The organism is Psychroflexus lacisalsi, from assembly GCF_020164495.1.
Taxonomy (GTDB): domain Bacteria; phylum Bacteroidota; class Bacteroidia; order Flavobacteriales; family Flavobacteriaceae; genus Psychroflexus; species Psychroflexus lacisalsi.
The window spans coordinates 115,344-173,014 of sequence record NZ_JAIQYZ010000003.1 but is presented as its reverse complement, the minus strand read 5'-3'; the positions used below and the strand labels follow the sequence as shown (position 1 = coordinate 173,014).

At 35.8% G+C, this 57,671-nt stretch carries 45 protein-coding genes and 1 tRNA gene (2 of these 46 cut by a window edge); 23 read left to right on the top strand and 23 right to left on the bottom strand.

What is annotated here, in order from left to right; translation table 11 throughout:
* From LB449_RS10295 to LB449_RS10255, 9 genes are all read right to left on the bottom strand, one after another.
* A protein-coding gene (locus LB449_RS10295) for an amidohydrolase (RefSeq protein WP_224455020.1) crosses the window boundary here: on the bottom strand, window positions 1-513 show its beginning. It extends 765 nt beyond the left edge of the window; 513 of the gene's 1,278 nt are visible here — the first part of the coding sequence; its start codon is at window positions 511-513; its stop codon lies off the left edge, out of view.
* 9 nt (window positions 514-522) lie between these two features.
* Entirely contained in the window at window positions 523-1,059 is a 537-nt protein-coding gene (locus LB449_RS10290) for a DsrE family protein (RefSeq protein WP_224455019.1), read from the bottom strand.
* A 4-nt stretch (window positions 1,060-1,063) separates the two neighbouring features.
* A complete protein-coding gene (coaD, locus tag LB449_RS10285; RefSeq protein WP_224455018.1) occupies window positions 1,064-1,522 on the bottom strand; it encodes a pantetheine-phosphate adenylyltransferase in 459 nt (152 codons plus the stop codon).
* A 36-nt stretch (window positions 1,523-1,558) separates the two neighbouring features.
* On the bottom strand, window positions 1,559-2,548 hold the full coding sequence (locus tag LB449_RS10280) for a D-alanine--D-alanine ligase (RefSeq protein ID WP_224455017.1): 990 nt from the start codon (window positions 2,546-2,548) through the stop codon (window positions 1,559-1,561).
* A gap of 37 nt (window positions 2,549-2,585) precedes the next feature.
* The gene (locus LB449_RS10275) at window positions 2,586-3,275 is read right to left on the bottom strand and encodes an RluA family pseudouridine synthase (protein WP_224455016.1); all 690 of its coding nucleotides are present in this window, start codon (window positions 3,273-3,275) and stop codon (window positions 2,586-2,588) included.
* Between the two features lie 136 nt (window positions 3,276-3,411).
* Entirely contained in the window at window positions 3,412-4,155 is a 744-nt protein-coding gene (locus LB449_RS10270) for a succinate dehydrogenase/fumarate reductase iron-sulfur subunit (protein WP_224455118.1), read from the bottom strand.
* Between the two features lie 7 nt (window positions 4,156-4,162).
* Entirely contained in the window at window positions 4,163-6,085 is a 1,923-nt protein-coding gene (locus LB449_RS10265) for a fumarate reductase/succinate dehydrogenase flavoprotein subunit (protein WP_224455015.1), read from the bottom strand.
* A gap of 3 nt (window positions 6,086-6,088) precedes the next feature.
* A complete protein-coding gene (locus tag LB449_RS10260) occupies window positions 6,089-6,745 on the bottom strand; it encodes a succinate dehydrogenase cytochrome b subunit (RefSeq protein ID WP_224455117.1) in 657 nt (218 codons plus the stop codon).
* A gap of 199 nt (window positions 6,746-6,944) precedes the next feature.
* Complete coding sequence (locus LB449_RS10255; RefSeq protein WP_224455014.1) at window positions 6,945-8,573, bottom strand: acyl-CoA carboxylase subunit beta; 1,629 nt, start codon at window positions 8,571-8,573, stop codon at window positions 6,945-6,947.
* Window positions 8,574-8,771: 198 nt separating this feature from the next.
* On the opposite strand from LB449_RS10255, the gene LB449_RS14055 reads away from it, so the two are divergent.
* Complete coding sequence (locus tag LB449_RS14055) at window positions 8,772-13,826, top strand: translocation/assembly module TamB domain-containing protein (RefSeq protein ID WP_224455013.1); 5,055 nt, start codon at window positions 8,772-8,774, stop codon at window positions 13,824-13,826.
* Entirely contained in the window at window positions 13,819-16,092 is a 2,274-nt protein-coding gene (tamL, locus tag LB449_RS10245) for a translocation and assembly module lipoprotein TamL (RefSeq protein ID WP_224455012.1), read from the top strand. Before LB449_RS14055 ends, tamL begins: the two co-directional genes overlap by 8 nt.
* Before the next feature lie 150 nt (window positions 16,093-16,242).
* Here the strand turns inward: tamL and panB are convergent, their stop codons facing one another.
* A complete protein-coding gene (gene panB / locus LB449_RS10240) occupies window positions 16,243-17,061 on the bottom strand; it encodes a 3-methyl-2-oxobutanoate hydroxymethyltransferase (protein ID WP_224455011.1) in 819 nt (272 codons plus the stop codon).
* 89 nt (window positions 17,062-17,150) lie between these two features.
* On the opposite strand from panB, the gene LB449_RS10235 reads away from it, so the two are divergent.
* From LB449_RS10235 to LB449_RS10220, 4 genes are all read left to right on the top strand, one after another.
* A complete protein-coding gene (locus tag LB449_RS10235; RefSeq protein WP_224455010.1) occupies window positions 17,151-18,323 on the top strand; it encodes a GlmU family protein in 1,173 nt (390 codons plus the stop codon).
* A gap of 198 nt (window positions 18,324-18,521) precedes the next feature.
* The gene (locus LB449_RS10230; protein WP_224455009.1) at window positions 18,522-19,475 is read left to right on the top strand and encodes a YihY/virulence factor BrkB family protein; all 954 of its coding nucleotides are present in this window, start codon (window positions 18,522-18,524) and stop codon (window positions 19,473-19,475) included.
* 172 nt (window positions 19,476-19,647) lie between these two features.
* Entirely contained in the window at window positions 19,648-21,477 is a 1,830-nt protein-coding gene (rpsA, locus tag LB449_RS10225; protein WP_224455116.1) for a 30S ribosomal protein S1, read from the top strand.
* Window positions 21,478-21,611: 134 nt separating this feature from the next.
* Complete coding sequence (locus LB449_RS10220) at window positions 21,612-22,445, top strand: alpha/beta fold hydrolase (RefSeq protein ID WP_224455008.1); 834 nt, start codon at window positions 21,612-21,614, stop codon at window positions 22,443-22,445.
* 77 nt (window positions 22,446-22,522) lie between these two features.
* Here LB449_RS10220 and msrA read toward each other — a convergent pair whose 3' ends face one another.
* From msrA to LB449_RS10205, 3 genes are all read right to left on the bottom strand, one after another.
* Window positions 22,523-23,173 carry a peptide-methionine (S)-S-oxide reductase MsrA gene (msrA, locus tag LB449_RS10215; RefSeq protein ID WP_224455007.1) on the bottom strand — a complete coding sequence of 217 codons (651 nt, stop codon included), beginning with the start codon at window positions 23,171-23,173 and terminating at the stop codon, window positions 22,523-22,525.
* Window positions 23,174-23,325: 152 nt separating this feature from the next.
* On the bottom strand, window positions 23,326-24,108 hold the full coding sequence (locus tag LB449_RS10210; protein WP_224455006.1) for a zinc ribbon domain-containing protein: 783 nt from the start codon (window positions 24,106-24,108) through the stop codon (window positions 23,326-23,328).
* Between the two features lie 2 nt (window positions 24,109-24,110).
* The gene (locus LB449_RS10205; RefSeq protein WP_224455005.1) at window positions 24,111-25,205 is read right to left on the bottom strand and encodes a Nif3-like dinuclear metal center hexameric protein; all 1,095 of its coding nucleotides are present in this window, start codon (window positions 25,203-25,205) and stop codon (window positions 24,111-24,113) included.
* A gap of 48 nt (window positions 25,206-25,253) precedes the next feature.
* On the opposite strand from LB449_RS10205, the gene lpxK reads away from it, so the two are divergent.
* Window positions 25,254-26,252 carry a tetraacyldisaccharide 4'-kinase gene (gene lpxK, locus LB449_RS10200; RefSeq protein ID WP_224455004.1) on the top strand — a complete coding sequence of 333 codons (999 nt, stop codon included), beginning with the start codon at window positions 25,254-25,256 and terminating at the stop codon, window positions 26,250-26,252.
* 98 nt (window positions 26,253-26,350) lie between these two features.
* On the top strand, window positions 26,351-26,611 hold the full coding sequence (locus LB449_RS10195; RefSeq protein ID WP_224455003.1) for a type B 50S ribosomal protein L31: 261 nt from the start codon (window positions 26,351-26,353) through the stop codon (window positions 26,609-26,611).
* Between the two features lie 138 nt (window positions 26,612-26,749).
* Here LB449_RS10195 and LB449_RS10190 read toward each other — a convergent pair whose 3' ends face one another.
* The 6 genes from LB449_RS10190 to LB449_RS10165 form a co-directional block, all read right to left on the bottom strand.
* Entirely contained in the window at window positions 26,750-28,978 is a 2,229-nt protein-coding gene (locus LB449_RS10190; protein ID WP_224455002.1) for an NADP-dependent isocitrate dehydrogenase, read from the bottom strand.
* 159 nt (window positions 28,979-29,137) lie between these two features.
* Entirely contained in the window at window positions 29,138-29,488 is a 351-nt protein-coding gene (rplS, locus tag LB449_RS10185; RefSeq protein ID WP_224455001.1) for a 50S ribosomal protein L19, read from the bottom strand.
* Window positions 29,489-29,595: 107 nt separating this feature from the next.
* On the bottom strand, window positions 29,596-30,273 hold the full coding sequence (gene trmD, locus LB449_RS10180; protein ID WP_224455000.1) for a tRNA (guanosine(37)-N1)-methyltransferase TrmD: 678 nt from the start codon (window positions 30,271-30,273) through the stop codon (window positions 29,596-29,598).
* Window positions 30,274-30,276: 3 nt separating this feature from the next.
* Window positions 30,277-31,575: an MFS transporter gene (locus LB449_RS10175; RefSeq protein WP_224454999.1), complete on the bottom strand. Its 1,299-nt coding sequence runs from the start codon at window positions 31,573-31,575 to the stop codon at window positions 30,277-30,279.
* Window positions 31,575-32,189, bottom strand: coding sequence for a hypothetical protein (locus tag LB449_RS10170; protein WP_224454998.1), 615 nt, complete (start codon window positions 32,187-32,189; stop codon window positions 31,575-31,577). Before LB449_RS10170 ends, LB449_RS10175 begins: the two co-directional genes overlap by 1 nt.
* Before the next feature lie 94 nt (window positions 32,190-32,283).
* The gene (locus LB449_RS10165) at window positions 32,284-33,732 is read right to left on the bottom strand and encodes a glyceraldehyde-3-phosphate dehydrogenase (protein ID WP_224454997.1); all 1,449 of its coding nucleotides are present in this window, start codon (window positions 33,730-33,732) and stop codon (window positions 32,284-32,286) included.
* Between the two features lie 222 nt (window positions 33,733-33,954).
* Here LB449_RS10165 and LB449_RS10160 point away from each other — a divergent pair, with 222 nt between their 5' ends.
* The gene (locus LB449_RS10160) at window positions 33,955-34,593 is read left to right on the top strand and encodes a MarC family protein (protein ID WP_224454996.1); all 639 of its coding nucleotides are present in this window, start codon (window positions 33,955-33,957) and stop codon (window positions 34,591-34,593) included.
* Between the two features lie 63 nt (window positions 34,594-34,656).
* Here LB449_RS10160 and LB449_RS10155 read toward each other — a convergent pair whose 3' ends face one another.
* Together LB449_RS10155 and lpdA are read right to left on the bottom strand one after the other, a co-directional pair.
* Entirely contained in the window at window positions 34,657-35,355 is a 699-nt protein-coding gene (locus LB449_RS10155; protein ID WP_224454995.1) for a DUF429 domain-containing protein, read from the bottom strand.
* Window positions 35,356-35,555: 200 nt separating this feature from the next.
* Window positions 35,556-36,962 carry a dihydrolipoyl dehydrogenase gene (lpdA, locus tag LB449_RS10150; protein WP_224454994.1) on the bottom strand — a complete coding sequence of 469 codons (1,407 nt, stop codon included), beginning with the start codon at window positions 36,960-36,962 and terminating at the stop codon, window positions 35,556-35,558.
* A gap of 256 nt (window positions 36,963-37,218) precedes the next feature.
* Here lpdA and nhaC point away from each other — a divergent pair, with 256 nt between their 5' ends.
* The 10 genes from nhaC to LB449_RS10090 all read left to right on the top strand — a co-directional run bounded on the left by nhaC (window position 37,219) and on the right by LB449_RS10090 (window position 50,828).
* Complete coding sequence (nhaC, locus tag LB449_RS10145; protein ID WP_224454993.1) at window positions 37,219-38,691, top strand: Na+/H+ antiporter NhaC; 1,473 nt, start codon at window positions 37,219-37,221, stop codon at window positions 38,689-38,691.
* Between the two features lie 6 nt (window positions 38,692-38,697).
* Window positions 38,698-39,414 carry a bacillithiol biosynthesis deacetylase BshB1 gene (bshB1, locus tag LB449_RS10140; RefSeq protein WP_224454992.1) on the top strand — a complete coding sequence of 239 codons (717 nt, stop codon included), beginning with the start codon at window positions 38,698-38,700 and terminating at the stop codon, window positions 39,412-39,414.
* Window positions 39,415-39,562: 148 nt separating this feature from the next.
* Window positions 39,563-39,976 carry an IS1/IS1595 family N-terminal zinc-binding domain-containing protein gene (locus LB449_RS10135; RefSeq protein WP_224454991.1) on the top strand — a complete coding sequence of 138 codons (414 nt, stop codon included), beginning with the start codon at window positions 39,563-39,565 and terminating at the stop codon, window positions 39,974-39,976.
* 113 nt (window positions 39,977-40,089) lie between these two features.
* Window positions 40,090-41,304, top strand: a complete 1,215-nt coding sequence (locus LB449_RS10130) for a hypothetical protein (protein WP_224454990.1) — start codon at window positions 40,090-40,092, stop codon at window positions 41,302-41,304.
* Between the two features lie 2 nt (window positions 41,305-41,306).
* Window positions 41,307-41,576: a DUF4212 domain-containing protein gene (locus tag LB449_RS10125; protein ID WP_224454989.1), complete on the top strand. Its 270-nt coding sequence runs from the start codon at window positions 41,307-41,309 to the stop codon at window positions 41,574-41,576.
* Window positions 41,577-41,582: 6 nt separating this feature from the next.
* Window positions 41,583-43,370 carry a sodium:solute symporter family protein gene (locus LB449_RS10120; RefSeq protein WP_224454988.1) on the top strand — a complete coding sequence of 596 codons (1,788 nt, stop codon included), beginning with the start codon at window positions 41,583-41,585 and terminating at the stop codon, window positions 43,368-43,370.
* Between the two features lie 280 nt (window positions 43,371-43,650).
* Window positions 43,651-46,347, top strand: a complete 2,697-nt coding sequence (locus tag LB449_RS10110; RefSeq protein ID WP_224454986.1) for a sensor histidine kinase — start codon at window positions 43,651-43,653, stop codon at window positions 46,345-46,347.
* Window positions 46,344-46,718 carry a response regulator transcription factor gene (locus LB449_RS10105; RefSeq protein ID WP_224454985.1) on the top strand — a complete coding sequence of 125 codons (375 nt, stop codon included), beginning with the start codon at window positions 46,344-46,346 and terminating at the stop codon, window positions 46,716-46,718. The genes LB449_RS10110 and LB449_RS10105 overlap by 4 nt, the downstream gene beginning before the upstream one ends.
* Entirely contained in the window at window positions 46,661-50,593 is a 3,933-nt protein-coding gene (gene acs / locus LB449_RS14050) for an acetate--CoA ligase (protein WP_317196217.1), read from the top strand. Before LB449_RS10105 ends, acs begins: the two co-directional genes overlap by 58 nt.
* Before the next feature lie 159 nt (window positions 50,594-50,752).
* Window positions 50,753-50,828, top strand: a tRNA-His gene (locus LB449_RS10090).
* A gap of 55 nt (window positions 50,829-50,883) precedes the next feature.
* On the opposite strand, the gene LB449_RS10085 is transcribed toward LB449_RS10090, so the two are convergent.
* Window positions 50,884-52,221 carry a M28 family peptidase gene (locus LB449_RS10085; RefSeq protein WP_224454984.1) on the bottom strand — a complete coding sequence of 446 codons (1,338 nt, stop codon included), beginning with the start codon at window positions 52,219-52,221 and terminating at the stop codon, window positions 50,884-50,886.
* Between the two features lie 101 nt (window positions 52,222-52,322).
* On the opposite strand from LB449_RS10085, the gene pheT reads away from it, so the two are divergent.
* The 4 genes from pheT (at window position 52,323) to lysA (ending at window position 57,548) form a co-directional block, all read left to right on the top strand.
* Window positions 52,323-54,749: a phenylalanine--tRNA ligase subunit beta gene (pheT, locus tag LB449_RS10080; RefSeq protein WP_224454983.1), complete on the top strand. Its 2,427-nt coding sequence runs from the start codon at window positions 52,323-52,325 to the stop codon at window positions 54,747-54,749.
* 72 nt (window positions 54,750-54,821) lie between these two features.
* Window positions 54,822-55,253, top strand: coding sequence for a hotdog fold thioesterase (locus tag LB449_RS10075; protein WP_224454982.1), 432 nt, complete (start codon window positions 54,822-54,824; stop codon window positions 55,251-55,253).
* A gap of 108 nt (window positions 55,254-55,361) precedes the next feature.
* Window positions 55,362-56,084, top strand: a complete 723-nt coding sequence (locus LB449_RS10070; RefSeq protein ID WP_224454981.1) for a hypothetical protein — start codon at window positions 55,362-55,364, stop codon at window positions 56,082-56,084.
* A 258-nt stretch (window positions 56,085-56,342) separates the two neighbouring features.
* The gene (gene lysA / locus LB449_RS10065; protein WP_224454980.1) at window positions 56,343-57,548 is read left to right on the top strand and encodes a diaminopimelate decarboxylase; all 1,206 of its coding nucleotides are present in this window, start codon (window positions 56,343-56,345) and stop codon (window positions 57,546-57,548) included.
* A 32-nt stretch (window positions 57,549-57,580) separates the two neighbouring features.
* Here the strand turns inward: lysA and LB449_RS10060 are convergent, their stop codons facing one another.
* Window positions 57,581-57,671, bottom strand: the 3' portion of a protein-coding gene (locus LB449_RS10060; RefSeq protein WP_224454979.1) for a protein-disulfide reductase DsbD family protein. It continues 1,937 nt past the right edge of the window; only the last 91 of its 2,028 coding nucleotides appear in the window; the start codon falls outside the window, past its right edge; it ends in the stop codon at window positions 57,581-57,583.

Genomic DNA, 57,671 nt, shown 5'->3' with positions numbered 1-57,671 from the left:
ACCTGGAGGAGGACCTTCTTCAGCAGGTTGGAATATGAACTTGACATTTCCATTTAATAAGTGCTTATTTTTGGTCAATACTTCAGCTACACCCATTAAAATAGCAGTATGCGTATCGTGACCGCAAGCATGCATTACTCCAGTCTCAGTTCCTAGAAAGGTTGTAACTACCTCACTTTTGAAAGGTAAATCGTTACGTTCTGTCACCGGCAGCGCATCAATATCTGCTCTTAGAGCTACAGTTTTTCCTGGTCGATCTCCTTTGAGTGTCGCAACGACTCCGGTATGTGCTACTCCAGTTTTTACTTCAAAACCTAAGCTTTCTAAATGTTTAGCTATTTTTTCTGCAGTTTCGAATTCTCTGTTGGAGAGTTCGGGGTGTTGATGGAAGTCGTGCCTCCATTCAATTACTTGTTTTTCAATGTCTTCAACATCTTTAAGTAATTTAGAATCCATTTGAGCAAATAGGCCTAAGCAAAACAATAGGCTTAAGCTGATCATAATTGTTTTCATGAGATGTGTTTAAAAGTTAATAAGTTTATAGCCCTTGTTTTGAAGCTCGATTAACGCCGTCATTGCAGATAAAGCAATTTTAACGTCGGGATGCATCATAGATTTTGAAATTTTTCTATGTTTTGAAGTCTGTCCGCATAAAACCATTTCTACATTATTTTCAGATAAAAGGCTTAGAAGTTCTAAGTTCGGATTTTTCAATCCTTCTTGATTATGATATTTAGCATATTCTTTATGGGCAAGGAGATCATAAATAGCCGAACCGTGCAAAACCATAAAGGCTTTTACAGAATTATTTTCTAGCTCTGGAGCAGAATGTATTCTTATATATCTTGCTAAAGTTTGAAACATTCGATTTGGCTGGTCTTTGGAGTAAGAAATTTTAGCAATATCAAAAACTGCTTTTAATTCCTGATTTAAATCAACTTTAAAATCGGGTTCTTCAATTTCGTAAACAGGACCAAAATCCTCTAAAGTTTTTGATGTTTGGGTAAATCCCAAAATGGGGATTACAAAAATGATAAAATAAGCTAGTATGTTCTTCATGAGTTTAAGATTTTACAAAAACAGCATCTGGCACCAAAGTAGAATAATCTCCATTATGTCGAATGACATCTCTTACAATAGAGGAGGAGATATAGCTTTTGCCACTGGAAGTGAGTAAAAAGACAGTTTCAATTTTTTCTAACTTTCTATTGGTATGAGCGATTGCTTTTTCAAATTCAAAATCTGCTGGATTTCTTAGACCTCTGAGAATAAAGTCCGCATTATTTTCTTTACAATAGTTAACGGTTAAGCCTTGATATGTATCTACTTTTATTTTTGGTTCATCCTTAAACGTTTCCTCCATAAACAACTTTCTTTCTTCCAAAGTGAACATATATTTTTTTTCTGAATTTACTCCAATGGCTAGAATAATTTCATCAAAAAGAGTGAGTCCTCTCATGATAATATCATAATGTCCAATTGTAATAGGATCAAAAGATCCAGGAAAAACAGCTCTTTTCATAAATTTAAAATTTCTTCTAAGATACTTAAAACTGAATTAGTGCTCAAAGTTCTGAAGAGCAACCTCTACAGCATTGGTAAATAAATCTTGGAGTGAAATTCCTGCAGCTTTAGCTTGCTGTGGAAGAATGCTGGCTTCGGTAAGACCAGGGCAAGCATTACACTCCAAAAAATGAGGTTGATTGTTGTGAAAAATAAATTCTGATCTCGTTAAGCCTTTTAACTTTAGGGATTTAAAAATTTTGACCGCTAATTCCTTAACTTTATTGGTCTGCTGATCATCAAGGTTGGCTGGAGTTATCTCTTTGGATTTTCCAAGATATTTAGCTTCAAAGTCAAAGAATTCATTTTCAGAAATAATTTCCGTGACTGGCAATGCTTGAATTTTCCCATCAATATTAATAACACCTACACTTACCTCTCTGCCATCCAGAAATGATTCAATGATAACTTCATCATCTTCTTTAAAAGAATGTTCTAGGGCTGTTAAGATGTCTTCTTTCTTTTTCACTTTTGAAATTCCATAGCTGCTTCCAGCTCTGTTGGCTTTTACAAAACAAGGTAAACCAACATGATCAATAACAGCTTGTGGGTCGATATCATCACCTTTATTTACGTAAACATTTTTGGCGGTTTGTATACCATGCGACTTGAGTACAGAAATACAATCTCTTTTGTTGAATGTAAGTGCAGCTTGATAATAATCACAGGCAGTTTGTGGAATTTTCAAGGTTTGTAAATAGCCTTGAAACAGTCCATCTTCTCCAGGTGTTCCATGAATTGTGTTGAAAACACAATCAAAATAAATGATTTTAGCATTTATAGTTACAGAAAAATTGGATTTATCGATTGGAAATTCTTCTCCAGAATCCAATTTAACAAACCAGCTTTTCTTTAAAATATGAGCTTTATAAACTCTATATTTTGGATTTGTAGACAAGTGTTTATAGACAACTTCTCCGCTTTGGAGTGAAATATCTGCTTCGCTAGAATAACCGCCCATGGCTACGGCTATAGTTTTGATCATCTTTTATTTTTTTCAAATATAACTTTTCAAATGCTAATCAAGACAAACATGTGTTCCATATTACATCTTCTGGAGGAGCGGCTTCAAAAGTGATTTTTTCTTTTCGTACAGGATGAATTATGGTAAGTTTTCGAGCATGAAGATGAATGCTTCCATCTTTATTACTTCTGTCGAATCCATATTTGAGATCACCTTTTATCGGGCAACCGATTGCGGAGAGTTGACTTCTGATTTGATGATGCCTTCCAGTTTCTAAAGCAACCTCCAAGAGGTGGTAGTTATCCAAAGATTTAATAAGCTGGTAGGAAAGTATAGCTTCTTTAGACTCAGGAACCGGCTTGATGTGTGCGTAGGATTTGTTTTGTTTTGGATTGCGCTTTAGGTAATGAACAAGTCTTGCAGAATCATTTTTTGGCTTGTTTTTGACGACTGCCCAATACGTTTTTTTAGTATCTCTATCAGCAAAGGCTTTATTTAATCTAGACAGAGCTTTGGAAGTTTTGGAGAAAACAATCACGCCACTTGTGGGTCTGTCCAATCGATGTACGACTCCTAAATAAGCATCACCTGGTTTGTTGTATTTTTCTTTGAGGTATAGCTTGATGACTTCACTTAAGGGCAGATCGCCAGTTTTGTCGCCTTGGACAATGTCACCTGAGCGTTTATTGATAACGATAAGATGATTATCTTCAAAAATAATCTGAAGGTTTTCAGGAGTAGAGCGCATGAATTAGGGGTTTATTTTAAAAATAAATAGTTTTTTAGACTTATCAATTTCGCTTTATAATTGAAGTTTTTAAATTTTATAAATTGAATTCAAATCTACAACTCTATAAAGTTTTATTTTGAAAGTTGTACTAAAACTACTTTTTTAGCTTTGCTTTATTGTACTCGTAATTCATTTGTGCAATATTCAATACTGAAATATCTTGTGGACATTCGACTTGACAGGCTTCAGTATTTGTACAGTGACCAAAACCCAAATCTTCCATGCGGTTCACCATATCGACCGCTCGTTTGCTACTCTCCTTTTTTCCTTGAGGTAGTTTTGCCAATTGACTGATTTTTGATGAGGCAAAAAGAGCAGCACTCGCATTTTTGCAAGTGGCCACGCAAGCTCCGCAACCAATGCAGGCCGCAGAGTCAAATGCTGATTCCGCCTCTTCGTGAGAAATCAAAATACTATTAGCTTCTGGAGCTTGTCCAGTGTTTACTGATATATATCCACCCGCGGCAATGATATCGTCTAATGCGGAGCGATCAACCTTCAAATCACGAATAACAGGAAAAGCTTTTGCTTTAAAGGGTTCAACATAAATAGTATCGCCATCTTTAAAATAACGCATGTGCAATTGACAGGTGGTTGTGTTTTTAATGGGTCCATGTGCAATTCCATTTATCATTACTCCACATTGTCCGCAAATGCCTTCGCGACAATCATGATCAAATTCAACTGGACGTTCTCCTTGTTTGGCCAGTTTTAAGTTAAGCATATCCAACATTTCAAGGAAAGACATTTCTGCATCAACTTCTTCCAGAACATAAGATTCTAAATGGCCTTTAGTATTTTGATTTTTCTGTCGCCAGACTTTTAGATCTATTTTCATTGCAATTTTATTTGTAACTCCTTTGAGTAGGCTGAACATATTCAAACTCAAGTGGCTCTTTATTCAAAATAGGAGAGGACGCCTCTCCATTCCATTCCCAGGCAGCACTGTAAGCAAACTCCTCATCATCTCGTTGGGCTTCACCATCTTCTGTTTGATATTCTTCCCTAAAATGAGCTCCGCAGGATTCATTTCGATTGAGAGCATCGATACACATGAGTTCAGAAAGCTCCATATAGTCACTGACTCTTCCTGCTTTTTCCAGTTCGCTATTAATATCTTCTGCATCACCAGGGACGAGTAGATTTTTCTTGTATTCCTCTCTGAGGTTATGAATTTGAGAAATGGCACTTTTCAGACCTTCTTCAGATCGAGATAAGCCACATTTATCGTATAGGATTTTACCTAATTCACGATGAAACTCTTCTGCTGTTCTAGTGCCTTTTTGATTTATAAACCGATTCAATTGCTCTTGAACTTGTTTTTCTGCTGTAGCAAAAGCTGGATGATTTGTATCTGTTTTTTCAACCTGAATTTGATCGGCTAAATAATTTTGTATTGTGTAAGGGGTTATATAATAACCATCCACACAGGCCTGAAGTAAGGAATTGGCTCCAAGTCTGTTTGCCCCATGATCAGAAAAATTTGCCTCTCCAATGGCAAAAAGTCCGGGAATAGTAGTCATCAAATCGTAATCAACCCACAACCCACCCATTGAAAAGTGCGCAGAGGGTGATATTTTCATAGGCTCCTTGTAAGCGTCAATTCCTGTGATTTTCTGATACATATTGAATAAATTTCCATAACGCTCAGCAATTAATTCCTGTCCGTATTCTTTGATGGCATGAGAAAAGTCTAGATAAACAGCATTCTTTAAAGCTCCTACTCCCTTTTCTTTATCAATTTGTTCTTTTGCTGCTCGGGAAGCAATATCTCTTGGCGCTAAATTTCCGAAGGACGGATATTTTCGTTCAAGGTAATAATCGCGTTCTTCTTCTGGAATCTCAACTGCTGATCTTTGCTCATTTTTTAATTGTGGAACCCAAATTCTACCGTCATTTCGTAAAGATTCCGACATTAAGGTTAACTTGGATTGGTATGGACCACTTTGTGGTAAACTAGTAGGGTGAACTTGAGTCCAGCTAGGATTTGCCATCAATGCTCCTTTTTTATGCGCTCGCCAAAGAGCCGATGCGTTACAGCCCATCGCTAGAGTAGATAAATAATAAATTTTACCAAATCCACCTGTGGCCAAAATAACCGCATGTGCGCCGTGGCGTTCAATTTTTCCTGTATCCAAATTCCTGGCAATAATTCCTTTTGCCTTTCCATCAATAAGGACAAGATCCAACATCTCATGGCGAGCAAAAAGTTGAACATTTCCCTGTTCTTTTTGTCTCATTAAGGCTTGGTATGAACCTAAAAGCAACTGCTGTCCGGTTTGTCCACGAGAATAAAAGGTTCTTGAAACCTGCACACCACCAAAGGATCTGTTCCGCAGATAACCGCTGTATTCCCGGCCGAAAGGTACTCCTTGAGCAACTGCTTGATCAATTAAGCTAGCTGAACATTCTGCCAAGCGATAGGTGTTAGCTTCACGTGATCTGAAATCTCCTCCTTTAAGTGTATCATAAAACATACGGTATACACTATCACCATCGTTTTGATAGTTTTTCATGGCATTGACGCCACCTTGAGCAGCAACAGAATGTGCACGCCGAGGCGAATCTTGGAAACAAAAACTCTTGATTTTATAGCCCATTTCAGCTAAAGATGCTGCTGCCGAAGCACCTGCCAATCCAGTTCCAACTACTATGATATCAAGTTTTTTTCGATTGTTTGGACTTACAAGTTTTGCATGTGCTTTATAATTACTCCATTTGTCTTTCAAATCTCCTTCAGGAATGTTAGCATAAATTTTTTTAGCCATAACTTAAACGTTTAAATAAATATAAAAAGGAATGACGAAGTAACCTATGGTCATCGAGACAGCGAAAATCACACCTATCAATTTGACAATGCGATTGTATTTAGGATTATACAAACCAATGGTTCTAAATGCGCTAAAAAAACCATGTAATAAATGAAAACCCAAAACTAAAATGGAGATAGCATACAAAATAACGTACCACAAATCCTGAAAGGAAGCCACTACCAATCCGTAAAGGTCCTTATTTCCAGCAGAATCCATTGGAAGTGTACCAAATTTGTAGATGAACCAAAAATCTTTGAAGTGAATGACCAAAAAGGCAAATATAAGAGTACCGAGTAGCATCATTTGCCTTGAATACCATTTGCTGGCTCGATTTCGTTTATCTACAACATACGAAGAGCCAGAGGCTTTCTTTGCTTTGATGCTTAAGTAAATGGAATCTATGGTATGGACCAGAATACTGGCATATAATACATAAGAAATCAGTTTTACCAGAATATTATTTGACAGGAAATCGCTGTATAAATTATACTGCAATCGTGCTTCATTTGGAGGCATTAAGAGTTGTAAATTCCCGAGCAAATGAATAATTAAAAAAAAACATAGGAAAAGGCCCGTTAAAGCCATCAAATTTTTTCGGGTTATTGCGTTTTTAATGAACCACACTATTATATAATTTTATTTAAGTATCTAAATTACAATATTCCTAACAAGAAATAAGAGCTTTAGATATTAATTGATTGGTTTACTGAGTATAATCAGCTTTTTGGCAATTAAGGATTTTGAGCTGTATTTAATAAAAAAACCCTGAGAAATTTGATTTCGCAGGGTTTCCAATTTTATAAATTAAAAAATTTTAGGTTTGAATCACTCCCAAATTAAAGTCTTTGGTGATAGGAGCATGGTTTGCAACTTCTATACCATTAGAAATCCATTTTCTAGTGTCTAGTGGTTCAATGACGGCATCTGTCCATAATCTTGCAGCAGCATAATAAGGACTGGTTTGCTCGTCGTAATTATTCTTTATTTTATCGTAAAGTTCTTTTTGTTTCTCTTCAGTGATTTTTTCACCTTTTGCTTTTAGTCGTGAAGTTTCAATAGAAAGCAAGACTTTGGCTGCTGAGTTCCCACTCATCACAGCAAGTTCAGCACTCGGCCAGGCAAAAATCAATCTCGGATCATAAGCTTTACCACACATGGCATAATTTCCAGCACCGTAGGAATTACCAATAATCACCGTAAATTTAGGAACGACAGAATTACTCACAGCGTTTACCATTTTAGCACCGTCTTTTATAATTCCTCCATGCTCACTCTTGCTACCTACCATAAATCCTGTGACATCTTGAATAAAAACCAACGGAATTTTTTTCTGATTACAGTTGGCGATAAATCGAGTGGCTTTGTCGGCAGAGTCACTGTAAATAACACCACCAAACTGCATTTCACCTTTTTTGGTTTTTACAATCTTTCTCTGATTGGCCACAATACCGACGGCCCATCCATCAATTCGTGCGTAACCAGTGATAATGGTCTGGCCGAAGCCTTTTTTATATTCATCAAATTCAGAGTCATCCACAAGACGCTCAATAATAGGCATCATATCGTATTGGTCACTTCGTTTCGCCGGAAGTAATCCATAAATCTCTTTTGGATCGAGTTTAGGTTTTTTAGGTTTTTTACGATTAAATCCTGCTTTGTCAAAATCGCCAATTTTATCAACTATATTTTTGATTTTGGTCAAAGCATCTTTATCATCTGTAGCCTTATAGTCTGTAACACCACTTATTTCGCAATGCGTTGTCGCACCACCAAGGGTTTCATTATCTACACTTTCACCAATAGCAGCTTTTACCAAATAGCTACCGGCAAGAAAAATACTTCCCGTTTTGTCAACTATCATCGCTTCATCACTCATAATAGGCAAGTAAGCTCCTCCAGCAACACAGCTTCCCATCACAGCAGAAATTTGTGTGATGCCCATACTGCTCATGACGGCATTGTTTCTGAATATTCTCCCGAAATGTTCTTTATCTGGAAAAATTTCATCCTGCATAGGAAGATAAACGCCAGCACTATCGACCAAATAGATAATCGGTAATCTATTTTCAATTGAAATCTCCTGAGCTCTCAAATTCTTTTTTCCTGTAATAGGAAACCAGGCGCCAGCTTTTACTGTAGCGTCATTGGCGACAACTATAACTTTCTTTCCAGAGACTTTTCCAATTTTCACTACAACACCTCCTCCAGGGCAACCACCATGCTCTTCATACATTCCGTCGCCTGCAAAAGCTCCAATCTCAATAGCATTATTGGCATCATCCAGTAGGAAATCTATCCGCTCACGGGCTGTCATTTTACCTTTACCATGGTGCTTTTCTATTTTTTTCTCGCCACCACCAAGACTTACTTTCGCAAATCTGCTTCTTAAGTCTGAAACCAGAAGTTTATTGTGATCTTCGTTTTTATTGAATTTTATGTCCATGAATTAAGTTCTATAGGTTGAGTCGCTAAAATACAAAACCAATCCAATAATCCTTAATCGTTTTCGCTAACTCTTGCTTTATTTTTCTTTGGAATTTGCCATCATTCATCTAAACGAAAACTCATTTTCTTAAAATTAAACACCTTAAATCATCTGGACTAGCTTTGTTGTTATAAATTTGACCTTTATTTAATTTTAGTGACAAACAAGCAACCCACATCTCGATCTACTGTCAAGAAAATTCTTCTATTTACTCTTAGATTCTTATTTATAGTTTTCACCCTTTTTATCCTACTTATCCTATTTGTAAGAAGCCCTTGGGGACAAAATATCATCGTAGGAAAGGTAACTGACTATGTGAGTGAAAAGATCGATACCGAATTCACAGTTGGAAAGCTTTACCTTACTTTTTCAGGGAATCTGACATTAGAAGACCTTTATCTGGAAGACACTTCAGAAGATACTTTGGTGTATTCAAAATATTTAGAAGCCAATGTTCCTTTTCGACCTCTTCTTTTTGGCGATGAAATAAAAATAGACTTGGTTGACTGGCGTGGACTAAAAGCTTACGTCCATCGGAAAGACACCCTCAAAGGTTTTAATTTTCAATACATAATTGATGCGTTTGCCTCTTCTGAAGAAAGCACAGAAGATGTTAATACAGAGAGTAGTCAAACAGATTCTTATCAGATATCAATTGGTCGAATTTCATTTTCAGAATTTGATTTGTCCTACCAAGACGAGGTGACTGGAATTAATACAGAACTTGTTTTAGGCAATTTAGAAGTGGAAAGTGAAGAGATTGATCTTCAAAATATGAAATTCCATATAGCTGAAGTTAATTTGAAAAACACTTCTGTTACGTTTAATCAAAATAAAGAAGCACCACCTTCAGAAGAAGAAGATACAACGAAGTTACCATGGATTCTAGTGGATGATTTGAGCATAAGTAATGTTAAAATCAATTATAATTCTCGACCTCAAAGTATAACATCTGAAACATATTTCAACGATTTAAATTTGTCTGAACTGGACTTGAATCTGGAGAATCAAGTTTTGAATTTAGATCAGCTGGTCTGGAAAGATAGCCGCGTGAAGTTGGAGATGGATTCTAATCAAAATACAGATGAAAATCTTAAAGAAAGTACAGAACCAAAATCGTTTATCTGGCCTCAGTGGGCTGTGAATATAAACGAAATTGATATTCAGAACCAGAACATTGAATTCTATCAAAATGGTAAAAGACCATTAAAAAATATTTTTTCTCCTGAGGCTCTTGCATTCCAGTCACTCTACTTTAAGCTAAATAATTTACAAGTATCCAAAGATGAAAGTTTGAGATTTGATCTCGACGACCTACGATTTGAGGAGGAAAGCGGACTTTCCTTGCAGGAGTTAAAAGTAGATGCAAAATTAAATTCAGAAGAAACTACTCTACAAAACTTAAGATTCAAATTGAATAATAGTTTGCTCTATGCTAACCTGAAATTGAATTACAGCAATCTTGATCGTCTGATTAATTCTCCGAAAAAGTCAGTTATAAATCTAGATGTCAGCAGCATAAAAGTTGATGTAAAAGATGCTTATATTTTTTCTTCTGAATTAAAGAAAAATAATCAGATTCAAAACCTGGCACAACACACATTTGAAGGAAAATTTCAGGCTGATGGTGATCTGGAAAAACTTAATGTTCCAGAATTCATTCTTGATTGGGGAGAACATACTAAAATTGAATTTAAAGGAAACCTAACTCAACTTAGTGATGTTGAGGCTTTAGGTTTTGATTTGAATGGCCTTAAAGCAAGATCCAGTCGTAAAGATTTATCTAAATTTATTTCAGCAGAAGATTTAGGAATTTCATTTCCTGAAAATGTCGTTCTTTCTGGAAATTTCAAAAAAGATAGGAATGATTTCTCAACGAAAAGCAAGCTGAAAAGTTCATTTGGAACTATCCAACTAAATGGATATCTAAACTCAACCACTGCTTTTGATTATGATGTAAGTGTGGATCTAAAATCCATAAAAGTTGGCGATATTCTCAAAAATGAAAACCTTGGAGAATTGAGCATGCAACTTTCTTCCAAAGGTAATGGTAAGTCCATCTACGATCTTACTGCTCAGCTATCTTCTAAAATTGACAGCATCAGACTGGATGATTATGTGTTTTCTGGTCTGGAAATCAATGGAAATTTAGAACATGGTAGTGGAGATATAGAATTTGATTACAGTGATGAAAATCTTCAGTTTGATTTTGCTTCAGCTTTAGAATTGGATTCTATATCAAGTATAGTTGATCTGAATTTTAATTTAGAGGGTATAAATACTAAGGCACTTGGACTTTCCTCCAAAGATTTGAGAGCAAAAGTGCTCGCTAAGATTCAATTCGAAGGAAATTTGGAGAAATTTAAACTCGATGCCCAGCTAAATGACGGCTTGGTAGTTTATGATGATCGCCCTTATTATTTAGGTGGTTTTGATTTTTCCTCCAAAGTAGATTCCACTCAAACCATTGCAGAAATTACTAGTAAGTTTTTGAATGCCAATTTAACTTCAAATTCAAATATTCAAGGGATGTCCAATGCTATACAAAATCACTTTAAAACCTATTCTAAAGACACGCTTCAGGGCAAAATTCCAAGCTCTAAGGTCAACTTGGACTTAAAACTAGATTTTGCTAATTCTCCGATTCTGTCTGACGTATTTGTGGATGGGATCCAACAAATGGATACACTTAAAGCTTTTATCCAGTTTGAAGGAGAAAAAAATAAACTTGCATCAAGCCTTAAGCTTCCTTATCTAAATTATCAGAACAATGAGATTTTGGGTTTAGCACTCGATCTGGATTCCAACGGAAATTCTGCGAATTTTAGCTTTGGATTCGATAATATAAATTCCGGTCCTTTGGATGTAGCCGAAACCCTATTGCAAGGTAAGTTTGAAGATGATTTACTGAGTTTGAACCTGGATGCTTCCAAGGATGAAAAGGACTTTTTTAGCTCTTTGATTACAGTGAAATTTGAGGAAAATGGCCTTTACAGGATAACTGTTTCTCCAGATCAATTGATTTTGAACGCTTCTGAGTGGTCAATACCAGATGATAATGAGATCGTTTACCAAAGCGATAGAATTGATGTCAATAATTTTAAATTAAATAGTAATTCTCAAACCATAGAGTTAACAGACGAGTTAGATTTTGAAAAAAGACATCTGGGAATAGTTATCGATAACTTTAGACTTTCCAATTTCACTAGTTATTTTAATCCAGATGAAAAACTGGCTGGAGGAAAATTGAGCGGTAACTTAGTTTTGATAGAACCTTTTGTTTCCAATGGATTGGTTTCCAATCTCAATATTGAAGATTTGCGAGTCACTGAAGTCCCTTTAGGGAATTTATCATTGACAGCAGAAGCAAAATCTGATGAAGATTACGACTTAAAACTTAGCTTGAAAGATGCTGGAATAGACCTCGATGTGGTTGGTAATTACCGTGCAAGTTCAACAGAAACTAGCATCGATTTCACAATAGGGTTGAATAAGCTTGAAATGGAAACCATAGAAAGTTTTGCACAAGATTTCATCAAAAAAACAAATGGATATTTAAAAGGTGATTTCGAAATCAGTGGACCTCTGGATGATTTAGATTACAAAGGCGACTTGACTTTTAACGATGTTCAATTCAATTTAAAGCTATTAAATACGCTTTACAACCTGAAAGATGAACGAATTGAATTTTCTAAGGATAAAATTAGTTTAAAAGAATTTTCAGTTGTAGATAATGATGGAAATAAACTATCGGTTAATGGGTCCATCTCTACTAAAGAACTCACTAATCCTAAATTTAATTTGTCCTTTGATGCAAAAGACTTTCGACTATTAAACACAACAGCAGAAAATAATGATTTATACTTCGGTAAGTTAGTTTTTGATGCTTCAGCAAAATTAAAAGGTGACTTAGATTTTCCTAAGGTAAATCTTGACCTTTCCATAAAAGATGCAACAACTCTTACTTACATAATCCCAGAATCTCAAGCTAGTATTAAAGAAAGAGACGGTGTCGTTGTGTTTGTAAATAAGCAAAATCCAGACGACATACTCACTCAAAAAGAAGATGAAGATTTTGAGGCAGTTTTGACTGGAATCGACTTGAATAGTAATATTAACATTCAAGATAAATCTAGAGTTAAAGTCATCTTGAATAAAAGGACCAACGATAATGTAAGCATACAAGGAGGCGGAGATTTTAAGTTTTCGATTTCAAGAACTGGTAAAATGAATCTTGCTGGAAAGTATGAAGTTTCAAACGGTAGTGTAGAATTAAACCTCTATAATATTGTAAAGAGAAAGTTCGATATTGCTCCATCAAGTTCGGTGACATGGAGTGGAGACCCATATAACGCAGAATTGGATTTGAGAGCAATTTATAAAGTAGAAACTTCTGCAAGTTCCTTAATGGCTTCTCAAACAGCTGGAGAAAATTCTATTACACAAAATAGATATAAACAACAATTACCATTTTTAGTTTATCTAGGGGTTGAAGGACAATTGATGTCACCAGAACTCAATTTTCAACTGGATATGCCAGAAGATAGGCAAGGAGCTATCAATGGATCCGTCTATTCAAAAATTTCTCAGGTTAACCAGCAAGAAGATCAGTTAAACAAACAAGTGTTTTCATTGCTAGTATTGAACCGCTTTTATCCTGAATCTGGTAGCGACGGAAGCCAAGGTGGTCCGGCGACAATGGCTAGAGACAACATTAACCAGGCCTTATCGGATCAATTGAATACCTTTTCAGATAAGTTGACAGGGAATACTGGAATCTCACTCAATTTTGACGTGAATAGTTATACAGATTATCAGGGAAATACTTCTCAAAATAGAACAGATGTAGATGTGACAGCACAAAAGAAATTAATGGACGATAGACTTGTTGTGGAAGCAGGAAGCTCAATGAATGTCCAGGGTCAGCAGCGGGCTGGAGAAAGCCAGGCACTTGTAGGAAATGTAAGTGTAGAATATCTACTTACCGAAGATGGGAGATGGAAATTGAGAGGATTTAGAAAAAGTGAATATGAGAATGTTATTGATGGTCAGGTTTTCGTTAGTGGTATTGCACTTATTTTTACCCGGGAATTCAATAAATTCAAAGTACTTTGGGATAAAGCTTATAGAGAATCTTTAAAAGAAGAAGAGGTCAATGCTGAATCAAAATTTGAAAATAAAACAGAACAGGAAACTAAAAAGGATGAGTAGTTTTTTAAAATACTTTTTGTTTGCCATTACTGCATTTCTTGTGTTGTCTTCTTGTAGTGTTCAAGAATATATTCCAGAAGATAAAACCTTGTACACCGGGTCAGAAATTAAATTTGAAAACAAAAAGGGAAAAGAAATTGATAAACTGAGGTCCAAGCTCAATTCTGCCATTTCTAGAAATAAGAATACGAAGTTTCTTGGAATGCGTCCTGGATTATACTTCAATTATAAGTCAAATAGAGAAAGACCAGGTTTCATTAATAAATTTTTGAATAAGCAAGTTGGAGAAGATCCCTATTATTTTGAGGATATCAATGTTTCCGAGGTTGAAAAAATTTTGAAAAACAGACTACAAAATAGCGGTTACTTTGGCGGTGGTATATCTTCCATAGTAGAAATTGACTCGGCCGATGTCTCTACATCGGTGCAATACTCAATCAACTTACCAGAACCTTATAGCCTTGAATCTTACCAGCTCAATAAAACTTTTGAAGACTCTCTTCAGATTTATAAGGATATACAGTCATCGCTGGAGTTTACCGAAATAAAAGAAAAAAGTCTTTTCAATTTTGATGAACTTATTTCTGAACGTGAGCGAATCGATAATTATCTGAAGGATCGCGGTTACTATAACTTCAACTCGGATTTTTTAATTTTTGAAGCAGATACAAATGCTTATGATGACAGGCGTTTTAATTTATATTTGAGATTGAAAACTCAAGTGCCAGAAAAGTCTCTGGTTTCTTATGTGATTGATGAGGTTAACATTCACCCTAATAGGACTTTAGAAAATAAAGAAGAAGCTAAAGATACAATCAATTACCAGGGTTTCAACTTTGTACAAAATTCAGAATTTATAAAACCAAAATACTTAAAGCCTTATGTTCTCATCGAACCAGGAGAAACTTATAATCCTAAACTATCAAGATATACAAGTAGACGTTTATCATCCCTAAACACCTATAAGTTTGTAAATATCGATTATCAGGAAATCGACACGCTTACAAACACTGATGGTGAAAGAAATCTTAAGGCAGATATTTTCTTGTCTCCTATGAATAAGCGTTCCTTAAGGCTAGAGCTTCAGGGTGTGACCAAATCAAATAATTTTGCTGGTCCAAATTTGAGTGCGGTTTACTCTAAGAGGAATTTATTCAAAGGAGGGGAATTGTTTAGACTTTCTCTCAGTGGAGGTTATGAACAACAATTTTTTGGAAAAACTGGAGATCAGGGGTTGAGTAGTATCCAGGTAGGATTGAATGCTTCGATTTTATTACCACGATTAATTTTTCCAATAGATCTCAATGAAAACTTTGCATATGCGATTCCAAAAACTAAGGTAAGCCTCGGTCTAGACTATTTAAGCAGAACCAGACTTTACACCTTAAACTCTATTTCATCTTCCTTTGGTTACCTGTGGGAAGGCAATAGTTATGTCTCCCATCAGTTGAGACCAATCAATCTAGAATATGTGAATTTGGGTAATACTTCAGAAGATTTTGATCAAATTCTTGATAATAATCCTTTTTTAAGACGAAGTTTTGAACAGCAATTTATAGCTGGTCTCACTTATAATTTCACTTACAATGAAATTAAGGACCAATCGACAAGCCAGGGTTTTTATTTTGGGTTTAATTACGATATGGCTGGTAATGGTTTGAATTTACTGGGTTCACAGAACGATGCTGGACAAAATGAATTTATAGGACTTGAGTATGCTCATTATTTTAAGGCTGATTTAGATATACGTTATCACCTAAAATTAGATGAAAAAAGACAAAAGCTGATTGGAAGAATTTTTGCGGGCATGGGTCAGCCAATGGGTACGACCGAGTCTTTACCTTTTGTAAAGCAATTTTTCTCAGGTGGACCATACAGTGTGCGTGCATTCAGAATACGTTCATTAGGCCCAGGAACTTTTTCTCCAGAAGATAGTAGCAATTCATTTTTTGATCAATCCGGCGATATCAAATTAGAAGCGAATCTTGAATACAGATTTCCTATTACAGAATATCTCAATGGAGCATTTTTCGCAGACGCAGGAAATGTGTGGCTTGTTAATGATAACGAAGCAACACCAGGTGGTAAATTTTCTTCAAATTTCTTAAATGAGCTTGGTGCTGGCGCAGGTTTTGGCTTGCGTGTAGATATTCAAGGATTTGTCATCAGGTTAGATTTAGCTACTCCTATTAAAGAACCAACATCGTCATGGAATTTTGATTCTGCAAACCCAGTGCTCAATTTTGCTATTGGTTATCCTTTTTAAAAAATAATACTGAATCTACTCGACTAATTCATTCAGGCTGGATTTTCTGATTAATTCACTCATTCAGTCCAGCCCAGCCCAGTTATTTAGTCGTATTTGCGAGAATAGCTTATTGAAGTGGGTTTGCCCGACTAATTCATTCAGGCGGGTCTAATATTGCTCTTCTTCATTCGGAAATTTTTGAGCTTTCACATCTTCGTTATAATGCTGTATCGCCTTTGTCATAACCGATTCTAAATCAGCATATCGTCTTAAGAATTTAGGGCTAAATTCTTTGTTCATTCCCAACATATCGTGAAGTACCAGTACTTGGCCGTCAACTCCCGCACCGGCACCAATACCAATTACAGGAACCTGAACACTTTTTGCAACTTCCTCGGCAAGTTTGGCAGGAACTTTTTCAAGAACAATCGCAAAACACCCAATGCGTTCCAGCATTAATGCATCTTCTTTAAGCTTTTGTGCTTCATATTCTTCTTTGGCTCTCACCGTGTAAGTCCCAAATTTGTAGATGGATTGTGGAGTCAATCCAAGATGACCCATCACAGGGACTCCAGCTTTTAAAATACGTTTTATAGAATCTTTTATTTCACTTCCTCCCTCAAGTTTTACTGCATGAGCTCCACTTTCTTTCATAATGCGGATTGAAGAACGCAAAGCTTCTTTCGGGTCACTTTGGTAACTTCCAAAAGGTAAGTCAACCACAACCAAAGCTCTTTTGACTGCACGTATTACACCAGAAGCATGATAAATCATTTGGTCTAGTGTAATAGGAAGTGTAGTTTCATGACCAGCCATAACGTTGGAAGCAGAATCACCAACCAAAATCACATCTATTCCAGCATGGTCAACAATTTGAGCCATGGTGAAGTCGTAGGAAGTCAGCATAGATATTTTTTCAGAATTTGCTTTCATCTCAATAAGAGACTTAACCGTAATTCTTTTGTATTGCTTCTTGGCTACAGACATAATTTTAGTTTTATTTGAATTGCTAAATTACTTAATTTTAAGTTCACGCTCAAACGATTTCATAACCCGAAACTAAAACTAGCTTTGCCATGAATATTATTCTATTTGACGACCATTTACGTTCACAGTTTCTTCCCTTAACTTATACGAGACCTATTGCGGAGCTACGATTAGGGATTTTAACTCTGAAAGAAAAATGGGAGCATATTTCTAAAGCCGACGTTTCTTACAAAACTGAAACATATCTCACACAAAAATATCCCGAACACGTTGAAGGAGACAATCTTTATATCAATGCCAGATATTTAGCTTCTGAAGACTTTTTTGAACAGGTGAAAAATTTAAATAAAGATGAAGTCCTGAAGCACGGAGAAATTGTTTTGGCTTATCGATTATCTCTAAATCAAAGTCTTGATTTACAAACACCAAAAAATTCTCAACTAAATATAGAACTGGATTATATAGAAAATGTGACCGACTTGTTTTCAAAAAATCATAAGGCGATTGAGGGTGATTTCAAGTTACTAACCAGTGGAAGAACATCTCAGCCTATTCCAGAAACGGTAACTTGTTTTAATTCTGATTTTATTTTTATAGAAGAAGGAGCAAAACTTTATAATGGGACACTTAATGCAACTGACGGCCCAATATATATAGGTAAAGGTGCTGAAGTGATGGAAAACTCGGCCATAAGAGGACCTTTTGCGCTCTGTGATCATTCTACAGTGAAGATGGGGACTAAAATTTATACAGGAACGACAATCGGTCCACATTCCAAAGTGGGTGGAGAAGTGAGTAATTCAATGATTTTAGGCTATTCCAACAAAGGGCATGACGGTTTTATGGGTAATTCTGTAATCGGGGAGTGGTGCAATATCGGAGCAGATACCAACACCTCCAATCTCAAAAATAACTATGCTAATGTCAAACTCTGGGATTACGATTCCGGAAGATTTAAAGACACAGGGCTTCAATTTTGTGGTTTAATTATGGGAGATCATTCCAAATGTAGTATTAATATGATGTTCAACACCGGAACTATCGTTGGTGTTAGCGCCAATATTTTTGGATCTGGATTTCCACGTAACTTTGTACCGAGTTTCAGCTGGGGAGGAAGTCAAGGTGTGATTACTTACAAATTGAATAAAGTATTTGAGGTCGCAGAGCTTGTGATGAAACGCCGAGGCCTAAGCTTGACAAAAAAAGATAAATCTATTTTGGAAGAAATATTTGAAAAGACATCAAGTTATCGCCGAGATTAGAAATTATTGAGATTTTTTTGATGAAATTCAAGTTTTATTCAAAAAAACAATGCTTGCCTATGGTTGAAGAGGATAAACTTGTGCATTGGACTTACCGAAAAGTCTTGACAGCACTTCAGTATTACCTCATAAAACCTGGATAATTTTATTTAATCAAGTTAAAACTAATAAATTTTATTAATGTTAGCTTAAGTTGCAATGTTCACCTTTACTTTTGCAAGCATGTTTTCAGAAATAAAAAGAAGAACAAAAAAAGTTTTAGAGTTTAAGTATGTGAAAATATTGGTAGATTCTATCAAAGATTTCACTTCCAATGATTCTATGAGTTTTGCAGCAGGAACTGCATTTTACACCATCTTTAGCCTTCCTGCTTTATTAATTATTATATTAAATGTTGGAGCTAGTCTTTATGAACGATCCGAAATAAGAGAAGAGCTTTTCAGTCAGATAACAAGTTTAGCTGGAGAAGAATCGAGGCAAACTTTAGAAAGTATTCTGGAAAACTTTGCCTTCAATGCCGACAGCGCAATATCTGCCACTATTGGTATTTCAATTCTTATTTTTTCTGCAACTACCGTTTTTGTGAGCTTACAAAGGGGTATTAATCACATTTGGCACATCAAACCTATCCCCAACAGAGGTTACGTTAAACTAGCTTTTGACAGACTCTTGAGTTTTTCAGTCGTGTTGGTTATTGGATTTATCCTTATTGTTTCCTTAATCCTGGATGCTATTGTGTCCTATTCTTTTGGCAAATTGGACGACCTATTACCAGATATCAATTTGGAATTAATATCAATTGCTCAAATAATAATTTCACAACTTATTCTTATCGTCATTTTTGCACTGATGTATAAAATACTTCCAGACGCAAAGGTGCGATGGAAAGACACATGGGCTGGAGCTATAGTCACTGCCTTATTATTTATTGTAGGAAAATTTCTTATCGGGTTTTATATGGGGACCAATGACTTGAGTTCTACTTATGGAGCTGCAGGTTCTCTTGTTATACTCTTAATTTGGATCTATTACTCTGTGGTGATTTTCTTATTTGGTGCACAGGTGACCTACTATATAGCTAGAAATATTGGTGGTGGGGTGAAGCCTAAAAAAGAAGCAGTTAGAGTAGAAGAAGTTGAGGTTGAGGAATAGCCTTTAAAATTTTTAACTAAGGTTTTGATTTTCAATAAATAGTTGTATTTTTGCAATCCTTTTGAATGCAATACAAGAAACGTTTAAAAGGTTGATTTTAAATAATTTAATCTCTTCTGTAAGTTTTGCTTGAGTTTCTTGGATGAACAGAATACAAATTTTAAATCAGCATATGGCTGAAGACAAAACAACCAAAGAGCAACAATCTGTTGCAAGTTCTGAAGAGTCAACCCCTAAAGTTGCTCCTTCTGAACAACAAGAAAATCCAAAACAATTTCTAGAAGATTTCAACTGGCACAAATACGAAGAAGGTATTGATGAAGTTGATGATGCACAGTTAGAGCAATTCGAAAAATTAGTTGAGGAAAATTTCGTAGATACACTTCATAACGAAGTTGTAGATGGAACAGTAGTTCACCTTACAGATCAAGATGCGATTATCGACATCAATGCGAAAAGTGAAGGTGTAATATCATTAAATGAATTTCGTTACAATCCAGATCTAAAAGTAGGAGATAAGGTAGATGTTCTCATCGACATCAAAGAAGATGCTGAAGGTCAACTTATTCTTTCACATAGAAAAGCGAGAGTTATTCGTGCTTGGGAGCGTGTTAATAAAGCTCAAGAGGACGGAACAATCGTAAACGGTTCTGTAAAATGTAGAACAAAAGGTGGAATGATCGTAGATGTTTTTGGCATCGAAGCTTTCTTGCCAGGTTCTCAAATCGATGTGAAGCCTATTCGTGATTATGACGCTTACGTAGGAAAAAACATGGAATTCAAAGTTGTGAAAATCAACCACGAATTCAAAAATGTTGTTGTTTCTCACAAAGCGCTTATCGAAGCGGATATCGAAGAACAGAAAAAAGAAATCATTGGTCAGCTAGAAAAAGGACAAGTACTTGAGGGTATTGTGAAAAACATTACTTCTTACGGAGTATTTGTAGACCTTGGTGGAGTTGATGGATTGGTTCACATTACTGACCTTTCTTGGTCAAGAATTAACCATCCAAATGAAGTTGTAGAATTAGATCAAAAATTGAATGTTGTTATTCTTGATTTCGATGAAGATAAAACAAGAATTCAACTTGGTTTAAAACAATTACATAAACATCCTTGGGATGCTTTAGATGAAGGCCTAAAAGTTGGTGATGTTGTTAACGGAACAGTTACAGTTATCGCAGACTACGGTGCATTCATTGAAGTAGAAGAAGGTGTTGAAGGGTTGATCCACGTTTCTGAGATGTCATGGAGTACTCACCTGAGATCTGCACAAGATTTTGTAAACGTTGGTGATAAGATAGAAGCTAAAATTCTTACTCTCGATAGAGAAGATAGAAAAATGTCTCTTGGTATCAAGCAATTGACTCCAGATCCTTGGACTGATATTACAAACAAATATCCTGTTGGATCTAAGCATGTTGGTGAAGTAAGAAACTTTACAAACTTCGGAGTGTTTGTAGAACTAGAAGAAGGAATTGATGGTTTAATTTATATTTCTGATTTGTCTTGGACTAAGAAAATAAAGCATCCATCAGAATTCTGTAAAGTTGGAGATAAACTTGACGTAGTTGTATTAGAACTTGATGTTGAAGGACGCAAATTGAGCCTCGGACACAAGCAAACTGAAACAAATCCATGGGATAAATATTCTGATGAATTTGCAGTGGCTACTAAGCATGCTGCATCTATCACTGAGATAGTTGATAAAGGTGCTACTGTTGAGTTCAATGAAGATGTTACAGCTTTTGTTCCTCAACGTTATCTTGAAAAAGAAGATGGTACAAAACTTACTAAAGGCGAAGCAGCAGAATTTATCATTATTGAATTCAACAAAGAGTTCAAGCGTGTTGTCGCTTCACATACATCTATCCACAGAGAAGAGGAAGCTCAGATTGTTAAGAAGGCTGCTAAGAAGTCTGAAGACGAATCTAAGAAAACTACTTTCGGAGATGCCAATGCAGAATTGCAGGCACTTAAGGATAAAATGGAAAATAAATAATTTTTAGTTTATTTCAAAAATTAAAACCCTGCTTCTAAAAGCAGGGTTTTTTTGTAGGATATAGTTTAAGGTTAAATTTTATTTAATTCAATTTCAACATTTATGATTTGTTTTACCTTAGAAAGAAAACACTTATGAGCGAATTAAATACATCTTCACTAGAAAAATCAAAAGCCATAAAACTAGCCTATAATGATTATGGAAGTGGTCAACCTGTTATATTAATTCACGGATGGCCTTTAAATCGTGCCATGTGGGAATACCAAATTGATAGTTTGGTAACTAATGGCTATAGAGTCATTTCTTACGACCGTAGAGGATTTGGTGAAAGCTCAAAGCCTTGGAACGGATACGATTATGATACTCTTGCAAGAGATCTTAAAGACCTTATTGAGACATTAAAACTTGAAAATGTTATTCTTGTTGGATTCTCAATGGGTGGAGGAGAAGTGGCCAGATTTATTGGAAACTATGGAACTTCTTTAATCGATAAAGCTGTTCTCGTTTCTGCCGTGACACCTTTTATGATGAAGACAGATGACAATGATGCCGTTGATGCATTTGTATTCGATGGAATGAAAGAGGGCATATCTAAGGACAGACCTCAGTTTTTTAAAGAATTTTGTAAAAACTTTTATAACTATGATACATTCAAAAGTGAGAGAATAAGTGAAGCAATGCTTGAATTTACTTGGAATCTCGCTATGCAAGGTTCCAGAAAAGCAACTTTAGACTGTGTGGATAGTTTTGGAAAAACAGATTTTAGAAAGGATTGTGAAAAATTTGATATCCCGACATTGATTGTCCATGGAGATGGAGACCAAATAGTTCCTTTGGAATTTTCAGCAAAGAGGGCAAAGGAATTAATATCAAATCCTAAATTAGAGGTCATTAAGGATGCACCGCACGGTTTAGTTACTACTCATCATAAGGAGTTTAATTCTCTATTGCTTGACTTCTTGAAATAGATTTATAATACTATATCCATATAAACAAAAATTAAAAAAGCCACTCGAGAGTGGCTTTTTTAATTTTACTAATCAGATTATTTATCAGATTTTGATTTCAGTAATTTTGGAAATCTTACTTTGAATCTGGTAAATCTAGGAGTCGAGACATTTCTAATGTAAGGATTATTTGGATTATTGACCTTATAGTCTTGGTGGTATTCTTCTGCCATCCAGAATTTATCAAATTCTTTAATTTCTGCTGCTATTGGCTTTTCATATTCTTTTGATAATTCATCTATCTTATAATCAATTATTTTGTTCTCATCTTCATTCTGGTAAAAAATGATAGAGCGGTACTGAGAACCAATATCTGGACCCTGTCCATTTTGCTGAATGACATTTTGTGAACCGAAATACACATCCACAAGAGTTTCAAAAGTTACCACCTCTGGGTCATAAATAACCTCAACAGCTTCAGCGTGACCGGTTCTGCCAGTATTGCTTGACTCATAGGTTGGATTCTTTGTATGACCTCCCGAATAGCCAGAAAAAACTTCTTCAACACCTTTTACGCTTTCGTAGATAGTTTCTACACACCAAAAGCAGCCGCTAGCAAAGTAAGCTCTTTCATAAATTTTATCATCAAAACTTGATGAAGCCTTCTCACTCGGAGTTGCGGAATTTTGAGCTTTGCTACAACTTACAAAGAAAATGGAAAGGAAAATTAAACTAAAAAATGATTTCATGTTTTTTGCTGTAAAATTAGGAGTTAAATTGGGTGACATCAATTAATGTGACGTTAAATTTATTCATCTTGATCTGAGATATTAATGTATTAAACACAAAAAAACTCGGAGTTTCGTCCGAGCTTTTAGTATATATTATGTGATAATGGAGGTTAAGAAAGTTTTTTAAACATTTTCTCCATTTTTTCTTCTTCTTCTCTAGCAAGTTCTTGGTCAACTAGTATTCTACCACTATGTTCATCGATAATGACTTTACGTCTAGCAGCAATTTCTACTTGAACTTGAGGAGGTATTGTAAAGAATGAACCACCTGAAGCGCCACGCTCAATTGTTACGACAGCCATTCCGTTTTTTACATTCTTACGAATTCTAGTATAAGCTTTAACTAAACGTTCCTCAATATCTTTCTTGAATTTGTCAGACTTTTCAGTAAGAGAAGTCTCCTCTTTTTGAGTTTCGTTTAAGATATTGTCAAGCTCAGATTTCTTATGGTCTAGGTGATTTTGTCTTTCAGCTAACTTCTCTTTTGTTTCTTCTATGACTGTTGATTTGTGCTCAATTTGTGCACTATATTCTCTGATGTGTTTTTGAGCCAATTCGATTTCCAACTCCTGGAATTCGATCTCTTTAGTTAAAGCATCAAACTCTCTGTTATTTCTAACATTATCTTGCTGGCCTTTATACTTCTTGATCATAGCTTCTGCATCCACTATGAATTGTTTTTTCTCCTTTATCTTCTCCTCTGTTACCTTCAGATCAGTATCAAGTTTTTCAATTCTTTTGGTAAGACCTGCGACTTCATCTTCCAAATCTTCAACTTCAAGAGGTAGTTCACCTCGCATATTTCTTATTTCGTCAATACGTGAGTCTATTAGTTGTAAATCGTATAGAGCTCTTAACTTCTGCTCTACTGTAACCTCTTTTTTCTTTGCCATAATCAATAGTATTGAATTGGATTGGTATTAATATTAGATAAAACGAGTGCAAAATTAGGGATTTTTTTCGTAAGATAAGCATGTATTAAATCTTTTGTATACTGCTCGCTTTCATAATGTCCAATATCAGCCAAGAGGATCTCATTTTCAGCCTTATAGAAGTCATGATATTTTAAATCTGCTGTTATATAAAGATCAGCTTTTGCCGCTTTAGCGCGTTCTATAGCAAATGCACCACTACCTCCTAATACTGCAACTCTCTTAATAATTTTTTTGTTAAATTGAGAATGCCTTATGACTCCTGTTTTAAAAACAGATTTTATATGTGCAAAAGCTTCAGAAGGATCGAGGGCTTTTTCAAATTCTCCGACCATTCCTATTCCGCGATCCTGATCATTATTTTCTAAAGTTTCAATTTCATAAGCAACTTCTTCATATGGATGGTTTTCGAAAAGAGCTTTAAGAATTTTTGACTGCAAGTGTGAGGAAAAAGTCATATTGATTTGAATTTCTTCTTCAAACTGAGTCTTTCCAGGCTTTCCGATAGTTGGATTGGAATTCTCATTCCCGTTGAAGGTGCCAATGCCCTCAATATTGAAACTGCACAAGTCATAATTACCAATGCTACCTCCTCCAGCATTAAAAAGTGAATCTCTTACGGCTTTAGCATTTGCCTTAGGCACATAGGCCGTTAGTTTCTTAATAGTTTTTGACTTAGGAATAAGAACCGATGTATTCTTTAATCCTAGTTTTTCGCAAATCATCCCATTCACTCCTTTAGACACATTATCTAGAGCTGTATGCATAGCATAGATAGCGACATCATGTTTGATGGCTTTATGAATGACACGTTCTACATATGTCTTATTATTCAGTTTTTTTAATCCTGAAAAAATGATGGGGTGGAAGCTTATGATCAAATTGCAATTATTTTTTATTGCTTCATCAATTACTGATTCTAATGTATCCAGTGTTATTAGCGCTCCAGTCACTTTCATGTCCTGTTCTCCAACAAGTAATCCGGTATTATCAAAATCTTCAGCATAATAAGAAGGAGCAAGTTCCTCGATAATTTCTATTATATCTTTTACAATCATCAGTTGTGTATTTTAAACTCTAAATTTAAAAATTATAATTTTGCAGTCATGAAATACCTAAGATATTTACTCTTTCCTTTTTCAGTCCTTTATGGCTGTGTCATGGCTATTCGAAATTTTCTCTACAATGTAGATATCCTAAAATCTAAATCATATCCAATTCCCATTATTTGTGTCGGTAACTTGAATACTGGAGGTACAGGAAAATCACCAATGATAGAATTGCTGATCAGATTTCTTAAAGATAATTACAACTTAGCCACTTTGAGTAGAGGTTATAAGCGGGTGACCAGTGGATTTTTAGAAGTTGAACTCTCACACACCACTTCAGAGGTAGGAGATGAGCCCCTTCAATTCAAAACCAATTTTCCTGAAATAACCGTAGCTGTGGATGAGAATCGACAACGGGGAATTTCAGAGCTACTTGACAAATATCCTCAGTTAGATGTCATCTTGCTCGATGACGCATTTCAACATAGGAAAGTAAAGCCAAGTCTATCTATACTTTTAACGACTTATGGGGATCTTTATACTCAGGATTTTATATTACCAACAGGAAATTTAAGAGAATTTCAAACTGGAGCAAAAAGGGCAGAACTTATAATCGTGACTAAATGCCCAGGTAAACTTTCATTTGATGAACAGGAAAAAATATTTAGACACTTAAAGCTAAAATCATATCAAAAATTGTTTTTCTCTACGATTGTTTATTCTGAATGTGCCACCAGCAGAACTGAAAGTGTAGAGATAGCAAACTTTGATGATTTTACATTGGTCACCGGCATTGCAAATCCTAAACCACTAGTGAGTCATCTAAAGTCTATTGGTAAAACTTTTGAACATATTCAGTTTTCAGATCATTATGAGTTCACAGAAAATGATCTAGAGCTCCTAAAAAAACAATCAAAAATATTGACTTCACAAAAAGACTTTATGCGATTGAAATCCAAGTTTGAACTGAAAAACTTATATTATTTACCAATCGAAACTCAAATAATGAATCAACCTGAAGCTTTTCAAAATTTCATGAAAAATCAAATATCCTGAAACTTTGAAATATTGTATCAATAATTCATTTTTTTGTTTGTGTAATATAATCTTTTGATTAAATTTGCAACCTGAAATAAATTAGTAAAGACGTTACGATGAAAAAAGAAATACATCCAGAAAATTATAGATTAATAGCATTCAAAGATATGTCTAACGATGATGTATTTTTAACTAAATCTACAGCTCAAACTAAAGAAACCATCGAAGTTGATGGAACTGAATATCCTTTAATAAAACTTGAGATCTCAAGAACATCTCATCCTTTTTATACTGGAAAAACTAAACTTGTTGATAGTGCTGGACGTATTGATAAGTTTAAAAACAAATACAAGAAATTCAAAAAAGAAGAAAAATAAGCAAAACGCTATATTATATTGAAAGCCTTCCACTGAGAAGGCTTTTTTTATGGCTTTACTTCAGTACCTTAGTTTTGACGTAAAAAAAAGCCTTGAGATCATTCTCAAGGCTTTCTGTCTTTTAAAAAAATGTACAGCTTATCTTTCGTCTACAATTGAATTTAAAGTAGAACTAGGGCGCATTTTTTCAGTCACAATATCTTCATCTGGAAAGAAATATCCATTCATGTCTTGAGGTTCACCTTGAGTTTTAAGCAACTCTTCATTGATTTTAGCTTCATTTTCTTCAAGATAGCTCGCTACCTTTTCAAACTCAGATTTTAGATCAGTATTTTCATTCTGCTCTGCAAGAGCTTTTGCCCAGTATAGTGCCAAATAAAAGTGAGTACCTCGGTTATCAATTTCATTAACCTTTCTGGAAGGAGACTTGTCGTTCTTCAAATATCGACTATTAGCCGCATTCAAAGTTTTGGCAATTACTTTAGCTTTCTCATTATTAGTTTTTTCTGCAATGTCTTCTATAGACACAGCTAATGCGAGAAATTCACCCAAAGAATCCCATCTTAAATGGCCTTCTTTCACAAATTGTTGTACGTGTTTTGGAGCAGAACCGCCGGCACCAGTTTCATATAATCCACCACCAGCAAGTAGAGGAACAATAGAAAGCATTTTGGCACTTGTGCCCAATTCCAAAATAGGGAAGAGGTCGGTTAAATAATCTCTCAATACATTACCAGTAACAGAGATGGTATCTTTGCCAGCCTTAACTCTTTCAAGAGTGTACTGCATAGCATCTTTTGGACTCATGATTTGTATGTCTAGTCCTTCAAGATCGTATTCCTTTAAATAGGTGTTGACTTTCTTGATAAGATTTGAGTCATGCTCTCTGTTGGAATCTAACCAGAAGATTGCGGGTTGACCGGTGTTTTTGGCTCTTTTTACTGCAAGTCCTACCCAGTCTTTTATTGGTAAATCTTTGGTTTGGCACATTCTCCAAATGTCTCCCTCTTCGACTTCATGAGACATTAAGGCATGTCCTGCTTTGTCCAACACATCCACTCGTCCTTCTTTAGGTATAATGAAAGTTTTGTCATGAGAACCATATTCTTCCGCTTTCTTAGCCATCAAACCTACGTTGGAAACATTTCCCATAGTAGTTACATCAAAAGCTCCATGTTTTTGACAGAATTCAATGACTTGTTGATAAATTCCAGCATAACTTCTGTCTGGAATAACAGCCTTCATATCTTGGGTTTCATCATTTTTGTTCCACATTTGTCCGCCAGATTTCATGGCTGCCGGCATAGAAGCATCTATAATGATATCGCTAGGAACGTGTAGGTTGGTGATTCCTCTAGAAGAATCTACCATTGCTAAGTCTGCTTTCTGCTCATAAATAGCGTCAAGATCCTTAATGATGGCTTTGGATTTTTCTTCAGGAAGTTCAGATATTTTATTATAAACATCTCCAAGACCATTAGTTGGATCGACACCTATTTTTTTAAATTCGGCTTCATATTTTTTGAAGACTTCTTCAAAAAATACAGTAACGGCATGACCAAAGATAACGGGATCAGAGACCTTCATCATTGTTGCCTTCAAGTGTATAGAGAAAAGAACATTCTTTTCTTTAGCATCTTCAATTTCTTGGGCTAGAAACTTTCTTAGGGACTTAGCATTCATCACAGAAGCATCAATAACTTCGCTCTCTTCCAAGGGGGTTGATTCCTTAAGAGTAATGCTATTTCCATCCGTATCAAAATGCACTATTTTGACATCATCTTCTTGTTCCAAAACCACAGATTTTTCACTTCCATAGAAGTCCCCTTCAGACATAGCAGACACGTGAGATTTTGAATCTTTACTAAATTCCTCCAATTTGTGTGGATGCGCCTGAGCATATTCTTTTACCGGTTGAGCAACTCTACGGTCGGAGTTACCTTCTCTCAATACTGGATTCACAGCACTGCCCAATACTTTAGCGTATCTTTTTTTGACTTGCTCTTCATCGCTGTTTTTGGGGTCTTCAGGATAATCGGGTATTTTGTATCCTTTATCCTGTAGTTCCTTTATTGCAGCAGTCAATTGAGGAACAGAAGCGCTTATGTTTGGTAACTTGATGATATTTGCTTCTGGAGTTTTAGCTAATTCACCTAAGTAAGCCAAGTTATCTTTAACTTTTTGATCATCTGTGAGGTAATCATTAAAATTTGCAAGTATTCTTGCTGCCAATGAGATATCTTTTGATGTAATTTTTATTCCTGCGCTTTCGGTGAACCTTCTTACAATAGGTAAGAAAGAATATGTAGCCAATGCAGGAGCTTCATCTGTTTTTGTGTAAATGATCTTGGTACTATGATCTGCCATGAGTTTTATTTGTTTTTAGAATTAATTATAAATAATTGAACCTTTCAAATATAAAGATTAAGGTTATAAAAACCTTGCTGTGGGGGTTATAACCCTGTTAAAACAAAAAAACCTTCTGTCATAAATGAGAGAAGGTTCTTATAATTTCGGAAATCAAAACTAGTTAGTTCTTTTTTCTTTAATTCTTGCTTTTTTACCAGTAAGGTTTCTGAAGTAATAAATACGAGCACGTCTAACGCTACCTCTTTTATTAATTTCAATTTTCTGAATAGCAGGCATGTTGATAGGAAATATTTTCTCTACACCTACAGTACCACTCATTTTGCGAATGGTAAAAGTTTTTGAAGAACCAGAACCTTTGATCTGAATCACAACACCTTTAAAGAACTGTGTACGTGTTTTTTGGCCTTCTCTAATTTCGTAATAAACAGTGATGGTATCACCAGAAGAAAATTTTGGAAAATCTTTCTTCTCTACAAATTCGTCTTGAACAAATTTTACTAAATCCATTTTTTTTAGTTTTTCTGTTACCCAAACCAACATTCACGCATCTCGTCAGAGGTTAATTTAGAGATTGCAAAAATAGACAAAAATTCTAAAATTGCAAGTGTTAAATTTTATTCTTCCAATAAATCTGGTCTTCGGTCCTTTGTTCTTTGTAATGCTTTATCATCCCTCCAGTTATCAATCTTTTTTTGATGACCACTTAGTAACACTTCTGGTACCATGTGACCTTTATAGTTTGAGGGTCTTGTATATATTGGTGGCGAGAGTAAATCGTCCTGAAAAGCATCTGTAAGAGCAGATGTTTCGTTACCGAGAACACCAGGAATTAATCTAATAATTGAATCGCATAAAACTGCCGCTGCCAATTCTCCTCCTGACAAGACGTAATCACCAATAGAAATTTCTCTGGTAACAAATAGGTCCCGTACTCTTTGGTCTACGCCTTTATAGTGTCCGCAAAGCATGATCAAGTTTCCTTTTAACGATAATGAATTAGCCATAGATTGGTTGAGAACATCTCCGTCTGGAGTTAAATAAATGACTTCATCGTAAGATCTTTCAGATTTTAGTTTAGAAATGCATTTATCAATAGGTTCAATCATCATTACCATACCAGCACCTCCACCATATTGGTAATCGTCAATTTGTTTATAACTTAATGTTGTATAATCTCTTAAGTTATGCAAATGAATTTCGACTAGATTTTTTTCAATGGCTCTTTTAAGGATTGATGCTTCAAAAGGACTTTTTAGCAAGTCAGGAACCACTGTGATGATATCAATTCGCATTATTTAAACTTTTTTGAGGGTGAAACTTAATATGATACAAGCAACCAAAAGTAATAGGAAAAACCAGAATTGGTAAGTTAGTCCAAAATACTCCGCAATAAGCCCGAATGAAGCTGCGACAATAGTAAACAATCCAATCAATGTATTGGCGACAGATACATATGTTGGTCTTTCTTCTTCAGGAGCGTAATCAATTATATACGTTTTTCTGCTTAATCTCGCTCCAGAATAGGCTATGCCATTAATAAAAAATACAGGCATGAAATAATAAAAATTGAGTGCATCGGTTTTAAAGTAAATAAAAACCAAAGCATATAAAATACTTAGTATGGATAAGCTAGCGGAAATTCTCATCAACTGAAGACTAGATTTGTCTGCCAATCTTCCCCAGATTGGACTGCTAACTATCTGTGCAAGGCTACCAATAACAATGATCAACCCTAAATAGTTCCAGCTAGTGTTACTAATTTCTTTTGCGACTAAAATAAAAAATGGATCGAGCAGTGGTATTGCCATTAACAAAGCTCTTGTGATTATAAAATTTCTATAGGATTTCTCTTTTCTCAATAAAGATGCTCCAGTTTTTATTTCTTCTAAAGGAGTTCTTCCTCCTTCGGTAGAACCAGGCATTTCTTGAATGAAAGAAAACATAACTGATGCTGCGATCCAAAGTAAAGAGGCTAATGTAAATAAACCAACGTACAGCCATTTGCTATCTTCCCCCTTCAAAAAAAACACTAAAGAACCTCCCGCAATAAGCGCTAGAGCTCCGCCAAAGGTGGATCTATAACTAAGCATTTGACCTCTTTCTCCTTTGGGTACTGTTTTGCCAGTCACATCTTTAAAGCTTATCGATCCTACGCCAGAGGCAATACTAAAGATGAGCAACAAAAAGACTAAAGCGTAACTAATAAAAATTTGATTTTCTATGAAAGCGAGAATAACAGCTGAAATAAGCAAAGAGGCCCCTTGAACTAATCCAGCTCCAACCCAATAAGGTTTTCTTTTTTCTTTTTTTCTTATTTGTCCGCTTACAAACAATTGAGGCAAAAGAGAACCAATATCTTTTATAGGAACAAGCATACCAATAAAAAAAATAGGTGCACCAATAAAACTCAAAATCCAGGGTAATGTCAGCCCAGGACTTATCAATTTTTCAGCTAGTTTGGTAAGGCTACCATTAAATACGTTTAATGTGAAGTTTTTCGGCAGGTGAGTACATTGATCATCAGGTATAGATTTACAAACCCTAGCATCAGTATCCTCGGTTAAAAATTCATAGAACTTTTCTGACCTAGACATTATTTTTTGTTGCCCTTATTCAGTTTTTGATTTTTATTTTTTTCGTCTTGAAGTTGTCTGCCCAATTTTTGTTGTTTCTCTAAAGCTATACGTTTGTAGTTTTCGTAGTCAGCATCAAGGTTTTTCAAGTTTTGTTTGGCCTCATTTGTGAGAAGGTTACTTCTATTAAATCTAAAGATAAAGAATAGTAGGAGAATGACTAAAACTCCTATAATAGACCAAACGAGAGTATTATATCCAGATTTTGTAAACGCTATACCTAAGAATTGAATCTCATCTTTTTCATTCTGAAGATTTGTGAGTTCTGTTTGCAAGTTGGAAGCCTGTTTTTTCAGCGACTTTATTTGTTGATCTTTATTTACAATGCTGTCATTTAAGCTTGAAATTTCAGTTGTGAGAGCATCAAATTCTGAAAAAACTTTATTGATCGCAGAATTGATTTTTACTTTTTCAACTACTTTATATTGTTGATAGTTGTTTGACTCATCAACTACAGTTTTTAAATTGTCTACAGATGAAGGCTGTTTTTCTACCTGATCTTCGCTGGAAGGCTCTTGAGAAAAGCCTGAAAAAGAAAAAAGTAAAGCGAAAATAATAAAGTGGAAAGATTTCATGCGTCAAGTATTTAGCGCAAAAGTATTTAAAATGCTTTTAATACCATTCATTTCTTAAAAATAAAATCCCTAATTTCTTAGGGATTTTATTTATCTAATAATAAGTGAATCGTCTTACATTGGAAATATATTTCGCAAGTCGTATCACTTGATGGCTGTAACCAAATTCATTATCATACCATATATAAAGGACTACTGAGTTTGTATTTTCATCTGCAATTGTAGCATGACTGTCAAAAATTGCTGGGGCAGAAACACCCACAATATCAGAAGAAACTAACTCATTATCTATAGAATATTTAATTTGCTCAACCAATTCGCCGTTTAAGGCTGCTTCCTTAATTCTAATGTTTAATTCTTCTTTGGTAGTTTTTGTTTTTAGATTCAAATTGAGAATAGCTAAGGATCCATTAGGTACAGGAACACGAATGGCGTTGGAAGTCAATTTGCCTTCAAGTTGGGGTAGAGCTTTTGCGACTGCCTTTCCTGCACCAGTTTCCGTGATGACCATATTGAGGGCTGCGGCTCGTCCTCTCCTGTATTTGCTATGCATATTATCTACCAAATTTTGATCATTGGTATAAGCATGTATAGTTTCCAGATGTCCATGTTCTAAGCCATAATTATCTTCTATAGCTTTCAGGATTGGTGTGATTGCATTTGTGGTACAAGAAGCTGCTGAGAATATGGAATTCTTTTGAATGTCAAAATCTTTATGGTTAACACCGTGTACAATATTTGGTATGCCCTTTCCTGGTGCTGTCAATAAAACTTTTTCTGCTCCTTTAGATTGTAGATGTCTGTTTAGAGCCTCTTTATCTCTGAAGGCACCAGTATTGTCAATGATCAATGCCTTATTGATGCCATAAATCGTATAGTCAATGTCTTCCGGTTGATTGGCAGAAATCATTTTAACGGTAGTATCATTGATGATCAAAGCTGAATTTTCAACATCAATTTGTACAGTTCCATTAAAATCGGCGTGGATCGAATCGTTTTTAAGCAAAGAAGCTCTTTTTTCAAGAATTTCCCGATTGATTTCACCTCTAGTCACTATAGCTCTGAGTCGTAATTGATTTCCTTTTCCAGTCTTGGCCATCAATTCTCTTGCGATAAGACGACCAATTCTACCAAATCCATAGAGTACGACATCTTTTGGGGTAATAGAATTGAAATTCTCCGAATCTTTCAATTTGTTGGATAAGAAACTCGTTATATTTTGATCCTTATTCCCATTTTGAAGGTATTCATAGGTGAGTTTGCCAATATCTAACTTAGATGGAGGTAAATTTAGATTTTTGATGCCCTCAGCAATTTCTGTTGAATCAAAAATAGAAATGGGTTTATCTACAAATTTTCCAGCATACTCATGAAGTTTTAGAATTTCACCAACATTTTTATTGATGAGAGAATTTCTGAATAAAACGAGTTCGATGGATTTTTCATACCATAGGTCGTTAACAATACTGATAAACTTTACTGAAGCGCGACGCCTATCAGCTTGAAAGGAAAGTTCCTTTTCATAAACTTGTGATGGATTCATTATAAAATTGAATTTTAAAATTTTTCGCAAAAATATAAAACTCAAACGTTTTCGTAATCCATTTTTTGAATAATAAGATAGATATTTCTTTAACTTTTTAGTCTTGAAATTTATCCAAATTTGACTCAGAAAATATTAGTTAATATTTTTACTAGTAAGTATTGTCAATCGGAAAATTCAAAATACTTTTGCAGAATTTTAGAATTTTATAATCCATTATAAATGACAGAGTTAATCGCTTTTGGTGTTTTATCTTTCACCACCTTTTTCACCATCATCAATCCACTTGGTGTTATGCCAATTTTCATGACGATGACCTCCGATTTGGATAAGGAGAGCAGAAAAGCTACCGCTAAAAAAGCGATTCTTGCTTCCTTTGTCACTATTATTCTTTTCGCTTTTACGGGTCAGATCTTATTTAAGTTTTTTGGGATATCTGTGAATAGCTTTCGTGTAGTAGGTGGAATTATCTTTTTCTTAATGGGTATGGACATGTTACAAGCCAGACTTGGCAAAGTGAAAGTGCAGGAGTCTGAAATTAAAACTTACGTCAATGATATTTCTATAACGCCACTTGCTATTCCTATGATTTGTGGTCCAGGCGCTATTACCAATGCTATTGTCTTGATGGAAGATGCTGGATCTGTAGAGATGCAAGCAGTTTTGATAGGTGCAATCGTTTTGGTAATGGTATTGACATTAGCTATTCTTCTGAGTGCGGGAAAAATCATAAAAATCCTTGGTCCAACTGGTAATAATGTGTTGATGAGATTGATGGGACTTATCATCATGGTCATTGCAATCGAATTCTTTTTAAGTGGTTTTAAGCCTATTTTTCAAGATATCATTGCCGGGAGGTAGATCTTTGATTTGAGGATTTTTTTGATTTGAAGATTTGAAAATTTCACTTTTAATATCATATTTCTAATATGTTATCTTCACAAGAATTCCCTTTTCATCTAAATCATTTTCATCTTGTAAATACCTAAGCTTTTCTTTAGAATTTAAATTGGACACACAAAGCACCATGGCATCCAATATGTCGTCTTGTTTTACTTTTGATTTTGAATACGTTTCTGTAATGTTATGATAAACTGATTTGAGCTGAGGATAATGCTTCTGAAGCAATTGAAAACGTTCTTGAAACCCTTCTTTAGTGGACTTTTTAGTCTGAATGATCTCTGAATTATTTAAATACTTAAAGCAGATTTCAGGATGGCTTTCATAGATTTCTAATTCTGTAGCTTTAATTTCCATGAATTGATCTACTTCTTTGATTTTTTTGGAAATATTGTAGCTCTGTATGGAAATGCTTTTTCCGAGAATTTCTTTATTAATTTCTCTGGCTTCATCATAATTCTTAGCATACACAGCTTTTCTGCAAGCTGGTGTAAAAATAGTAGAAGACCTTTTACCGAGTTCCTTCCTCAACTTAGACTCGATGGTTCTTGTAAACTTTTCAGAAGACAAACCAATGGGAATGTCGATGAAAATTCGTTGTAGGTCAGTGTGAAATTCTATCAACTCCTCGATAGATGACACCGCTTTATAGGAAAATCCATTGGTGTCATGTAAAACTACAATCCAACCTAGTGGACAAGAGTCTATTCCTGCTATTTTCATTTTTTGGATGCTTCAGGTTAACAAAATTAATAGAGTTTAAACTTAAACTTTTTAATCCTTCTAAATCTTTGGACGTGGCTTTAAGTTAACTTTTTAGCTTAAGTTGAATATCTAGATAACAAAAGTTAACGTGCTCAAAATCAAAATAAAAAAAGCCGATACATCACTATATCGGCTTGAATTAAATTTAAAACTTAACTTTATATATGTAAAGCTCTGTCCCCAGTGGCAGCAAGAGCAGCCTCTTTCACAGCCTCTGCATAAGTAGGGTGAGCGTGGCTCATTCTTGCGATATCCTCAGCGCTAGCACGGAATTCCATAGCCGTCACCGCTTCTGCGATAAGGTCGGCGACTCGAGCACCTACCATGTGTACGCCCAGAACTTCGTCAGTTTTCTTGTCTGAAAAGATTTTCACAAATCCGTCAACATCTCCACTGGCTCTGGAACGTCCCAAAGCTCGCATGGGAAATTTACCAGTGTTGAATTCGATGTTTTCATCTTTTAGCTGATCTTCATTCTTTCCAACTGAAGCAACTTCTGGCCAAGTGTAGACCACGTTAGGAATCAAGTTATAATCAATGTGTGGTTTTTGTCCTGCAATCACTTCAGCAACAAAAGTTCCTTCTTCTTCAGCTTTGTGAGCCAACATTAAGCCTTCCACGACATCACCGATGGCGTAGATGTTTTCTGTAGAAGTTTGAAGCTTTTTATTGACTACGACTTTGCCTTTATCATTGATCTCCACTCCAGCTTTATCGGCATTTAAACCATCTGTGAAAGGTCGGCGACCTACAGAAACCAGGCAATAATCGCCTTTGAATTCTACTTCTTTACCGTTTTTATCATCAGCTTTCACTATGATTTCGTCGCCTTTGCGCTCCACAGATTTTACCTTGTGAGATAGCATGAATTTAGCTTTCTGCTTTTTCATGGCTTTCATCAATTCCTTGCTTTGGTCTTTGTCCATACCAGGAATTATGCGGTCCATATATTCTATCACAGTCACTTCTGCGCCCAATCTTTTATAAACTTGACCAAGTTCAAGGCCAATAACTCCACCACCTATCATGATCAGGTGTTTTGGAATTTCTTTGAGAGAAAGTGCTTCGGTAGAAGTGATGATGCGTTCTTTATCGATGTCTATAAATGGTAAACTAGAAGGCTTACTTCCAGTCGCTATAATTGTGTTTTTGGCTTCAATTTCTGTTTCCTTACCATCACTATCGGTAACGATGATATGGGTTTTGTCTTTGAAAGATCCAACACCCTGTAATGATTCAATATTGTTTTTATCCATGAGGAAATCAATTCCTTTCGTTGTTTGGTCAACAACTCCAGACTTGCGTTTCATCATATTTTCCAGGTTGACTTTTACTTCTCCAGAAATATCTATACCGTGTTCTTCAAAATTTTTTATAGCGTCTTCGTAGTGATGGGAAGAATCCAGTAATGCTTTGGAAGGGATGCAACCCACATTAAGGCAGGTTCCACCTTTGGTGGCGTACTTTTCAATAATTACTGTTTTTAGACCTAGTTGTGCGCAACGGATGGCTGCTACATATCCTCCGGGTCCAGAGCCAATTATGGCTACATCATATGAGTTCATAAAATGAATTTTGGTTTCTAAAAATGAGTATTACAAATTTACACCTTCTATCACAAAGGACAATTGAATCCCTTGAAATCCTTGTTAAATTCTTATGTATAATCTAAATATCATTACTTGCATGAATCCAAGGTTTTTTCAACATTTTGTTTGAACAAAGAATATTAGCCAAACATTGATTGAAGAATAAACTAAAGGTTTGTTTTGTGAAATAAGCCACAAAATTGTAACATTACGTCGATTTTAAACCTTTGACATGAGTGAACCCTCAACTGCACCTGAAGAAGACACATCCAACACCAAAATAAGACTCAGTATTTGGCAAGCTTTAATCCCGGTTCTTGCTCTCATTGCCATGTTAGCATACAACGTATTTATTTATGGTGATGATGCACTTGCAGGATCCAATCAATTTATTCTATTGCTGGGAGCAGCAGTTGCGGCGATTGTTGGGGCTTCAAAAGGCGCAAAGTTTGAAGCCATGATCGAAGATGTGGCCAAAAATATCAAGTCCACAACCGAGCCCATCTTAATTCTATTGATGGTAGGTGCTTTAGCTGGAACATGGCTCCTGAGTGGTATCATACCGACCATGATTTATTATGGACTTCAAATCTTGAATCCCACCATATTTCTGGCTGCTTGTGTTATCATTTGTTCTGTCATTTCTGTTGCAACAGGCAGTAGTTGGACGACTTCTGCCACTGTTGGCATTGCTTTAATAGGTATTGCGGAAGCCCTCGGTGTTTCTGTAGCAATGACGGCAGGTGCTGTTTTATCTGGAGGTTATTTTGGGGATAAATTGTCTCCGATGAGCGATACTACAAATTTAGCGCCAGCTATGGCAGGAACAGATTTGTTTACTCATATTCGGTACATGACGATTACTACAGTTCCTACCATTATAATTACTTTGGTTGTGTTTATCATTATTGGTTTGAATCTAGACACGACAGGTCAAACCAATCCCACAGAGATTTTGAATAGCATAGAATCTTCTTTTAATGTCTCAGGTTGGTTATTTGTCGTTCCAGTTTTGGTTATTGCTTTGATTATTAAAAAAACACCTCCACTTATTGCGTTACTTTTAGGTACCCTTCTAGCGGCTTTGGCCGCTTTAATCTTTCAGCCAGATTTGGTCAAAATGATTGGAGGAGGAGAGGTGTTAACTTTTGAAACCGCTTACCGTGGTATAATTGACGCTATTACTGTAAATATCACAATTCCTACCGACAATTTAGTTTTACAAGGCCTATTTTCAGCAGGAGGAATGTATGGTATGTTAGGAACAATTTGGTTGATTATCTGTGCTATGGTTTTTGGAGGTATTATGGATGCTATCGGAGCTCTGGAAAGAATAAGTGAAGCGTTGTTGAATTTATTTACGTCTACCTTCGGGCTTTTCTTTAGTACAGTGACGAGCTGTTTAGCATTAAACCTTACAGCATCAGATCAATATCTCGCGATTGTAGTGCCAGGGAAAATGTTTGCTAAAGCTTACGAGAAAAAAGGCCTGGCACCAGAAAACTTGAGCAGAACCCTTGAAGACTCGGGTACAGTCACATCCGTGCTTATTCCATGGAATACTTGTGGTGCTTACCACAGTGGCGTTTTGGGAGTGCCAGTAGTGGATTATTTCTTTTACGCGATTTTTAATTACCTAAGTCCGTTTGTAACCTTATTCTTCGCTGCATTTAATATTAAAATAAGACAACTGACTCAAAAATAATACAGTATGAAATTAGATATATTGGCTATTGGAGCCCACCCAGATGATGTAGAATTAAGTTGCTCGGGGACTTTAGCGAAAGAAATCAGTAAAGGAAAAAAAGTGGGGATTCTGGATTTAACTCGCGGTGAATTAGGGACCCGGGGAACAGCCGAAACTCGCGATGAAGAAGCTAAAAATGCTGCTGAAATTCTTGGAGTAAGTATGAGAAAAAATCTCGAGTTTAGCGATGGGTTTTTCACTAACAACACAGCTCATCAACTAGAAATTATTAAAATACTAAGAAAATACAGACCTGATGTTATTTTATGTAATGCGATACATGATAGGCATATCGATCATGGCAAAGGAAGTCAATTGGTAAGCGATGCTTGCTTTTTAAGTGGTTTGAAAAAAATAGAAACTATTTACGAAGGTAATTCTCAAAAGGAATGGAGACCGAAACATATTTATCACTACATACAATGGTATGACATAGAGCCTGATATAGTCGTAGACATTTCTGGTTTTATGGAGAAGAAATTAAAATGTGTAAAAGCTTATAAAACTCAGTTTCACGATACCAAAAGTAAAGAACCTCAAACTCCTATCTCTAGTTCAAACTTTTTTGACAGCATCACTTACCGAGCCAGAAACCTTGGCCGGATTATTGGCACCGAGCATGCAGAGGGTTATACTGTTGAGCGCTACCCGGCTGTTGACTCTATTTTTGATTTAGTTTAATAAAATATTAAATAGAATTTAGAAACATTACCCTGTCCCGAAACATCGAGACAGGGTTTTTTGATGAAAAAATCTAAACCATAAATTATTCAACTGGGAGTGAAAAATTATGTTGCTAAATTAATATATTTATGCAAATTTAATATATATGAATTTTTGTCCTCAATGTCAATCTGATAAAATCGTAAAAAGCGGTGTTATAAATAGTCGTCAACGCTATAAATGCAAGTCTTGTAATTACTTTTTCACTGTTAATAAATTAGGAAAAAAAATTGATCAATACTATGTCACTAAGGCTCTTCAGCTTTATTTAGAAGGGTTGACTTATCGTGAAATTGAAAGAATTTTGGGAGTCTCTCACGTTAGTGTAATGAATTGGGTGAGAAAATACAATATTCATAAAGTTCAAAATACAGGGTTTCATCCTACTTATAAGATATTAAACCAGACTGAGCTTGAGCAATTCTTTTCTTCTTCAGAAAACACCAAAGGTTCTGGTATGATTGTAACCGAACTTGGGGATAAGTTTATGATGATTAAATGGGAGCGGTTTAAAGAATAAATATATAGATTAACTTAAATATATATTTAATTTTATTTAACAAACAAATTATTTGAAGTTCGTAACAAGTTATTAGCAAAGAATGCTATAATAAATTGAAAACTTGTTAGGTAATGAAATATAATATTGCATTTTTATTAGTGTTTGCTGCTTTATTTAGTCATAATGCTATTTCTCAGGGTTCACCCTATTACAAAGGTGGTTTCAAAATAAAATTTGATGACAACGACAATAAATACGTAAGGATTTTAACCTGGGTCCAGACTCAAGCCAATTACTCAGATTCACGTGCAGAGGATCAGGCTGCTATTTCTTTTCAATTGAGACGCGCAAGACTTCTTGTTTATGGACAAATTACTAAGGATTTTTTGGTTTTAACTCATATAGGAATCAATAGCTTGAACTCCTCGAACATGGAGCCTGTTGGTTCTGAAGGAACTCCTCAGGCGTTTATGCATGATGCTTGGGCTCAATATAACGTTTCAGAACAACACGTAATAGGAGGAGGCCTTCATTATTGGAATGGATTGTCAAGATCAAATTCCCAAGGAACCCTTAACTTGATGACCTTGGACAATAATAGGGCATCCTGGGCAACTTTGGGCTTAACAGATCAATTTGCAAGGCATATAGGTGTGTTTGCCAAGGGTAACTTTGGTAAACTTCAATATAATGTAGCTGTTAATGAGGCAATTGTCAATGGTCTTGATTCAAGACCACTATCAGACATTAGCGCTTCATATCAGGGAGCCAATCTACTTGGAACAGCTGAGGCTGGAAAAACGTATACTGGATATTTTGCATACAACTTCTTTAACTTAGAAAGTAATTTTCTTCCTTACAAAGTAGGCACCTACATGGGTACACAGCGTATTTTTAATGTGGGTGCTGGTTTTTTTCATCATCCTAATGGAGCTGTAATGCTTCAGAGCGATCAACCTGTTGGCGAGAATGTCAATCTTTTTGCCGTAGATGCATTTTACGATGCTCCCGTGGGTAATAATGGTTCAGCAATAACTGGCTACGCTATTTACCAATCCAATGATTATGGTACAAACTATCTTTTTGGTCCTTACGCTTCTGGGGATATGCTTTACGGTCATGTTGGTTATTTGTTACCCGGCTCTAAGCCGGTAAGATTTCAGCCTTACACATCCTATAATCACACTTTCATAGATGCTTCAAATCAGGATAGAACAATTTTTGGGTTGGGAATCAACGCATTTTTAAACGGCCATAATTCAAAACTTACACTAGAATTTCAAAACGAAAGATTCTTAAATCAAACTTTTAATAGAATAAATCTTCAAGCAATGATATACTTATAATTATGGAAACAAACAACAAAAAACAGAAACACGCTACCGCCTACTGGAAAGAGAACCTGAAGTATCTTGCTATTCTTCTCCCCATATGGTTTATTGTATCCTATGGAGCAGGCATACTTTTTAAAGACTGGTTAGACCAGTTTCAAATTGGTGGCTTTAAACTAGGCTTTTGGTTTGCACAACAAGGCTCCATCTACGTATTCATCATTTTGATTTTCGTCTACGTGAGGTTAATGAACAAATTAGATAAAAAATACGGATTCGATAAATAAAAAACTATGGATGCTCAAACACTAACTTATATTTTCGTCGGCGTTTCGTTCGCTATTTACATTGGAATAGCGATTTGGAGCCGGGCCGGTTCAACAAAAGAATTTTATGTTGCAGGTGGCGGCGTGTCTCCCTTAGCCAACGGTATGGCAACGGCAGCCGACTGGATGTCTGCAGCTTCATTTATATCCATGGCAGGTATTATTTCGTTCATGGGCTACGACGGTTCAGTATTCTTGATGGGCTGGACAGGCGGTTTTGTATTATTAGCTTTGTTACTTGCGCCTTACTTAAGGAAATTTGGAAAATTTACTGTTCCAGATTTTATTGGAGACCGGTATTATTCCAAGACTGCTCGCTTTGTGGCCGTATTCTGTGCCCTAATCGTTTCCTTCACTTACATTGCTGGTCAAATGCGAGGTGTTGGAGTTGTCTTTTCAAGATTTCTAGAAGTTGAGATTGAAACCGGTGTAATCATCGGTATGGTAATAGTTTTATTTTACGCAGTTCTAGGCGGAATGAAAGGAATCACTTATACCCAAGTTGCACAATATTGTGTGCTGATTTTTGCTTTTCTAGTTCCTGCAATTTTCATTTCTTTCCAAGCTACAGGAAATCCTATTCCAATGTTTGGTATGGGTGATACACTCGCAAGTCAACCCGACACCTATATGCTGGACAAATTAGATGGTTTAAGCAAGGAATTGGGTTTTAATGAATATACCGAAGGATCAAAAAGCATGATTGATGTTTTAGCAATCACTCTTGCATTGATGGTAGGAACAGCTGGATTACCTCATGTTATTGTGAGATTCTTTACTGTTAAAAGAGTGAAGGACGCGCGAAAGTCTGCTGGATATGCCTTGTTATTTATTGGTATTCTTTACATCACAGCTCCAGCGGTTGCTTCTTTTGGTAAATTGAATTTAATTGAAACTGTCAATCAAAAGGATTATGCTGAAATGCCTGAATGGTTTACGACCTGGGAGGATTTAGGTTTATTGGCTTGGACAGATAAAAATGCTGATGGAAAGATTCAATATTTAGGCAAAGCCAAAGAAGGAGGAGATGCTTTAACAGGAATACCTGCATTTCAAGATTCTAAAAGAGGAGAAAGCGGACAACGTTTAGTTACAAATCCTTCAGAAAATAAAAATGAGTTATATGTCGATAATGATATTATGGTGATGGCCAATCCAGAGATTGCAGATCTTCCCAACTGGGTTTTTGCCTTGGTTGCTGCAGGCTGTCTTGCGGCTGCATTGTCCACTGCTGCAGGTCTTTTGTTGGTAATTTCATCTTCTGTATCTCACGATTTAATTAAAAAAATGGTATACCCCAAAATATCTGAAAAAGGAGAATTAATTGCTGCTCGTCTTTCTGCAACAGGAGCTGTTGTGATTGCAGGATATTTTGGAATTAATCCCCCAGGATTTGTTGCTGCCGTTGTAGCGCTCGCATTTGGTCTGGCTGCTGCATCTTTCTTTCCTGCTATTATCTTGGGCATTTTTTATAAGCGTATGAATAAAGAAGGTGCAGTTGCCGGTATGATCGTTGGAATTTCACTCATGTTATTTTATATGTTGAAATTTAAATTTGATTTCTTTGGAGGTGGTACTAAAGAAGATTGGTGGTTTGGAATTTCACCAGAGGGCTTTGGTACGGTGGCTATGATTTTCAACTTTATAGTATCTATTGTCATCAGCAAGTTTACTGCACCACCTCCGGCAGATGTTCAGGAGATGGTAGAAAACGTGAGAATTCCTAGTGGAGCAAAAGAAGCTTCAGGACATTAATAGTATATATTTATTCTCAAGAGTCTGTGATTAGCCATGCATGCTCTTGAGAATTTTATTTAAATTAAAAATTTATTTTTATACGAATGAAAAAAAGACATCAACAAAAACTTGTTTTTTTAAGCTTCGGCTTGATTTTACTTTTCAATATTCCTTTAGTGTTTGCTTTTAACCGGCTGACTTCAGTATTGGGTTTCCCTTTGTTTTATTTCTGTGTTTTCACCATATGGTTGGCTAGTATTTTTATTTCTTTTTTCATTTTAAAAAAATATACAGATCAATGAGTAAAACCGCTCTCATAGCACTCATTTTTGTTTATTTGGGAATACTATTTCTCATTGCTCTTTTTGCTGAAAAAAATAAAGGTTCAAAACTGGTGTCACACCCCATCGTTTATGCGCTTTCCCTGGCCGTATACTGCTCGGCTTGGACTTATTATGGTAGTGTGGGCATGGCTGCAAAATCTGGAGTTGAGTTCCTTACCATTTATCTTGGACCTATCATTGCTGCTCCTTTATGGATTGTTTTACTGAAGAAAATCATTCAACTTTCCAAAGTGTATAACATTTCCAGTATTGCTGATTTTATTTCGCTTAGATATGGGAACAGTAGATCGCTTGGAGCTTTGGTTACTTTGGTTTGTGCAGCGAGTATTATTCCTTATATCTCCCTCCAGCTCAAAGCGATTTCTGAAACTTTTGAGATTGTTTCTACTTCTACACTTGGAATTGAAGGGTCGTCGGTGATGACGGATTCTACCTTTTATATTGCTTTAATTCTGGCCATTTTCGCGTCATTCTTTGGAACTTTAGCTTTGGATGCTTCCAAAAATAGAACGGGTGTCATGTTTTCAGTAGCGTTTGAATCTGTTTTGAAATTGACTTTTTTTCTTATTGTTGGTGTTTACGTCACTTACTATGTGTTTGATGGGACTACAGATATATACCAAAAAGCAAGTCTTGGTTTAGATTTGAATCAGTTGAGCACCATTAACGGTTTGAGTGGTGGTATCAATTGGTATTTCAGCATTGTCCTTTCTTTTTTAGCTATTTTCTTGCTGCCGCGTCAGTTTCAAACTTCTGTGGTCGAATTTACCAACAGGAAACAGCTTAAAACTTCGATCTGGTTGTTTCCGTTTTACCTTTTTTTATTCAATGTATTTGTCATTTTCATTGCCTGGGGAGGATTACTGGTTTTGGGAGAACAAGCCAATGCCGATTACTTCACACTTCTTATTCCGTTGCATTTCGGAGACCATTGGTTAGCTATCTTAGTGTTTCTAGGAGGTCTTTCAGCAGTGATTTCCATGGTCGTTGTTTCCACAGTAGCTCTGTCTACCATGTTGAGCAATAACCTTATCATTCCTTATGGATTTATAAAAAACTTAACCCGAAGCAAATCGTTCAAAAACGAAAAGACCATTAAAAACATAAGACGACTTTGTGTTTTCAGTTCTATTATCCTTGCTTATTTACTTTATGCGCTTTTCGATCCCAAGGTTTCATTGTTCTCTATTGGGCTTATTTCCTTTTTGATTATCGTGCAGTTGGCTCCCAGTTTTTTTATAGGTATGTTTTGGAATAGAGGCTCGGCTTTAGGTTCTAAAGTGGGAATTATTCTTGGATTGATCCTTATCATATTCACCTATCTTCTTCCTTTTATTACTGAATATGTTACAGGTTATCATCAATTTGTGGATGAAGGATTTTTGGGAATAGAATCACTGAAGCCTTATGCACTTTTTGGAATTGACCTTTTAAATCCTGTTAATCATGCGTTATACTGGAGTTTATTGGTTAATACGGGTGCTTATTTGATTCTATCGGTCATTAAAAAAGGAAATTACCGGGAGCGCAATTATGGTGAAATGTTCGTAAACAGTGAAAAAGTAGTTGAACTGAAAGAAAATGCATACGTCTGGAAAGGTGAGGCTTACGTTAAGGATATTCAGAATATACTGGTTCGTTTTTTAGGCCAAGCTAAAGCAGACAAGGCTTTGAGAGTTTTCAGAAAACGATATGCCGTCAATTCGGAAGAAAAATTGGCAGATGCCCGATTCATCAATTTTTCCGAACGCTTGCTTACAGGAGCCGTGGGAAGTGCTTCAGCAAAAATTTTAATTTCCAATGTCGCAAAAGAAAAACCGGTATCTCTTGTTGAAGTTCTTAAGATTTTGGAAGAAAATAAAGAAACTATTTCCGTCAACAAGTCGCTGGAAGAACAATCTCAAAAGTTGATTAAACTCACTTCAGAACTAAAATCTGCCAATGAAGAGTTGAGAATTCAAGATCAATTGAAAGATGATTTTCTGGATACTGTTGCTCATGAGCTTAAGACTCCAATAACGTCGATCAAAGCAAGTTCTGAGGTCTTATCGGATGGCAATGATATGCCGGAAGAACTTCAGCATAAATTTTTAAATAATATTATTCAGGACACAGAACGATTGACTATCCTAATCAACGATATTTTAGACTTGGAGAAAATGGCTTCAGGAAGAGATGAATTAAATCTTCAGCTTCAAAGCTTAAACGGATGTATTGAGGATGCAATCAACGGCATAAGTAGCATAGCCGAGAGAAAGAGTATTGAGGTGGGTTTTCACTCTTCATCTTCTATCATGATTGAATTTGATTATAGCAAAATGCTTCAAGTTTTCACAAATTTATTCTCAAACTCATTAAAATTTGTTCCAGAAGACAACGGCAAAATAGAAGTGTTTCTTGAAGCAAATTCAGAAGAAGTTATTTTCAAACTTAAAGACAATGGAAAAGGAATTCCGGAAGAGGACCTCCACTTGATTTTTAAAAAATTCTATCAATCCAAGAACCAAACCTTCAAAAAACTTCAAGGCAGTGGTTTTGGACTGGCGATTTGTAAACAAATTGTAGAAATGCATAGAGGAGTGATTTATGCAAATCCAAATGTTGAAACTGGTGCAGAACTTATTGTGAATTTACCAAAATGTAGACCATGAAAAAGATTTTACTCGTAGATGATGAGCCTAATATTATTATGGCCCTGGAGTACAGTTTAAGAAAAAATAATTATGACATCTATATTGCCAGAGATGGCGAAGAAGCGATTGATCTCGCAGAAAAGCTCAAACCAGATTTAGTAGTCCTGGACATTATGATGCCAAAAGTTGATGGTTATGAAGTTTTAGAATTTTTGAAAAGTCATGATACCCTAAAAGATACTACTCAAACCATAATCATAAGTGCCAAGCACAAGCAAAGTGATGTGCAAAAAGGGCTTAATCTTGGTGCGAAGGAGTATATAAAAAAGCCATTTTCAATGAAAAAAATTTTAAGTACAGTAAACGAGTTACTAACCCCAAAAAATTAAAATCCACGGTTATGAATTATAAAGAAGTTTATCAAAAAAGTATTGAGAAGCCAGAGGAATTCTGGATGGAAGAGTCAAAAGCAATCAAATGGTTCAAAGCACCGACCAAAGCTTTGGAGCAAACATCTGAAGGTATTTATCACTGGTTTCCTGATGGTGAAACCAATTTGAGCTATTTGTGTTTAGACAAACACATTGAGGATGGATACGGAGATGAACTAGCTCTTGTTTATGATTCAGCTGTGAGGCAAAAGCAAGTGAAATATACCTATAATGAGGTTTTGGAAAAGGTTTCCAAACTAGCTGGAGGCCTTAAAGAGTTGGGTGTAGAAAAAGGGGATCGGGTCATTATTTATATGCCTATGATTTCTCATTCTGTGTTCAGCATGTTGGCTTGTGCGAGGATCGGCGCTATTCATTCAGTAGTTTTTGGAGGTTTTGCTCCAGATGAATTGGCCATGAGAATAGACGATGCCAAACCAAAAGTAATTATTACAGCAACCTCAGGAATTGAAGTCGATCGGCTTATAGCTTACAAACCCATGGTGGACGAGGCTATTGAAAAAGCTAAACATAAGGTTGAAAAAGTTGTAGTTTTCAATAGAAAGCTTGGGGTAGAATTTGAGGAGAAATCCTATGATATCGATTATTCAGAATTGCTGGAAAAAGCCAAACCAGCAGAAGCAATCGCTTTAAAATCTAAAGATCCTTCCTATATACTTTATACTTCCGGTACCACAGGGTCACCTAAAGGAGTGGTAAGAGATACAGGGGGATATGCTGTCGGACTGAAATATTCCATGAAGAATATCTACGGAACACAACCCGGAGATGTATTCTGGGCAGCATCTGATGTTGGTTGGGTAGTTGGCCATAGCTATATCGTTTACGCTCCTATGATTCATCGGAATACCACCATAATTTATGAAGGAAAGCCTATCAAAACTCCAGATGCGGGAGCTTTCTGGAGAGTTATAGAAGATCATAAAGTGAATGTGATGTTCACTGCTCCAACGGCCTTCAGAGCCATCAAAAAGGAAGACCCCAATGGTGAATTCATAAAAAAACATGATATCTCTTCTTTGAAATATCAGTTTCTGGCCGGTGAGCGTTGTGATGAAACGACATTAAAATGGGCCGAAGATCACTTAAAAATCCCTGTCATCGACCATTGGTGGCAGACCGAATCGGGTTGGTCTATTGTAGCCAATTATATGGGACTAGATCCTCAGCCGGTTAAACCTGGTTCTGCAGGAAAGGCTGTTCCTGGATACGATCTGGCAATTCTTTCTGAAGATGGTGAAATGTTGCCAGCAAATACTGAAGGTTATATTTGCTCAAGGTTGCCGCTTCCTCCAGGTTTTATGCAAACGCTATGGAATAACCACGAGCGCTATAAAAACGGATACTTAAGTAAATTTCCAGGGTTCTACTTTTCCGGCGATGGTGGCTATATTGACGAAGAGGGGTATGTCTATATCACCGGTAGAATAGATGACGTCATTAATGTTTCCGGTCATCGGCTTTCTACAGCTGCTCTGGAGGAGGTAGTTTCTCAACATCCATCCGTTGCAGAATGCGCCGTAGTTGGATTGCAGGACGAGCTGAAAGGAGAAATTCCATTAGCTATTGTTGTCCCAAAAACAGGTGAAGAAGGCTACGAATCTTATAAAATGCAGACTGAAATAATTCAGTTGGTAAGAGATAAAATCGGAGCTATTGCGGCTTTAAAAAATGTGGTCATTGTTAAACGTCTACCTAAAACTAGAAGTGGTAAAACTTTAAGAAGGACTTTAAGGAAACTGGTTGCAGGACAGCCTTATAAACTTCCTTCCACTATTGAAGACCCCATGGTCATTAGTGAGATTATTGAAACCTTTAGTCATGAGAGAATCGGAGCTTTTAGTAAAAACAAAGATCAAGTGACTCAGTCTTTAAAAGCACTGACCAAGAGTTATTATAACATTGATTCGCTTGCCAAGTATATGGATGTCTACAGAATTTCTCAAAATGATCCAGAGAATTTCTGGGCTACCATCGCAGAACGTAATTTTGAGTGGAAGCGAAAATGGAATTCAGTTTTGAAATGGGACCCTGAAAAAGCTGAGGTTAGCTGGTTTGAAGGCGCTCAGCTTAATATCACTGAAAATGCTGTAGACAGGCATCTGAAAACCAGAGGGAACAAGACTGCTATTATTTGGGAACCTAATAATCCTCAGGAAAAAGCGCTACATATAAGTTATAACGACTTATCAAAACGCGTCAACAAAATGGCGAATGTTTTGAAGAAAAATGGAATCCAAAAAGGAGATCGGGTTTGTATTTACCTTCCAATGATTCCAGAATTGGCCATTGCTACTTTAGCTTGTGCAAGAATAGGAGCTGTACATTCTGTAGTTTTTGCAGGATTTTCTGCTTCAGCCCTGTCTTCAAGAATTAACGATTCTGATTGTAAAATGGTCATTACTTCGGACGGATCTTATAGAGGTGCCAAAAGCATTGATTTAAAAGGTATTGTGAATGAAGCTCTAGAAAATACACCTTCAGTAGAATGTGTTTTGGTGGCTAAACGAACCTTTTCAAAAATTGAGATGGTAAAAGGTCGTGATGTATGGCTACATGAAGAATTAAAACAAGTCGACGATAAATGCGAAGCCGAAATCATGGACGCTGAAGATATGCTTTTCATTCTGTACACTTCTGGTTCCACGGGAACACCAAAGGGTATGGTGCATACTACCGCTGGCTATATGGTGTATACCGCATTCTCATTTAAAAATGTATTTCAATATCAGGAGAATGACGTGTATTGGTGTACTGCTGATATTGGCTGGATTACCGGACATTCTTACATTGTCTACGGACCACTTTTGAATGGTGCTACCACATTGATGTTTGAAGGTGTTCCCTCTTACCCAGATTTTGGAAGATTTTGGGATATTGTTGAAAAGTATAAAGTAAATCAATTTTATACAGCACCAACTGCGATTAGGGCTTTGGCTAAACAGGATATAGAGTTCGTCAACAAGTACGATTTATCTTCCTTGAAAGTTCTTGGAAGTGTTGGAGAACCCATTAATGAAGAAGCCTGGAACTGGTATAACGAAAATATTGGAAAGAAAAAATGCCCTATTGTAGATACTTGGTGGCAAACGGAAACTGGTGGAATCATGATTTCTCCCATTCCGTTTGTAACGCCTACAAAACCTACTTATGCAACACTTCCATTACCTGGAATTCAGCCTTCTTTGATGGATGATAAAGGAAATGAAATTGAGGGCAATTCAGTTTCAGGAAAACTTTGTATCAAACACCCATGGCCGAGTATGGCCAGGACGGTTTATGGAAATCATAAACGGTACAAAGAGACATATTATTCAGCGTTCGAAAACGTGTACTTTACTGGTGATGGTGCTTTAAGAGATGAGGTGGGTTACTACAGAATAACGGGTAGAGTAGATGATGTCATTATTGTTTCTGGTCATAATCTTGGAACGGCACCAATTGAAGATGCCATAAATGAACACCCAGCCGTGGCAGAATCTGCAATCATAGGTTTCCCTCATAATGTAAAAGGAAATGCGCTTGCCGGCTTTGTAATTCTGAAAAACGAAGGTGAATCTAGAGTTAAAGAAAACCTGAGTAAAGAGATCAACCAATTGATTGCGAGTAAAATTGGACCTATTGCCAAGTTGGATCGTATTCACTTTGTATCAGGTTTGCCAAAAACACGAAGTGGAAAAATAATGCGTAGAATTATGAGAAAAATATCCTCAAATGAAGGCTATCAAATTGGTGATGTATCTACTTTGCTAGATCCTAGTATTGTAGAAGAAATTAAAGAGAAAGTTCAGCCTTTTTTAGATGAAAAATAAATAGTTATTAGTGATACTTAAGAGATGAGATTTATAGCTTTGTAAAGCTAAGAAGTTGAACAGGTTATGAATCTCATTTTTTATTTTTTTTCTTATTTATCAAAATCGTTTTGTAGAATGTAATATTATATTAAATTTGCAAAGTCTTAAAGGACAACTGGTGGATGTAGCTCAGCTGGTTAGAGCACTGGTTTGTGGTACCAGGGGTCGTGGGTTCGAGCCCCATCTTCCACCCAAAAAAAAGGTCTTATCCATTTGGATAAGACCTTTTTTAGTTTATTTAAATAGTTCTACCTCAATATTCCTGAAGGAAATACAACTACACTCTCGTGACCGTTTTTTCCAACTGAAGAAATTCCGAAGAAAAAATTATCTATAACGATGCCTTCCAGTGTGATTTCATTTGTGTTCTCCACATATCTGAAATGGTCCCAGGTTGGAGAAGTTGTAGATCTCCAATACACCTTATAACCTTTAACATCTTCCGGATTTTGTTGTTTCCATTTTAACCTTACTGAAGGTTCTACAATTCCCCCAATCTCAACTTCAGTTGGTGCAGGAGGAGCCCAGGCTAAATTTGCCATGTTAATAGCATTGACAGCCGTCAATTTTTTAACATAGTTAAAATTAACATGTTCTATGACGTCACCGTAAGCAACTCCATCTTCAACTCTCACGTCTTGGTGCTGCTGAGTGTAATTTTCGTGAGCTTCCATGATTCTGATGCCAGGAAAACCCAAATCATTGAAGGGCTTGTGGTGTCCTCCTCGGCCAAAACGGTCCAAACGATATATCATCATAGGATTCATCTCTGGCATGTAGGTCTTAGTGGTCTCGTAAACATATCTCGCCAATTGTCTAGAAGCGCCATCCACTTCACCTCCGTAAAAACGCTTCATTTGTCGCTCTCTGTCAGTTTCTGTAGGATTATGAGCTTCACTGAAAATTCTAAAGGTTCTATTATCTATTACACCGTCGACCCCTTCAATATTTCCGATCATGTCGTTATTGATAATGCCAATGATGTTCCAATCGTTCTCCTTGGCATATTTAGCTAAAAATTGACCACCATATAAGCCTTGTTCTTCACCGCTCAATCCTACATAAACAATACTATGATCAAATTCATATTGAGAAAGAACTCTGGCAGCTTCCATAGCACCTGCCATTCCTGTCGCATTATCGTTGGCTCCCGGTGCATCTGTTGTGAAATCCTGAGTATCTGAAGCTCTGGAATCTATATCTCCACTCATAATGACATAAGAATTTGGATATTTTTTTCCTTTCTGTACCGCAACAACATTCAGAACTTCTGCAGCTTTTGGTATTCTATTTCCATCTTCTGGTGTGACAGTTTCTCCTTGAAAAAAAACATCCAGGCAATCATTACAGGAAGAAGAGATAGTTTCAAATTCGCCCTTGATCCAGCGTCGAGCAGCCCCAATTCCTCGTGTATCACTTTCAGTTTCACTAAAGGTATTTCTAGTTCCAAAATCAACCAGATTTTGAATATAGTATTCAAGTTTTTCTGCAGATACCTTATCAACGATATCATAAATTCTAGTATCTACCTGACCATAAAAAACATTAGTCATAGTTAAGAAGGCAATTGTAAGTATAGTTTTCATATAATTATATTTTTGCGGGTAATTTACTATAATTTTAGAGGAATAAAAATTTTAAGAGCTAAGTGGGTTTGTTATATTTGCGCCTTCTATAGATAAATATTATGAAGATTTCTTATAACTGGTTGAAGCAATTTCTAAAAACAAAATGGACTGCGCAAGAAACCGAAGTTTTACTCACTGATTTAGGACTAGAAGTTGAAGGCATTGCAGATTTTGTATCTATAAAAGGAGGTCTTGAAGGTGTTGTTGTTGGATACGTCGAATCTTGCGAGCCACATCCCAATGCAGATCGTTTAAATCTTACCAAAGTAAATGTAGGTCAGGACCAATTACTTTCTATCGTTTGTGGAGCCCCTAATGTTGCAGTAGGACAAAATGTTCCGGTGGCTACAATTGGTACGATGCTTTATGATGAGAAAGGGCAGCCATGGCCTATTAAAAAAGGAAAAATTAGAGGAGAAGTTAGCGAAGGTATGATCTGTGCCGAAGATGAGATTGGTCTGGGGAAAAGCCATGATGGAATCATGGTTTTGGGTGAAAATCTTATACCAGGGACTCCTCTTAATCAAGTATTTTCAGTTGAAAAAGATCAGGTATTTGAAATAGGACTTACACCTAACCGGGCAGATGCAATGAGTCACTGGGGAGTCGCCAGAGATTTGAGAGCAGGATTAATACAAAATGAAATCAATATTCCGATTGATACTCCTTCTGTGAGTAGCTTTCATGTTGATAATAGAAGTATGAGGGTGTCAATTTCTGTCGAAAAGCCTGAGTTAGCACCTAGATACTGTGGAGTAAGTATTTCTGGTTTGGAGGTTAAAGACTCGCCAGACTGGTTAAAAAACAGACTTAAAGCTATTGGAATAAATCCCAAGAACAATATCGTTGATGCTACCAACTATGTCTTACATGAGCTTGGTCAGCCATTGCATGCTTTTGATTTGGATAAATTCAAAAACAATAAAATAGAAGTGAAAACCTTAAAATCGGGAACAAAGTTTATCACTTTAGATGGAGTTGAAAGAAAACTTCACGAAGATGACCTAATGATCTGCGATTCTGAAAAACCACTTTGTATGGCTGGGATTTTTGGAGGAAGTGAATCTGCCGTTACAGGGAGTACAACCGATATATTTCTGGAAAGCGCTTACTTCAATCCTGTAAGTATCAGAAAAACTGCAAAACGTCATGGATTAAACACTGATGCTTCTTTCCGATATGAAAGGGGAATAGATCCAAATATTACTGAGCTCGCTCTTAAAAGAGCAGTTATCCTTATTCAGGAAATAGCTGGAGGTGTCGTATCTAGCGATATAGACGATTTTTATCCTAAAAAGATAGAAGATTTTCAGGTGTTTTTAACCTTCGATAAAATCAACCAGTTGATCGGTCAGGAAATTGACACAGGAGTGATCAAAACCATCTTGACCTCACTAGATATAAAAGTTAATAATGTGTCTGAAAGTGGTTTAGGATTAACTATTCCTGCTTATAGAGTTGATGTTCAACGTGAAGTCGATGTCATTGAAGAGATTTTAAGAGTATATGGTTATAACAATATTGAATCCGACAGCAAGTTCAATGTTTCGGTAGCGAATTCATCTATTTATGACGATTATAAAGTTCAGAATAAACTAGCAGAACAATTAGTTTCTCAAGGATTTTACGAAATCATGTCAAATTCTTTGACAATCAAAGCTTACGTTGAACTGCTAGAAGACTTGAATGAGGAACATAATGTGAACATTCTCAATGCGCTCAGCAACGATCTGGGTGTCATGAGACAGTCCATGTTATTTTCAGGATTAGAATCTGTGAGTTACAATATCAATAGAAAGAAAAACGATTTAAAGTTTTTTGAGTTTGGAAAAACTTACAAAAACATAGAAGGAGAATATTTTGAAACTAAACATTTATCTTTATTTATTACAGGTCCAAAAACCAAAGAGTCCTGGACTATGTCACAAGAAAGAACCAATTTCTTTACACTAAAAGGATATGTGAACAAAATTTTTGAGAAGCTCGGATTATCAAACTTAGACTTTCAATCGGTTGAATCAAAATCAATTTCTGAGGGGCTTACTGGTAAATTAAATTCAAAAAAAATAATTGACTTTGGTAGAGTGAAAACTGATGTTCTCAAGCATTTTGACATAGAACAAGAAGTGCTTTTTGCAGATATCAACTGGAGTAATGTTTTAGAGGTTTTAGAAAAAAAACAGCTTAAAATTAAAGAAATCCCTAAGTTTCCCTCCACTCAAAGGGATTTTGCTTTGTTGTTGGATCAATCTGTAAACTTTGATGAACTGAAAGAACTGGCTTTCATGACCGATAAAAAAATCCTGAAAGGCGTTGATTTATTTGATGTTTACGAAGGAGAAAAATTGCCAGAAAAGAAAAAAAGTTATGCGCTTCGGTTTAAATTTATGGATGAGAAGAAAACACTTACAGATAAACAAGTGGATAAAGTGATGAAAAAATTGCAAAATCAATTTGAAATTAAATTCAATGCCTCCTTAAGATAAGTCATTTAAACTTTATATTTAATCCCTAAGCATAACTAAGCTTGGGGATTTCTGTTTTAAAAATTATTTGTGATGGATTTGAATGATGATTTTGTAAAGAAAATGATAGAAGAAGTTATACCTATCCACAAGTTTTTGGGATTAAAACTACTTCATATCGAGAAGGATTTTGTCAAGGTCAAAGTCCCTTTCAGACCAGAAGTGGTTGGAGACATTCGTTCGAATAGATGGCATGGAGGCATCATTACTACGGTTATGGATTCTGTTGGCGGAATAGTAGGAGGTACCCACTTAAGCTCCATTAAAGATAAAATGGCAACCATAGATATACGGGTTGATTTCCTGTCACCAGCCCATGCAAAACCAATAATAGTAGAAGGTAGAACACTGCGGCTAGGCTCACGAATTTTTGTTGCGACTATGAAATGTTATTTGGAAGATGATCCTGAGCAAGACCTTGTAGCGGAGGGGCGTGCAGTCTATAATTTCATCAGATTAAAATAGTTTGTTTAATCTTATTGAATAAATGCTTAATAGGTGTTAAATTTCAAGAGAGTAATTGAATGAACTTAACTTACTTATTACATTTATACCGAATGTTGAAAAAGATATATGATGTTTCCAAGAACAAACCTTAAAACACAGTTGAACAAGGCAAAATTCAAGACTACTTCCAACGAAGATATCTTGAAGCAAGTTCAACAGGTTCTTAAAGATGTTGACGATAGAAATGATGAAATTTTAGACAAAGTAGTTTCAGGAAATTCAGCAGGCAGTAACAATTTTATTTTTGATAAATTAGAATCAAGTGAAATTTATCACATTGATCAGATTGAACAAATTTGTGTCAATTATAGATTGAGATTTTTAGATTCTAAATATTTTAAAGGTAAATTACCTTATGAAGCAATCTCAAAAATAAAAACTTTGGAAGAAGAGCATGATACTAGCCTGAAAGGTTTTAAAATTATGGCACCCTCCAAATTATTCAAGTTGGAAAATGCAGATGATCCTTTGCTTTTTGCTCCGATAGGTAATGATTATTATTACTTAATCCACAAATGGGGAAATGATTTGAGCCCATTTCGTAGATTGATGATGTGGCCTTTTAAAACCTTCGAAAACTTTATGTTCTTTGTTTTGTTATCGGCCATAATTTGCACTTCACTAGTTCCATCTGGTTTTTTTATGAGTGAAGATAATAGTGGAACAGAGTACTTTCTCCTCCTTATATTTATGTTCAAGTGGATTGCAGGTATTGCTCTTTATTATGGATTTGCAAAGGGTAAGAACTTTAACACAGCTATTTGGAGAAGTAAATATTATAACGCCTAAATTTTATATATGATTATTATACAATTTATCATACAACAATTATCCCCCGCTAAATTTTGCGGGTTTCTTTTTAATTCCTACAAAACTAAGTTGAAGAAATCTTTCACTTCTAGACTTAAACAACAAAAACGTTATAAATTGTCTAAGTGCAATTTGAAATCTAAGATAATAGCGTAATTCTTAATTCGCTTATGTTTACTATTTTCGCCGGATTAAAATTTTAATCCTTTACTCATTTTATTTTAAATTTAAAAACCAATGACACACGCAGATCTTTTAAAAGTTACTCAAGAATTTGGCAGTCCCATCTATGTTTATGATTCAGAGAAAATCACTCACCAATATAAACGTCTTACAGGAGCTTTTAAAAGAGTCAAACATTTGCGTCTTCATTATGCAGTAAAGGCTCTTTCGAATTTAAGCGTTCTTCGATTATTTAATCAGTTGGGAAGTGCATTGGATACTGTATCTATTCAAGAAGTCAAGTTAGGAATTAAAGCAGGATTTGATCCTGCTAAAATCATTTTCACACCCAACGGCGTTTCCATGGAAGAACTGGAAGAGGCCGTCAAACTGGGCGTCCAAATTAATATTGATAACCTTTTAATATTAGAGCAATTTGGTGCAAAACATCCAAAAGTACCTGTTTGTATACGTATTAATCCACACGTCATGGCTGGTGGAAATACCAATATTTCTGTAGGTCATATTGATTCCAAATTTGGGATTTCTATTCACCAAATGCCTCATGTGCTCAGAATTGTAGAAAATACAGGTATGACTATTAATGGGATACACATGCACACAGGAAGTGATATACTTGATATAGGTGTATTCCTTCATGCAGCAGAAATTCTATTTGATGTTGCAGCTCAATTCGAAAATCTTGAATTTTTAGATTTTGGAAGTGGCTTTAAAGTGCCTTATCATGAAGGTGATATCGAAACTAACGTTGAGGAACTAGGTACAAAACTTACCAAACGTTTTAATGAATTTTGTAAATCTTATGGAAAGGAATTGACATTAGCTTTTGAGCCTGGCAAGTTTCTGGTTAGTGAAGCGGGTTTCTTTTTAGCTAAAGTGAATGTTGTAAAGCAGACAACTTCTACAGTATTTGCTCAAATTGATTCTGGTTTTAATCATTTGATTCGTCCGATGTTCTATGGATCCAATCATGAAATCATGAATATTTCCCATCCAAAAAGAAACAAAAGATTTTATTCAGTTGTTGGATATATCTGCGAAACAGATACGTTTGCTAACAATAAAATGATCTCAGAAATCAGTGAAGGCGATATCTTAGCTTTCAAAAATGCCGGAGCTTATTGTTACTCCATGGCAAGCAACTACAACTCAAGATTCAGACCTCCAGAAGTGCTTTGGCACAAAGGAGAAGCTCACCTAATTAGACAGAGGGAAACTTTTGAAGATATTTTGAGAAACCAACTTGAAGTGGCTTTATAAAATTAAAATGAATTTCAACAAAAAAAGTAAAACTATTCAGTTTTACCTTTTTTGCTTTCAAAGTTTTCCAATCCTACTTTTAGCCAATCAAAATAGGCTTTTGAAGAAGGCTCGTAACCTATG

Bases quoted from the DNA above. Each gene is read 5' to 3' on its own strand.
- LB449_RS10290 (WP_224455019.1), bottom strand. From the start codon at position 1,059: ATGAAGAACATACTAGCTTATTTTATCATTTTTGTAATCCCCATTTTG.
- coaD (WP_224455018.1), bottom strand. From the start codon at position 1,522: ATGAAAAGAGCTGTTTTTCCTGGATCTTTTGATCCTATTACAATTGGA.
- LB449_RS10280 (WP_224455017.1), bottom strand. From the start codon at position 2,548: ATGATCAAAACTATAGCCGTAGCCATGGGCGGTTATTCTAGCGAAGCA.
- LB449_RS10275 (WP_224455016.1), bottom strand. From the start codon at position 3,275: ATGCGCTCTACTCCTGAAAACCTTCAGATTATTTTTGAAGATAATCAT.
- LB449_RS10270 (WP_224455118.1), bottom strand. From the start codon at position 4,155: ATGAAAATAGATCTAAAAGTCTGGCGACAGAAAAATCAAAATACTAAA.
- LB449_RS10265 (WP_224455015.1), bottom strand. From the start codon at position 6,085: ATGGCTAAAAAAATTTATGCTAACATTCCTGAAGGAGATTTGAAAGAC.
- LB449_RS10255 (WP_224455014.1), bottom strand. From the start codon at position 8,573: ATGGACATAAAATTCAATAAAAACGAAGATCACAATAAACTTCTGGTT.
- tamL (WP_224455012.1), top strand. From the start codon at position 13,819: ATGAGTAGTTTTTTAAAATACTTTTTGTTTGCCATTACTGCATTTCTT.
- panB (WP_224455011.1), bottom strand. From the start codon at position 17,061: ATGTCTGTAGCCAAGAAGCAATACAAAAGAATTACGGTTAAGTCTCTT.
- LB449_RS10235 (WP_224455010.1), top strand. From the start codon at position 17,151: ATGAATATTATTCTATTTGACGACCATTTACGTTCACAGTTTCTTCCC.
- LB449_RS10230 (WP_224455009.1), top strand. From the start codon at position 18,522: ATGTTCACCTTTACTTTTGCAAGCATGTTTTCAGAAATAAAAAGAAGA.
- rpsA (WP_224455116.1), top strand. From the start codon at position 19,648: ATGGCTGAAGACAAAACAACCAAAGAGCAACAATCTGTTGCAAGTTCT.
- LB449_RS10220 (WP_224455008.1), top strand. From the start codon at position 21,612: ATGAGCGAATTAAATACATCTTCACTAGAAAAATCAAAAGCCATAAAA.
- msrA (WP_224455007.1), bottom strand. From the start codon at position 23,173: ATGAAATCATTTTTTAGTTTAATTTTCCTTTCCATTTTCTTTGTAAGT.
- LB449_RS10210 (WP_224455006.1), bottom strand. From the start codon at position 24,108: ATGGCAAAGAAAAAAGAGGTTACAGTAGAGCAGAAGTTAAGAGCTCTA.
- LB449_RS10205 (WP_224455005.1), bottom strand. From the start codon at position 25,205: ATGATTGTAAAAGATATAATAGAAATTATCGAGGAACTTGCTCCTTCT.
- lpxK (WP_224455004.1), top strand. From the start codon at position 25,254: ATGAAATACCTAAGATATTTACTCTTTCCTTTTTCAGTCCTTTATGGC.
- LB449_RS10195 (WP_224455003.1), top strand. From the start codon at position 26,351: ATGAAAAAAGAAATACATCCAGAAAATTATAGATTAATAGCATTCAAA.
- LB449_RS10190 (WP_224455002.1), bottom strand. From the start codon at position 28,978: ATGGCAGATCATAGTACCAAGATCATTTACACAAAAACAGATGAAGCT.
- rplS (WP_224455001.1), bottom strand. From the start codon at position 29,488: ATGGATTTAGTAAAATTTGTTCAAGACGAATTTGTAGAGAAGAAAGAT.
- trmD (WP_224455000.1), bottom strand. From the start codon at position 30,273: ATGCGAATTGATATCATCACAGTGGTTCCTGACTTGCTAAAAAGTCCT.
- LB449_RS10175 (WP_224454999.1), bottom strand. From the start codon at position 31,575: ATGTCTAGGTCAGAAAAGTTCTATGAATTTTTAACCGAGGATACTGAT.
- LB449_RS10170 (WP_224454998.1), bottom strand. From the start codon at position 32,189: ATGAAATCTTTCCACTTTATTATTTTCGCTTTACTTTTTTCTTTTTCA.
- LB449_RS10165 (WP_224454997.1), bottom strand. From the start codon at position 33,732: ATGAATCCATCACAAGTTTATGAAAAGGAACTTTCCTTTCAAGCTGAT.
- LB449_RS10160 (WP_224454996.1), top strand. From the start codon at position 33,955: ATGACAGAGTTAATCGCTTTTGGTGTTTTATCTTTCACCACCTTTTTC.
- LB449_RS10155 (WP_224454995.1), bottom strand. From the start codon at position 35,355: ATGAAAATAGCAGGAATAGACTCTTGTCCACTAGGTTGGATTGTAGTT.
- lpdA (WP_224454994.1), bottom strand. From the start codon at position 36,962: ATGAACTCATATGATGTAGCCATAATTGGCTCTGGACCCGGAGGATAT.
- nhaC (WP_224454993.1), top strand. From the start codon at position 37,219: ATGAGTGAACCCTCAACTGCACCTGAAGAAGACACATCCAACACCAAA.
- bshB1 (WP_224454992.1), top strand. From the start codon at position 38,698: ATGAAATTAGATATATTGGCTATTGGAGCCCACCCAGATGATGTAGAA.
- LB449_RS10135 (WP_224454991.1), top strand. From the start codon at position 39,563: ATGAATTTTTGTCCTCAATGTCAATCTGATAAAATCGTAAAAAGCGGT.
- LB449_RS10130 (WP_224454990.1), top strand. From the start codon at position 40,090: ATGAAATATAATATTGCATTTTTATTAGTGTTTGCTGCTTTATTTAGT.
- LB449_RS10125 (WP_224454989.1), top strand. From the start codon at position 41,307: ATGGAAACAAACAACAAAAAACAGAAACACGCTACCGCCTACTGGAAA.
- LB449_RS10120 (WP_224454988.1), top strand. From the start codon at position 41,583: ATGGATGCTCAAACACTAACTTATATTTTCGTCGGCGTTTCGTTCGCT.
- LB449_RS10110 (WP_224454986.1), top strand. From the start codon at position 43,651: ATGAGTAAAACCGCTCTCATAGCACTCATTTTTGTTTATTTGGGAATA.
- LB449_RS10105 (WP_224454985.1), top strand. From the start codon at position 46,344: ATGAAAAAGATTTTACTCGTAGATGATGAGCCTAATATTATTATGGCC.
- LB449_RS10085 (WP_224454984.1), bottom strand. From the start codon at position 52,221: ATGAAAACTATACTTACAATTGCCTTCTTAACTATGACTAATGTTTTT.
- pheT (WP_224454983.1), top strand. From the start codon at position 52,323: ATGAAGATTTCTTATAACTGGTTGAAGCAATTTCTAAAAACAAAATGG.
- LB449_RS10075 (WP_224454982.1), top strand. From the start codon at position 54,822: ATGGATTTGAATGATGATTTTGTAAAGAAAATGATAGAAGAAGTTATA.
- LB449_RS10070 (WP_224454981.1), top strand. From the start codon at position 55,362: ATGATGTTTCCAAGAACAAACCTTAAAACACAGTTGAACAAGGCAAAA.
- lysA (WP_224454980.1), top strand. From the start codon at position 56,343: ATGACACACGCAGATCTTTTAAAAGTTACTCAAGAATTTGGCAGTCCC.